43 protein-coding genes and 1 riboswitch are annotated in these 56,115 nt (G+C 37.8%); of the genes, 8 read left to right on the top strand and 35 right to left on the bottom strand.

The genetic code is table 11. The features are described 5' to 3' along the window. On the top strand, positions 1-350 hold a 350-nt coding region (locus tag WKT11_RS17390), incomplete at its 5' end, for a transposase domain-containing protein (protein ID WP_340285267.1). 91 nt (positions 351-441) lie between these two features. Here WKT11_RS17390 and WKT11_RS17385 read toward each other — a convergent pair. From WKT11_RS17385 to WKT11_RS17305, 17 genes are all read right to left on the bottom strand, one after another. Continuing rightward, positions 442-2,160, bottom strand: a complete 1,719-nt coding sequence (locus WKT11_RS17385) for a reverse transcriptase domain-containing protein (protein WP_118137289.1) — start codon at positions 2,158-2,160, stop codon at positions 442-444. Between the two features lie 156 nt (positions 2,161-2,316). Beyond that, the gene (locus WKT11_RS17380) at positions 2,317-2,850 is read right to left on the bottom strand and encodes a restriction endonuclease subunit S (RefSeq protein WP_118137291.1); all 534 of its coding nucleotides are present in this window, start codon (positions 2,848-2,850) and stop codon (positions 2,317-2,319) included. Continuing rightward, positions 2,837-4,663, bottom strand: a complete 1,827-nt coding sequence (locus WKT11_RS17375; RefSeq protein ID WP_243099622.1) for an HsdM family class I SAM-dependent methyltransferase — start codon at positions 4,661-4,663, stop codon at positions 2,837-2,839. The genes WKT11_RS17380 and WKT11_RS17375 overlap by 14 nt, the downstream gene beginning before the upstream one ends. A gap of 220 nt (positions 4,664-4,883) precedes the next feature. Beyond that, positions 4,884-5,261: a hypothetical protein gene (locus tag WKT11_RS17370; protein WP_118137295.1), complete on the bottom strand. Its 378-nt coding sequence runs from the start codon at positions 5,259-5,261 to the stop codon at positions 4,884-4,886. Between the two features lie 13 nt (positions 5,262-5,274). Continuing rightward, entirely contained in the window at positions 5,275-6,795 is a 1,521-nt protein-coding gene (locus WKT11_RS17365; protein ID WP_182364479.1) for a PIN domain-containing protein, read from the bottom strand. A gap of 4 nt (positions 6,796-6,799) precedes the next feature. Further along, on the bottom strand, positions 6,800-7,330 hold the full coding sequence (locus WKT11_RS17360) for an ATP-binding protein (RefSeq protein ID WP_118137297.1): 531 nt from the start codon (positions 7,328-7,330) through the stop codon (positions 6,800-6,802). Positions 7,331-7,837: 507 nt separating this feature from the next. Continuing rightward, positions 7,838-8,425, bottom strand: a complete 588-nt coding sequence (locus WKT11_RS17355) for a hypothetical protein (protein ID WP_340285266.1) — start codon at positions 8,423-8,425, stop codon at positions 7,838-7,840. 17 nt (positions 8,426-8,442) lie between these two features. Next, entirely contained in the window at positions 8,443-10,938 is a 2,496-nt protein-coding gene (locus WKT11_RS17350; RefSeq protein WP_118137299.1) for a DEAD/DEAH box helicase family protein, read from the bottom strand. Further along, positions 10,908-11,498, bottom strand: coding sequence for a class I SAM-dependent methyltransferase (locus WKT11_RS17345; protein ID WP_118137372.1), 591 nt, complete (start codon positions 11,496-11,498; stop codon positions 10,908-10,910). The genes WKT11_RS17350 and WKT11_RS17345 overlap by 31 nt, the downstream gene beginning before the upstream one ends. 253 nt (positions 11,499-11,751) lie before the next feature. Beyond that, entirely contained in the window at positions 11,752-13,323 is a 1,572-nt protein-coding gene (locus WKT11_RS17340) for a hypothetical protein (RefSeq protein WP_118137301.1), read from the bottom strand. 17 nt (positions 13,324-13,340) lie between these two features. After that, positions 13,341-14,738 (bottom strand): AAA family ATPase, encoded by a 1,398-nt coding sequence (locus WKT11_RS17335; RefSeq protein ID WP_340285265.1) that lies wholly within the window; start codon positions 14,736-14,738, stop codon positions 13,341-13,343. A 325-nt stretch (positions 14,739-15,063) separates the two neighbouring features. Next, on the bottom strand, positions 15,064-15,666 hold the full coding sequence (locus tag WKT11_RS17330; RefSeq protein ID WP_340285263.1) for an HDIG domain-containing metalloprotein: 603 nt from the start codon (positions 15,664-15,666) through the stop codon (positions 15,064-15,066). A 130-nt stretch (positions 15,667-15,796) separates the two neighbouring features. Then, positions 15,797-16,318 (bottom strand): cysteine hydrolase family protein, encoded by a 522-nt coding sequence (locus WKT11_RS17325; protein WP_340285262.1) that lies wholly within the window; start codon positions 16,316-16,318, stop codon positions 15,797-15,799. Positions 16,319-16,394: 76 nt separating this feature from the next. Beyond that, a complete protein-coding gene (locus tag WKT11_RS17320) occupies positions 16,395-16,874 on the bottom strand; it encodes a DUF1653 domain-containing protein (protein ID WP_340285261.1) in 480 nt (159 codons plus the stop codon). Positions 16,875-16,922: 48 nt separating this feature from the next. Further along, complete coding sequence (locus WKT11_RS17315; protein WP_118137311.1) at positions 16,923-17,264, bottom strand: arsenate reductase family protein; 342 nt, start codon at positions 17,262-17,264, stop codon at positions 16,923-16,925. 99 nt (positions 17,265-17,363) lie between these two features. After that, entirely contained in the window at positions 17,364-19,829 is a 2,466-nt protein-coding gene (locus tag WKT11_RS17310; RefSeq protein ID WP_340285260.1) for a S24 family peptidase, read from the bottom strand. 260 nt (positions 19,830-20,089) lie between these two features. Continuing rightward, positions 20,090-20,791, bottom strand: coding sequence for a PIN domain-containing protein (locus WKT11_RS17305; RefSeq protein ID WP_340285258.1), 702 nt, complete (start codon positions 20,789-20,791; stop codon positions 20,090-20,092). A 623-nt stretch (positions 20,792-21,414) separates the two neighbouring features. On the opposite strand from WKT11_RS17305, the gene pckA reads away from it, so the two are divergent. Further along, positions 21,415-23,019 carry a phosphoenolpyruvate carboxykinase (ATP) gene (gene pckA / locus WKT11_RS17300; protein WP_019162276.1) on the top strand — a complete coding sequence of 535 codons (1,605 nt, stop codon included), beginning with the start codon at positions 21,415-21,417 and terminating at the stop codon, positions 23,017-23,019. 137 nt (positions 23,020-23,156) lie between these two features. Here the strand turns inward: pckA and WKT11_RS17295 are convergent, their stop codons facing one another. Continuing rightward, positions 23,157-24,068: a ketopantoate reductase family protein gene (locus tag WKT11_RS17295; RefSeq protein WP_055052602.1), complete on the bottom strand. Its 912-nt coding sequence runs from the start codon at positions 24,066-24,068 to the stop codon at positions 23,157-23,159. Positions 24,069-24,244: 176 nt separating this feature from the next. On the opposite strand from WKT11_RS17295, the gene WKT11_RS17290 reads away from it, so the two are divergent. Continuing rightward, complete coding sequence (locus tag WKT11_RS17290) at positions 24,245-25,294, top strand: RluA family pseudouridine synthase (RefSeq protein WP_118569819.1); 1,050 nt, start codon at positions 24,245-24,247, stop codon at positions 25,292-25,294. Here WKT11_RS17290 and ribH read toward each other — a convergent pair. From ribH to WKT11_RS17265, 5 genes are all read right to left on the bottom strand, one after another. Next, positions 25,291-25,758, bottom strand: a complete 468-nt coding sequence (gene ribH / locus WKT11_RS17285; RefSeq protein WP_118590718.1) for a 6,7-dimethyl-8-ribityllumazine synthase — start codon at positions 25,756-25,758, stop codon at positions 25,291-25,293. The genes WKT11_RS17290 and ribH overlap by 4 nt on opposite strands. Positions 25,759-25,891: 133 nt before the next feature. Next, positions 25,892-27,091 (bottom strand): bifunctional 3,4-dihydroxy-2-butanone-4-phosphate synthase/GTP cyclohydrolase II, encoded by a 1,200-nt coding sequence (locus tag WKT11_RS17280; RefSeq protein WP_118411321.1) that lies wholly within the window; start codon positions 27,089-27,091, stop codon positions 25,892-25,894. 164 nt (positions 27,092-27,255) lie between these two features. Then, on the bottom strand, positions 27,256-27,903 hold the full coding sequence (ribE, locus tag WKT11_RS17275; RefSeq protein ID WP_340285256.1) for a riboflavin synthase: 648 nt from the start codon (positions 27,901-27,903) through the stop codon (positions 27,256-27,258). Beyond that, positions 27,884-28,993 carry a bifunctional diaminohydroxyphosphoribosylaminopyrimidine deaminase/5-amino-6-(5-phosphoribosylamino)uracil reductase RibD gene (ribD, locus tag WKT11_RS17270; RefSeq protein WP_340285268.1) on the bottom strand — a complete coding sequence of 370 codons (1,110 nt, stop codon included), beginning with the start codon at positions 28,991-28,993 and terminating at the stop codon, positions 27,884-27,886. Before ribD ends, ribE begins: the two co-directional genes overlap by 20 nt. A gap of 244 nt (positions 28,994-29,237) precedes the next feature. Further along, positions 29,238-29,352, bottom strand: a riboswitch (FMN riboswitch). Between the two features lie 85 nt (positions 29,353-29,437). After that, complete coding sequence (locus WKT11_RS17265) at positions 29,438-30,928, bottom strand: AAA family ATPase (RefSeq protein WP_340285255.1); 1,491 nt, start codon at positions 30,926-30,928, stop codon at positions 29,438-29,440. Positions 30,929-31,213: 285 nt separating this feature from the next. Here WKT11_RS17265 and trpS point away from each other — a divergent pair, with 285 nt between their 5' ends. Continuing rightward, on the top strand, positions 31,214-32,275 hold the full coding sequence (gene trpS, locus WKT11_RS17260; protein ID WP_340285253.1) for a tryptophan--tRNA ligase: 1,062 nt from the start codon (positions 31,214-31,216) through the stop codon (positions 32,273-32,275). Between the two features lie 82 nt (positions 32,276-32,357). On the opposite strand, the gene WKT11_RS17255 is transcribed toward trpS, so the two are convergent. Further along, positions 32,358-34,706 carry a diguanylate cyclase domain-containing protein gene (locus WKT11_RS17255; RefSeq protein ID WP_340285252.1) on the bottom strand — a complete coding sequence of 783 codons (2,349 nt, stop codon included), beginning with the start codon at positions 34,704-34,706 and terminating at the stop codon, positions 32,358-32,360. Positions 34,707-34,935: 229 nt separating this feature from the next. Between WKT11_RS17255 and fliB the strand changes: the two genes are divergently transcribed. Further along, positions 34,936-36,192 carry a flagellin lysine-N-methylase gene (fliB, locus tag WKT11_RS17250; RefSeq protein WP_340285251.1) on the top strand — a complete coding sequence of 419 codons (1,257 nt, stop codon included), beginning with the start codon at positions 34,936-34,938 and terminating at the stop codon, positions 36,190-36,192. A gap of 48 nt (positions 36,193-36,240) precedes the next feature. On the opposite strand, the gene WKT11_RS17245 is transcribed toward fliB, so the two are convergent. The 6 genes from WKT11_RS17245 to WKT11_RS17220 all read right to left on the bottom strand — a co-directional run bounded on the left by WKT11_RS17245 (position 36,241) and on the right by WKT11_RS17220 (position 44,122). Then, positions 36,241-36,804, bottom strand: a complete 564-nt coding sequence (locus WKT11_RS17245; RefSeq protein ID WP_119243970.1) for an HD domain-containing protein — start codon at positions 36,802-36,804, stop codon at positions 36,241-36,243. Positions 36,805-36,818: 14 nt separating this feature from the next. After that, on the bottom strand, positions 36,819-38,009 hold the full coding sequence (locus WKT11_RS17240) for a phosphopentomutase (protein WP_119243969.1): 1,191 nt from the start codon (positions 38,007-38,009) through the stop codon (positions 36,819-36,821). Between the two features lie 173 nt (positions 38,010-38,182). Next, positions 38,183-40,687, bottom strand: a complete 2,505-nt coding sequence (locus tag WKT11_RS17235) for a glycoside hydrolase family 3 protein (protein WP_340285250.1) — start codon at positions 40,685-40,687, stop codon at positions 38,183-38,185. Between the two features lie 163 nt (positions 40,688-40,850). After that, on the bottom strand, positions 40,851-41,696 hold the full coding sequence (locus tag WKT11_RS17230; RefSeq protein WP_117844233.1) for a carbohydrate ABC transporter permease: 846 nt from the start codon (positions 41,694-41,696) through the stop codon (positions 40,851-40,853). A gap of 3 nt (positions 41,697-41,699) precedes the next feature. Continuing rightward, positions 41,700-42,653, bottom strand: a complete 954-nt coding sequence (locus WKT11_RS17225; RefSeq protein ID WP_340285249.1) for a carbohydrate ABC transporter permease — start codon at positions 42,651-42,653, stop codon at positions 41,700-41,702. A 107-nt stretch (positions 42,654-42,760) separates the two neighbouring features. Next, entirely contained in the window at positions 42,761-44,122 is a 1,362-nt protein-coding gene (locus WKT11_RS17220) for an ABC transporter substrate-binding protein (RefSeq protein ID WP_118411313.1), read from the bottom strand. A 378-nt stretch (positions 44,123-44,500) separates the two neighbouring features. Between WKT11_RS17220 and WKT11_RS17215 the strand changes: the two genes are divergently transcribed. Together WKT11_RS17215 and WKT11_RS17210 are read left to right on the top strand one after the other, a co-directional pair. Further along, the gene (locus WKT11_RS17215; protein ID WP_340285248.1) at positions 44,501-47,200 is read left to right on the top strand and encodes a GH36-type glycosyl hydrolase domain-containing protein; all 2,700 of its coding nucleotides are present in this window, start codon (positions 44,501-44,503) and stop codon (positions 47,198-47,200) included. A 39-nt stretch (positions 47,201-47,239) separates the two neighbouring features. Next, positions 47,240-49,651 (top strand): GH36-type glycosyl hydrolase domain-containing protein, encoded by a 2,412-nt coding sequence (locus WKT11_RS17210; RefSeq protein ID WP_340285247.1) that lies wholly within the window; start codon positions 47,240-47,242, stop codon positions 49,649-49,651. A gap of 63 nt (positions 49,652-49,714) precedes the next feature. On the opposite strand, the gene WKT11_RS17205 is transcribed toward WKT11_RS17210, so the two are convergent. From WKT11_RS17205 to WKT11_RS17185, 5 genes are all read right to left on the bottom strand, one after another. Next, a complete protein-coding gene (locus WKT11_RS17205) occupies positions 49,715-50,482 on the bottom strand; it encodes a helix-turn-helix domain-containing protein (RefSeq protein ID WP_118411311.1) in 768 nt (255 codons plus the stop codon). Between the two features lie 9 nt (positions 50,483-50,491). Beyond that, positions 50,492-51,160, bottom strand: coding sequence for a YkgJ family cysteine cluster protein (locus WKT11_RS17200; protein ID WP_340285245.1), 669 nt, complete (start codon positions 51,158-51,160; stop codon positions 50,492-50,494). A gap of 132 nt (positions 51,161-51,292) precedes the next feature. Beyond that, complete coding sequence (locus WKT11_RS17195; protein ID WP_340285244.1) at positions 51,293-51,670, bottom strand: DUF6483 family protein; 378 nt, start codon at positions 51,668-51,670, stop codon at positions 51,293-51,295. 97 nt (positions 51,671-51,767) lie between these two features. Further along, positions 51,768-53,978, bottom strand: coding sequence for a DNA topoisomerase III (locus tag WKT11_RS17190; RefSeq protein WP_119245185.1), 2,211 nt, complete (start codon positions 53,976-53,978; stop codon positions 51,768-51,770). 127 nt (positions 53,979-54,105) lie between these two features. Then, entirely contained in the window at positions 54,106-54,774 is a 669-nt protein-coding gene (locus WKT11_RS17185; protein WP_117676982.1) for a response regulator transcription factor, read from the bottom strand. Between the two features lie 491 nt (positions 54,775-55,265). On the opposite strand from WKT11_RS17185, the gene WKT11_RS17180 reads away from it, so the two are divergent. Further along, entirely contained in the window at positions 55,266-55,949 is a 684-nt protein-coding gene (locus tag WKT11_RS17180) for a phosphatase PAP2 family protein (RefSeq protein WP_118247725.1), read from the top strand. Positions 55,950-56,115 lie beyond the last annotated feature (166 nt).

Below are 56,115 nucleotides of genomic sequence, written 5' to 3'. Positions count from 1 at the left end.
GCGTTACCGTAACAGACTCAAGACTCGCTTCAAATGCTGTGATTAGCAGCTTATTTGATGGGGCTTCCACCCACCGGACTATATACCCTTTGCTGGACGCACGGTCAGACCCTCCGTATCCTCCTCTCGTACTGATTGAATCTTCTAACGGAGCAAAAGCAAGTGCGATCCTGTATAGTCTGGTAGAAACTGCAAAAGCAAACACGATAAATACTTTCGAATATTTCAACCTGCTGCTCACCGAGATTCCACAGCACATGGAGGATAAAGACCTCAGTTTTATTGATGATCTTCTTCCATGGTCATCCAGAGTGCAGAAAGAATGTCCAAGTAAATACAAAAAATCCTAATTTTTTAATGTATTTTCCATTTCTATAAAATTCTCTCAATCCCCGCTAAAAATGCGGGGATTTTTGTTATCCAGTACTCATGTTTGACGGCTTACTCGGCATCTTCCCTTGATAAAGACAAATCTGTTAATACTTTAGGAAATAATGATGATGTCAAAAATCTATCATAATTATAATTATCTACCATTTTTATCTTAAAAATAGGAAGCCACCATTTCGAAAATAGAATTTTACTTTTCCAATCCGTTTCCTTCGTCTGATTTTTATAACCATCACGAATATATCTCCATATGTCTTTATTTTTTTTCTCTCCCCTATTTATAAAATGGCTTATAATTATAGGATTCGAATCAGTAAATTCTATATCTCTTATATAAGTTTGAAATAACTGTGTTTTATCTGATTCATCCATATTTTGTGTCATTACATAATAATGCCATATTTGAATAAGTGTATCTGAATAATGATTATCCACAAATTCTCTTTTTCCCTTTAATTCCTGAAGCAATATTTCTTTACTTTGAGAATTTTTCAATATCATATTCAAAATTTTATATATATTGTAGGCCAAAGATTCCTCATCAAATACCAAAGCCTGAAAATAATAAAACCATGAATCTTCTTCAATAAACTGAATTTTTCCCAATTCTAATTTCTTCAAAAATCGAGTTAATATAGTTTTTACCTGTCCAATCCGTTCTTTATCAAGCAAATCAGAAATATAATTCTTTAAATCAAAAAAGTGATCATAATTTAATTCTATAGTCTCATGACAATCATCATCCAAATATATAAATTTCTCACATACTTCTTTCTTAGATATATAAAAACCTTTACTTCTCGTAGTCTTCCCTCTTTCAACTTTATTTCCATTAATTCTCAAACGATACTTTGTTAAAATCTTTTGCACTTGCATTACCATATCTTCTAATTCTTGTTGATTGTCTGAGTAAAATGTCATATCATCTACATATCGTATATATCCTATTTTTTTCTGTCCAATCATTTCCCGGATATCATAATCAACACACAACATCAATAATTCCGCGCCAATATGTGAGGAAAAATTTCCCGCAGGTACTCCCTTTGTTTGATTATCATTAATCCTCTGATGAAATTTATCTAAAAAATCATAGTATCTTTGCGAAAATCCCAATCTTTTATATGGTTCACTCTTCCCAATTCTAGCTAAATAATGCGTGTACAAATTAGGGAAAAAAGATTCTATATCCATTTTTATAAAATAAAGTTTGCTTTTTTGGCAAGACTGAATTCTTTTTTTGGCATCCTCTATCTTCATCCACCTAGTCACTTTATTATTTTCATTAGTAAAGACTCCTTCCTCTACTTCTTCACAATCATATGGAGTACCAACCCAAAAGCTCTCATTCACAACTACATAAGAATTTGAATTCTCTATATACTTTAAATTATCTTCGTTAATATACAACTGTGCAAAAATATCTTCAAAGACATATAATGAATTGTAAATGAAAGCACAATAATGAATCAAGTTAACCATCTGCATTTCTCTCAAAGTTTTATTCTTTTTAAAAACATAATATGTAATAGCCTCAACACCAGGCTTTCTTAAATAAGATGGTGAATTAATCCCTTTAAAATCCTTAATAAACCCATCCTGCTCTAACTCATAATAATTATATTGTCCTTGCTGCATCTTATATAGTACATCTTTTAAATTTTCACAAATTATTTCAATGTCCACAAGTTCAGGTAACTCTGAATACCACATTCCCTGCAACAAAGCACTCATATTCAAAGAAAAATTAGGGTTACTAAACTCTATCATGTTTTATCTCCGTTTTCCTTAAATGTAAATTTTTATAGTTAAATGGTCAAACACTCCGTATTCACATTATTAAACATATGCTTTCCATTGAAGAATTGGCTACTAAATTTCCTAACGATTATAAGGAACTTTCAGAAGAATTTTATGTTTTATCTCTTATTCTGTACACTCAACAAATTCTTTAAGACTCTCAATTGTACTTTCAGCTACATTTAATATTCCCTGCATGAATTGTTCCATATAGTACCAATCTACTTCTCTTGTTTTTTCATTAACAGGTAACTGTATTATTTCATCTGCAATTGTTTGTATATTAAGTTGATCTGCATATGAATATTTTGTTAATGCGTTACATATAACAGATGCAATAAACAATCCAGATAGTTCTGTTAATTTATCATTTCTCAACATAATAATAGCAGAACCTGCACCACCACGTCCTAAAAAACTTTTTTTCTGATAAAAGGCAGAACCATCTAAAGGACTTACTGTAATGCAATTTCCACGATCCAATTCTTCTCCTACATTTGGTGTACACCATTTTACAATTCCATTGTTAAAATTCCCCGAAGCAACAAATGGCACATTTCCTTCAGAATATTTTGCTTGGCTTCGTGCGATAGGTCTACTGATTTCAAATAACTCACCAATAATGAAATTTCTCCATTTACTTGTATTAACTTTTGCCATTTCCCATACCACTTTTCTTTATCTTAATATTTATTATACCATTATCTGCTTCAACCTTGCTTGTATACATCACTTTAGTGATTAATTTCTCTCGAAATTCTCTTACATCTATTCCCTTTTTGAACATAACATAGTCCATTGCCGTTTTTCTAAAATCTTCTTCAAAAATTTCGAATTCCTTTTGGGGCATTTGATATGATAAATGTTCATCTGTATTTAACCATTGACATGTATCATCTCCAGATTGTTTCAAAACAATATCAATCCATTTATTTTCTATTGCAGACCACTTATCGTAAATATCATGTCTTCCTTTATTTTTTACAGTTGCAAGTCCGTCATCTTCCATCCAACATGCGAAAAACTCATTTTTTCCCTGTGCAACTCCTGCTTCAAAAATAAAAATACTTGTTGTAACTCCAACATTAAAAAATAAATCCTCGGGTAATTTAATTACTTTACGTAAACGATGATGTTTCAAAATTCGTTTTATCTGTACTTTTGAAGTTTTTTCTAGTTTTTTATCCGGTAAAATAAATGCGCACATTGTATGTATCGGCACATTATCTAATACATTCTCAACAATTTGTATACATCCATATTTTTTTTCATAGGGGGGATTCATTAAAACTTTTGTTATCTTTTGTTTCTTAATCCAATTTCCCGCCGTTTCTGTTCTTGCATCCATTTGTTCCAAATTTGTTTTTCCATCTTTATGTATTAACATATTTGCACATGCTAACGCATAAATTTCTCTGTCAAATTCAATTCCAAAAAGTTGCGTTTTTTGAATTTCTTTCGCTTTGTCTGTCTGCAAACCACCTGCCTCTTGTATCATATTTGCCATAGACTTTACAAGAAAACCACCAGAACCACAGCAAGCATCAAGCACCCTATCATCTTTATTTACTTCAAGAATTTTATACATAAAATCAGTAATATGTTCGGGAGTAAAAATTTGTCCGGATTCTGATTTTGCTTTATATCTATTAAATTCGTTGAAAAAAATACCCATCACATCTTCACCGCGCCAAGCATCAGAATTTAGACAATCACTAATTTCAGTAACCCAATCTATAAACTGCTCGATTAAGTTTTTTACTCTCTGCTGTTCTTTTTCATCTTCACTATCAACATTCAAATTCATTTTGATTTCCGAAAATACATCTGCCAATAAAGATAATTTTTGATTCTGTTTTTTATCTCTCAATAATTCTTTGTTCAAACAATTTAAAATTGCATTGTGAAATTCAGAATAATCCATACCTTTTACCATTAATGCATTAAAACGTTTTGCAACTAATGCACATGCTGTAAAAATCATTCGATGATATAAATTTTTAATTCCAAATTCAAAATGTAAGCAATTATTTATTTTTGCTGTTAACTCATAGATTGTTTTTTTGTTAATTCTATTTACTTTGAACAATGAAGTATAAAATTCCAAATTTTGCAAAATATTTGAACCATTTCCTTGAAATTCAACTTCTCCTTTGAATACTTTTGTATCATTTCCATTGTATAAAATTCCAACAACTTTTTTATATTTACTCTGTACAATTTTAATATTTTTTATAATTTCATCTGTTTGTTTATCCAATTGCACGTCTGAAGCTTTTGTCTCTAATACAATCGCCGTTTCGGAACAATCGTTCGGAAAATACCAACCATCTGGTCTATCTTTAACTCCCACAAAACCAAGCTGATTAAAGCTTGTTATCTGTCCTACTCCGGATTTTATATTTTTACTGTTTTTAAATCCAAGAATCTTCCTGGCTTTATCTCTAACCTCATCTTCTGTCAATTTTTCCATAATATTTTCTTTTCCTTAATAAATTTCTATAAAAAGTCAACAGCATTGTACAACACATATCTGCAATACTCCATTTAATCCTTAACTTTGTGAAATTTCTGCTCAAAATAATACATTTAATTTGACGCTAATATTAATCTTAATGCTAGTTAAAAACTGAAAGAGTATTCATTGCTTACTATTACACCTAAGACGGATCGTAATCAATCTGTCCTTCCTACTATTCTATATCTACATACAAAAAAGATTGCGGTGCAAATATGACATTATAATCTGATAAATCTCGTGGAGGATCAAATATTTCTACTTTTCCTAACTCATAGGCACATGCTATTTTACATCCATGAAAATATTCTCGATATTTTTTTCTGCTAATGCCAGCATTGCTTTTAGTCTGTTCCCACAAAGTAGAAGGGGCAGCACAAATAGTCCCCAATATCTCAACTTTTGCCACCACTTTCATTATGGGATATGTGCTATATATAAGTAGAACAGAACTGTTACTACGTGCTAACCGTTTACGATATTCATACTTTTTTGTACCAGCTAATATTCTATCAACATATTCTGGTTTTATTGATAATAGAATTGCCTTCAAAATTATATCCTCATCATTCTACATACTTAATTTCTGTTTTAGAATCATGCATAATCTGATTATATTGTTCATCGCTTAATCTCATAAACGACCGCGGTCCTCCTGGCGCACAAACAATATGATTCTCCCAAAGATAGCCCAATGTCAATCTTTTGTTCAAGCTTTTAACAAATATAAATTTTAATATTTTTAAATTGTGCTGGTGTTCACGCCAAAATTTTTTTAATTCTTCGGTAGAAAAGACACTTCGATTCTGACAGATACTTAGTAGTTCCTCCTGAGAGTGAATGTTGCTAATAATTTCATCTACCATAGCGATTGTTGTGACAACCGAAGTATACTTTTTATTTGAACCATTAGGGCCTGTTCGATAAAATAGGATGAAGTCGCCTGGCTTTACACCATTTCCTAGGGCCCATGAAATATAAACTTTTTGTAATGCATACCGATGCGGCTTTCTTCCGAGAAAATCAATTTTATTCTCGTTATTCAGTTTCGAATCCGGAAGTAATGTAGTATGATATTGCGGAAAAATCGGTAAAATATACTTATTACACTCATACCGAATATTGGGAAAATTCTTACGAAAAGAAATATTGTGGTCAAAATATTTCATTCTTTTTACTAAAACCTGTTCTTCCTTCCCATTTCCAATCTTTACTCCATATTTAATAAAGCCCCATCTTTTCAGTAATGCAACTAAAGCAGATAATTCTTCCCTATCGTTATAGAGAGTTACATAAATTTCATCAACATTACATTGCAAAGCATTATCAAAGATAATTTTGACAAAACGCTCACCCAATCTAAATCCTGTAGATTCAACTTTAAACGTTCCCACTTTTAATCTGCGCATCGGTTTAAATGGAGGAACGATATCCGAGTAATTCTCATTGCCCCCTTCTGTCTTTAAATATAAAAATCCTAATACTTTTCCTGCATCTGTATTACATATGTAAGCTTCTTCATCACATTTGCGAGAAAACCACTTATCAAATTCTGGATAAGCAGTACGAAAACTATCAAAAAAAGGATCCGTTAAATCAACATTTCCAAAATAAGTTTTTTCAACGGCAAGCATTTTATATTCAATGAGACTCGGGTTTTCAGCTGTAGCAGTACTGATAAATGCATTTATTGAAAAAACTCGATCCTTCAACCCTATCTTTAACGCCTTATTTCTTAGTCTTCGATCCTCTGTAATCAGTATATCAACTCTATTTAAATATACTTCAAACAAAAGGCAATCATCAATCATATCATTTTCTGTTTTTTCTGGAATTCCTATTAATTCCAAAAAAGAACAATCGGGTTTCTTAATCGTTTTAATCAACTCATATGATTCTAATTTTACCGAAATAGCCTCTTGCGTTTCGGAATCGCGATATTTGCTTATTTCAGATATAGAATACGGATGAATCACTTTGTCATAATTTAGCTTATCTAGCCATCGAAAAAGGTGACCAATACTATAATTAGAAACACGTTTATTTTCTCTATGAATAATTATATTTGTGTCAAGCAAAGCCCTCATAATTTCAGCCCCTTTCTATTTGAGATAAGCATGTCGTAACATCTGTTTCATCGAAAAACATATGATGAACATAAAGATTACAATTTATACTTGCAGCAATCTCATGCGCTTTTTTAGATTCTGTTTTTTGTAAAAAGGATATTTGTTTTTCGGAATACTCTTTTTTATCTCGTTCCGATAAATTTTTTATAATTTGTGAAGTTGAGGCCTCCAATAAAATCATGGTCTCTATTTCCAAATCATAAAACACATTACTTGGTAAAACATCAACATTTCCATTTACATCAAATATGCAAAAATGCCCCGCCAGAATAATGCTAGGAGTCACTTTTAAGAGTTGTTTAACTTGTGAAACCAAAATATTCTGATTTTCTTCTTTATCTTTAACAACTTTATTTGCTCCATAATTTTCATCATTGACCGCACTAATAAGATCACCGGCAGAAAAATTAGGAATTTTTAATATAGTTGATAGTTTATCACATAATGTACTTTTCCCTACACCATAAATTCCAGCAACAAATATTGTCCCCATACATTTACCTCCATTCACTGATTCATTACTATGTATATTTTACATCAAAATCAAGTTAGAATCTATCGCATTTTGGGCGAATATCTCATCTTTAACTCATGTTAATTCATATTTTTAAGCATCAGATTCATATTTCATTTGCAAAAACATATAAAACTTCTGGCAGGTTAAAATGAAAGAATTTTTCTCATTTTAACTTATGATAATTTTTTACATAGCACCATAATCATTTCTCAATACTATATCTTTTCTACACCAAATGTTTATTAAGTCTAATCCTCTCTTCCGCCCCATTATCAAATCTATACACCATCCTTCTCCGATCAAGCACCGGATTCGCATCGTGTATAACGCTATGATGATTCGGGCATACTATCATCTGATTATTCGCATCATTATTCAAACTATTAACAAAATAATCAATGTGATGTGCCTCTGCAATATGTGAACCATATTTTTCTCCAATCATCTGTCCGCATATCTGGCATCGGTATCCGTACAACAACTTCAAATTTTCTCCAATTTTCTGTTCAGTTTACGAATCTTGACAATTTGTAATTTCTTTTCTATTCCACTACTTTTATCTTCCATCTCATATTCTATTTCGTTCTCCACAGTCCGCTCTCGCATTCCTTGAATTGCCTTTTTCATAACCTGAAAATCTTCCTGTGCTATTGGCTCCAGAAGAAAAGTATCTTCATATTCTGTGGTATAAATAGCAAGATATTCCTTTAGTCCATCTGGCATTTTTATATAGCTTCTGTCTTTAGGATCTCTGCTTTCACGAATCATCTTTATGTAGCTCATGCTTTTAAAAAAATATTGCTGAAGTGCCTGTGACAGCTCACCATTTTTCGGATATCTGATCTGATAGGCATCCTTCTTTCTCTTTTCTACTGAGTTATTCATATTAACGATTTTGGCATCATATGTTTTTCCATTCATGAAAAAATGAATGATTTTGGATTGTCCACGTTGTAAAAAATTCTCCATATTTCGAAGAAAAATTACCTGATTATCTAACGGCAAGGTAAAGCCTTCCATCAATGTAGACCAGTCTATTTCTTTTTTATACACATAATTTTCTGATTCCATACGCATCTTCTCCATCACTATAAAAGTGCTTTTATCTTCTCTTTATATCGTCTCCGATAATAGTCCATCGCCCTATACTCAATAACATCCTTCATCTGCTCTGCCAGCACTGGCTCCTTCACAATATCTTCCATTTCATCCCTCAACGCCAACGCCGCGCCATCCTTTTTCACAAAGAATTCTTCCCCAGATTTTAACAGAAAGTGTACCGGCATTTTCATTATCTTTTGGATATGATTCTTATCCGAAATCTTACGATATTCCTCATATGTAATCTCTTTCTCCAAATCCTTCCAATTTGTTCCTGTGAAGAAGAATTCTTTCCAGCTTGTCAGAAGTTCCGCCTCTGACACCTCCATTCTCACATTCCCATGGTTATAAAAAGCCATCAGTACCGACATTTTATACACCTTGCTCATGTTGGTATTTTCCAGCAGTTTTATAAAGTCTTTTCCGATTCCCCGGCAGAATCTTTTCTGCTCATCTGTGAGTTCATCCAATTCTTCCAGGTAATTCAGATACTTTTTAAACGGATTTTCATTCGAATGTGTAACTGCCATCTGATAAACATCATCATCCATATAAGTAAACAGATCCATTCTGGTTGGTTGTTTGCCAAGCAATTCTTTGATCCGGAAATACTCGTTTCTGATCTGCTCTTTGATCGTCAGCTGTTTCTTATCCATTTCCGCAAACAGATCAATTAATCTCATATCAAAATCAACGAAGCATTCATCTGGATAATCTGCTTTATCTGCCGGATAATATGTTTCTTTTCCTGTTTTATTTTTCCCTGTCAACAAATATCTGACTCTTCCCGCTTTTTCATAATTGCCGATAAAGTCCAGAACATTGAGATATTCTTTTCCCTTATTTCTGCGCAATCCCCTTCCAAGCTGCTGTAGAAAGACAACCGGGGATTCTGTCGGACGCAGGAACATTACCATATCAACTGATGGAATATCTACACCTTCGTTGAACATATCCACTGAAAAGATAACTTTGATTTCTCCATTTTTCAGTTTCTCAATCGCTTCTGCTCTGTTCATGGAAAACTCTCCATCTGCATTACTATAAACTGCTGCCGACGGAATTCCTCTTTTACCGAATTCTTTTGCCATTTCTTCTGCATGTTTTCTGGAACAACAGAATCCTAATGCCTGACTGGAGCCATATTTGCAGTAATATTTGTAAATCAACTCATACCTGTAAGCATTCCCGATATAAGTTCTGTTCAGTTCTTCTTCTGCATATTTTCCCTTAACTATATGTAGCTTTGTGTAGTCAGTCTCATCATAAATTCCATAGTAATGAAACGGAACCAGCATTCCCTTATTGATTCCATCTTTCAGTGAAATCTCATACGGCACATTATAATCGCAGATTTCATATATATTTTTGCCGTCCATTCTCTCAGGCGTTGCCGTCAGTCCAAGGAGAAACTGCGGTCTGAAATATTCTACAATTCTTCGATATTGGTCATTAACTGCATGATGAAATTCATCAATCACCACGTAATTGAAGTAATCTGGAGCGAAATATTTTTCATTTAAATATTCCGGTTTTCCAATGGTCGCTACCGAAGCAAATATAAGTGGCTTATCTGTGCACTTCTCAGCTCCCATAAAAAATCCATAGTCTTTGGAATTTCTTACGTTCTGAAAAGAAACTGCTGCCTGTTTCAGAATCTCTTCCCTATGCGCAACAAACAACACTTTCTCATATTTTTTTGAATCAAAAGCAGCTAAAAATGTTTTCCCTATGCCCGTTGCAGCCTGAATGAGTGCTTTCTGTGCTCCTTCTGCTCTTGTATCTTCCAATGCGCACAATGCCTCGATCTGTGCTCCTCTTGGTTCATATAAAGGTTTTATTTTTGTATCATTTGTTTCCGACTCTGTAAAGTCATATCTGTCAAGGTCTTTTGCCACCGCCGGACGATGCCAGTTCTGGGAGTAACGTTTTAATTCTTTGTCATCAATGATAATGGAATGATTCTCAAATAAATCCTCAAATGTACGAAAGAATTCTTTATAGTTTTCCGGATCTTTCTGACTGCTGAAGCGATAATTCCATTCTATTCCTGAGGTCAGCGCACTTCTGGAAATATTAGAAGAGCCGATGTAAAGTTCACTGTAATCTGTATAATGGAAAATGTAAGACTTGGGATGAAAAGACCGTCCTTTTTCACAATAAAATCTAAGATCAACTCTGTCACCAAGTTTTCTTTTGATCAGATATAGTGCTGATGGCTGTGTAATTCCAAGGTAGTTTCCTGTCAGGATTCGGATTTTGGCTCCACGTTTCAAAGTATGTTCCAGTTCTTTCAGCAGCATTCTCACTCCGGATTCCATAAGAAAAGAAACAATGATATCAACGCTTTCCGCTTTTTTCATACTCTGGATCAGCTGATAATATAACTGTCTTCTTTTATCCGGTCCGCCGGTCATTGCATCTGTGGAATATTCATTTTCATACTCAATATTTACTTTTTCTGTAGAAGTAAATTCAGCCATTTTTCCTCACCTCTTCCCGGTCGGACATCTCCTGTGATCCAATGTTCTTCTATTTTAAGGCCATGCATGTCACGTATGAAATCTTTAAATGTATCTGTTGTAAAATCAGTAAAATATCTTCCATTTCGTTCGCCTTCAAATTCTCCGTATTTGAAAGAGGTATAAATCCATCCTTCCGATTTCAATGCTGCATACATATTTTCCAAAACTTCATGCAGTTGTTTTTTGGGTAAATGGAGAATAGATGCACAAGCCCATATGCCATCATATTTTTCTTTTTCATCCAATTCCTGAAACAACATCTGCCTAACTTTGATTCCCGTATATTCACTTGCAATCCGACACAATTGTTCTGAACCGTCAATTGCATCTACCTGGTATCCACGACTCAAAAAATACTTTGTGTCCCTTCCTGCGCCACAGCCAAAGTCGAGAATATACGCATCTGGGTTCAATTTCTCCAGAAATTTGTCTTGTACTTCTGTAAACTTTACTGAAACAGTCCCAGAGGCAAAAGACTGCGCATTTTCGTTGTAATATTTTAATGTTTTATCTGTCATATATGTCCATTCTTCAAATGCCTGTTTAGCACACTGATTTTTAACCTGTTTTAACCGCATAATACATTTTGTCTTTTATGCTCTAATTTTCCTAATAAATTCAGTTTCTTTATGTCCACATTATACAATTTTTCGACATAAACAGCAACAATTTTCGTCAGACATTTCCTGTTATGTTCACTTGTCTGTAATACCAAAAAGAGATATATCAAACTCCTGATATATCTCTTACATTACTTAAACAATATTTTTATTATTGTTCTGCATTCTTTTCAATTATAAAAGTATCTTTGCTCAACTTATGATCCATTATATCTTTTTTATTCTTTTCTCTTGTTTGTACACTTTTTCGAATTCTTTGCTTATTTCCGCACTCAAGACATGGCACAATACTTCTTTTTATAGAATGCGGTGTTCTCATAAATTCTCTTCCACAAGTTAAATGCTTGAATTTCATATCCGCTCCACTTGCGACATACATACTTTGTATTTCATATTCTCCCAGAAAGTTTTTTTCCAGATATTCCTCTACCTTTTTTCGACCTTTACACTGATAACATTTTGTACCATTTCGTATTCCTAAAAGCGTGGCCTTGAACTGTGTCCCACATTTTTTGCACTTCCATACAGCTGCAGTTTTGTTATTTATAAAGCCTGATATCAATTCTACTGGAAGCGCACTTTCTTCAACTTGCCTTACGGCCTCTTCTACAGTCCATTTAAGAGTTTTCTTCGAATCTGGAAATATATCTATTCCCATCCATCTCTTGTACGTAGCAGGATTCAAATCCAATTCTTTGCATATATCACCACTTTTCTTTCCATTTTCCTGCAATTTTCTTACTGTAGAGATTATTTTTTCTTTTTCAATATTTTTTTGAATCTCTATCTTTGATATCCCATCCCATAATCCATCATTCACAAATTTATATTTAAATCCTGGAATACTTTTTACAGATATCTTACACTTATCTGCAATTTTGTAATTATCCTCTCCATCCTTTAACATTTTTAAAATTTCTTGATCCCTTTTAGTTGAAAAATTCCGAATTACCTCTTTCCAATCTATTTTCTGAATGTTAATTATATCTTTTAATTCATCATTTTTTTCTATGCTTTTCCTTATATATTTTAATGATGATTCTCTTGCATCAACTACAATCAGCTTATATCCTATTTCTAATGCAATATTTCTTTTCATGAGATCATTTTTCTTCTCATCTTCTAAGGTTCTGCCACCCATTTCAGCAAATCCACGCCCATAATGCTGACGTCCATGAATTTCAATCAGAATTTTTTTATCATCTAACTCAAAATCATAAAAAAATTTTTTCTTTTTCCAATTCACACATTTTTGGCAACTGTATTTTATCTCTAAACAGTCAAGAATTGCCGCAAACATCCTTTCTCCATAACTCCTTCCATCTCCGCACGATTTGCACGGAACATATTTTCTCTGATAAACCGTATGGATAGATTTATCTCTACAAATCTTTCCACAGTCAGGACAATAAAAATCCGCTTTCTTATGCGACATACAGGTATATTTATACGGGTACTCCTTATTTACAAACATAACGGCAAAATTTGGATCTGCCACTATTATTTTAGGATGATAACATAATGGACATTTTGGGGTTCTATATTCTATATGGCTCTCTTCCATCTCAAATTCATGTTTATTCGGACAAACCAATGTATACCTTTTCCGTTGAATTGCTTTTTTCGTATAATCTTTTCTTTTTTCTCGTTTTGTGATGACGTATTCTCCATTCTCCCCTTTTATTATCTGTCCAAGTTCAAATCGATATTTTCCACGTTCCATAGAATATATCTCCTACGTTATTTATTTTCTTGCGAGCCAAATGCTTCACCTGACTCTCTGAATGCTAATGCAATCTCATAATAATTAGTTGGGTTATATACCGGTTCGCTTTGCTCTCCCAATACAATATCCCGATAATAAAAGTCTCTCAGATTATTGTTTACTTTCACATTTGTCAACCGAATATATCGGTTGTTTGGATTGGTGGTTGTGAACGCAATAAATCCTTTATCAATTGTCTCAAGAGGCCTGAGATTATGCGAAGTAAAAATCAGCTGACCATTCCCTTTTTCAGAAATAATATTTAAAAGTTCTCCCAGCAGATATTCAAAAATTCCAGAATCCAGTTCATCAATTGCTACCGTAATAGACGGATTATTATACACCACAATCAGTAATTGCAAAATTGAAACAATCTTCTTAATACCTTCCGACTCATATTGAAACGGAATTGCTTTTTTATTTTTCAATGACATTAACTGAATCAACCTTTCAATTTTACCTTCTTTGGAAACGACTGCTCCCAAATCCAGAACACCTATTGTCAATCCAGGAACTAATTGTTGTAAAACGATATTCATGTTATCAATAATCTCCTTTACAAGTTCCATGGCATTTTCCGGAATCGATGTCGGCATATTTAATGGAAGCAATAGGTTTCCAACTGCCTCAGAATTCTTTTCTTTATATTTGAATGCTAACGGCAAGGCATTCATATTAATCAGACCTTCATGTTCTGTATCTATAACAAACAGTTCCCTACTTCCAAATGTATATAAGCCATTAAGAATGTTTAAATATCTTTCAATTTTACAGTTCTTTCTAAAACGATTCATCATTTCTTTTGAAAATATAAACGATCTCGATTGTTCCTGAACCAGACGTTTGGTCAAAAAAAGTTCCATAATGTCTTCATCTATATCTTTCAAAAGTTCATTATATTTTGATTTAGGCACAAACACTTCTGATGTCCTTGTATCAATAAGAGAACTCTTACGAATCTTCTCTTCCTCTGATTGATAGCTAAAACTCAGTACCTCGTCAAAAATTTGTGCCTTGTATTTTGTTCCCGCATTCGCAGTAATATTGTCATCGCATTCCGAATCGTCTATTACCTTTTTCATTGAAAACTGATACCAGATGTTATAAATTTCTTCTCCCTTTTTCATTTTAAACTGGTATTTCAGAATAGAAAATTCTTTTTCAACATTAATGCAGTCTGCATATTTTCTCGGAATCGCCTTACCACATAACGAATATTTGAGTAATTGTATTACATCAATTAAGGCTGTTTTTCCAGAGCCGTTCTGACCATATAATCCAACTATACTTGCACGATATTTTTTTCTCCTGTTTTCAAAATCCAGCATGCCTTTTTGTATATTTTTAAAATTCTCTATAGAAATGCTTTCCATCCTGACAGTCTGTCCGTTCATAACGCCCTCCATACGAATATCACACTATATAATGATATAAAATATATGCTAAGTCTCTTTTTATATTGTACTACTATTTCACTTCTTTCTCAACTTTATTTTTCATTTTTGATACTTTTTGTATCGTTCTTATTTTTCATCATTCTTGTTATATTTTATTATCTGAAACTATTTTTCAAATATACGCTGATAACTTCTGCAACGTAAAAAAACAGACCATATATAGGTTTTTCCCCTACATACAGTCTGGTTCTCTGATTCCATCATTCATTTCTGGTAATAAGTCAATAAAGCAGACATTCAATTACTCTTCCGCATCCATCTCTGCCTTAATCTCATCCTCGCAGTCTGCCATTGCCTGCAGTGTCATAGTGAGCAGTTTCTGTAATTCCCAGCCGAGCTGGTCAGCGCCGCGTTCAATGACTTCTCTGGAGCATCCTGCTGCGAAGCCTTTGCTTTTATATTTCTTTTTCAGAGATTTCAGTTCCATGTCCTTGGTGCTCTTTGACGGACGCATCAGTGCTACTGCCCAGATCAGACCTGTCAGCTCATCGGCGGCGAAGAGAACTTTTTCCATCTCATGTTCCGGTGCTACGTCAATAGTTGCGCCGCAGCCTACTGTGATTCCATAACCATGTGATACGACTGCATGGATCACATCTTCGCCTACGCCTGCCTCGCGGAGCATTTCCGAGGCTTTGAGGCAATGTTCTTCCGGGTAAAGTTCGAAGTCGATGTCGTGGAGGAGTCCTACGATTCCCCAGTATTCTGCATTTTCACCGTAGCCAAGTTCGTTAGCGTACCATTTCATTACTGCCTCTACAGTCAGTGCATGCTGAATGTGAAATGGATCCTTGTTGTATTTCTTTAATAAAGTAAATGCCTCGTCTCTTGTAATTGTCTTCATTATAATGTCACTCCTCGTTTCTGAATCCTAACGCTGTTTTTTAATTCTCTGTCAAGCAGATAAAATCATCCGCTTCGCTACTTGCTCATAACCGAATACTGCTTCGCAGTTTAGCATTTAATTTGAACTTTTATCTCTCAATCTGAATCTGACATACTTCCATAGCTTTCAGTGCATTCTCATGGCTTTCCGGTGTTACGCCTGCGCAGCATTTCGCGTCTACAATGATCGGAACTTCCGGGAGGGATGCTTTAACGAGAAGTGCATTGGAAATTACGCAGATATCTGTACATAAACCTACAAATGTGATGCTTTCAATTCCCTGATCTTCATTCAATTGAACCAGTTCTCCAGCCAAATCTGTAGAACCAAAAGTTTCTTTATCGATCGGTTCTGTTTTTCTGAGTGCGTCTAATTCACTTCTGATCTGCCATCCTTCGGTATCTCTGATGCAGTGCGGTACCGGAAGTTTCTTGCCTTCCTGAGTATCAAGATAATATGTTTCGTGAGTATCTCTGGTAAAGAATACGGTTCCGTCAAAGTTTTTGATCTTTTCTTCCACATAAGGTACGATTGCTACTGCTTCTTTCGTTCCAAGAGCTCCATCAATAAAATCGTTCTGCATGTCTACAACTACTAATACTTTCTGCATTGTTTTTTCCTTCCGTTTCTATAAGCATTTTTATCACTATACAACAATAAAGTAAATTTGTACAGATTGATTCCTGTTATTTTGCCATAACTTTCTCAAATCTGTATTTCTGCTTAATATCAGGATATTTTTCTCTGTCTGCTTCGCTCATGAACATATCATATGGTCTGGCACAAATTTTAAAAGGTGCGTAAAGCGCCTGATAGATCATCAGTTTTTCGCCATTTTCTGTGTGATGGGCGACTGCCAGTACTTTGTAGAGATATTCGGATGTGTCTGCGGATACCCATTCTCTTTTGAAATGCTGCACGATGTCTCCTACGTGGATATCATGTTCCGGTGCTTCGGATCTGTTTGTCTCTTCTGCATCGTCTTCTTCTATTTCAGGTTCTGTGTTGAGTTCCATGTATTCCTCTTTATCAAGCGATACCGGAATTCCAGAACGGCCGTTGATATGCACACCGCCATACCAGGTGCCTGTGACCTCACAAATATCACCTACTTCGTATTCCATGCTGCAGTCATTATTTTTCTTTATGATTCTGATTTTTACCATTTTTATTTTTCCTTTTATCTCTTATCATTTTAAATACATTCACATTTTTTATTTCCAGTTTTTCCAAATCTCTGGCTGATATCCTACCGTTGCCTGTTTTCCATTTCTTACAACTGGGACTTTGATGATGCTCTGATTTTCTAGGATTTTCTCTGCCCTATCTTCTTCTGCAATGTAAGTAATAAGAGCCAGCAGATCTTTGTCTTTACTATTAGTATCTATCAGCTTGTCATATCCACCTACTGCCTGGCAAACAGACTGGAATTCACCTTTGCTCAATCCTTTTTCTCTCATATCAATAAACTGATACTTGACTCCACGTTCTTTGAAATATCGTTCTGCTTTCTTACTGTCGAAATTTTTCTTTGTTCCGAAAATCTGTATGTTCATAATGTTCTTCCTTTGTTTTTATTTTACGATCTGTTTGATAAAAGAACCAGACAAATATTCCAAAAACCTGCTTTCCTATTTGTCTGGTTCCATTATTTTTTACATATCATTATTTATTTTTTCTTCTTTTATTACTCCAATTGCATGTCCCAGTATCCTGATCTGTTCCGCGTCAACCATCATTGGTTCGTAATCCTTATTTTGTGAAATTAACAAAATTGTGCTTCCCATCTTCATGAATGTTTTTAATGTAACATTTCCATCCAGTTCCACCGCTGCAATCTGATTATTATCCACCACATTTGTCTGCCGTAAAACAACCTTATCACCATTATCAATTCCTACGCCTGTCATAGAATCTCCACGTACTGTGAGAAGAAATGTCTCATAAGGTGCAGAAAGCCATTCTCTGGGAAGACGGCATGTTTCTGTAATTCCCTCAACCATTTCAATAGGAACTCCTGCGGCTATTTCCGCAAACACAGGGCATGTAACCAGTTCGCTTGCGTTTAAAACTCTTTCTCCCTGTTTTTCCTGAATAATAAATTCCTCCGGCTGTTCATCATCACAGATATAGTGATGTTCTACACCCTTTACCAAATCTTTATACATATACTCTGTTATTCCGGATGCCAGCATGGAAAAATCAAACTTTGGAATGTCTTCTATTTCTGTCCCGGTCTTATCAATAATTTTTAATTCATTCCCATCCGTAATGATTCCATAACACGTTTCAGGACTGACAGCCATATAAGAACGCAGTTGTTCTTCTGCATGATTAATTCCAGATTGATATTGTTTAACTTCAGCCAGAATATACGGCACTTTTCTGTTATTACGATAAATCATAACTGCAATATCTGCAAAACCTGTCTGAGAAAAAGACTGTACTTTCCATTCTATTTCCAACAGTTCTGTTGGATAATGATAAACTTCTCGTAATTCCCGTAATAACCACTGACGAATTTTTTCTTCTTTATTATAGGGATCTGCAATTTTGTCCATAAACAGATAATTCTTTAATGGAATATCTGCCAGACAACGAAACGCTGCCTTTTCCTTCATTTTTAAGAACTCAGGCTCTATACTGGAAATAAAACGCGAAGCTGTTCCATGACAGCTCATATATAATTTTTCTGTTGCTCTTGTCATACCTACATATAACAATTTTCGTTCCATGGTTTCTACATAAGCGGCGTCTTCATTCTCCTGCAATAAATTTGGATTTGGAAGAATTTTTTCTGACAACCCTATCAGAATCACAATCTTAAATTCTAGTCCCTTAATTGAGTGCATAGTCAGAAGTTTTATTGTATCCTCTCCAAAGTTAATTCCCTCCTGTGTAGTATACAACGCTGTTTTTATATTTTTATCCATTTCATTTTGAAATTCTTCCAGAACTCTTTTCGTTCTGGCAACAATAGCAATTTCTTTTGCATCATACCGTTTCAGAAGTTTTCTCAGAAGTCCTTCTGTACCCACTATTTCTTCCTGAATTGTATGATATTGAGTAAAGATCGGATAGCTTCCCTGCTTATCAATTAATGACGGTTTTACAAAATTATCATCATTAACAATATCTGTATCTTCACTAATCAGACTGTATGCCGCCTCTGCAATCTGCGTAGTTGTACGGTAATTCTTTGCGAGAGATGTACTTTTTCCTGTCATATCCAGGCCAATGCTTGTAAAACTCCGTCCTTTTACAAGCCAAGATGTACTGTAAATACTCTGTGCTGTATCTGCCACAAACATAATACTGCTGTAGTCTTTTTCAGATTCATACATTTGCATCAGACATTGCAGCTGAACTCTGGACAGATCCTGACTTTCGTCAATAATAATATGTGTATATTTTTGTATTTTATGATTCCTTAGATATTTTAAAGCATATAATGCCACATCCTGAAAATCACAAAGCCCCTCAGCAAAGCATGCTTTGGTATATACTGCCATCAGTTCATAAATTGCCTGCCTGATTCGACTGTTTTTTTGCAGTTTTTGAGGTCCTTCATTGTTTCCTTTACTTCCTGTTCTGCCGATTCGGTCTGCTGACTGATAACTTTCATATTCCACATAATTACATGCCTTCATCCAGGCAATCTCATTTTTAAGAAAACCCAGATATTTGCTGTCTAAAATTTTAATATCCCCAAAAGTCTTTTTTACACTGTTAAGACTGCGCTGCCATATTTCATTTTCTTTTTGTTTTGAAATAAGCTGTAATTGTTTTTGATTTTCCTTACAAAATGCTTTGAAATAAGAAAACAGTAATTTATCTATGTTCGTTATTTTTACATTTTTCTGTATATCTAATTTATCAAACAGCCCATATTGATCTTCTTCATCAATCTGGCTGTATATATATTCGATATAATTGGTCAGGCTTTTATTATAAGTAACCATCAGGATTTTGTCATTTACATCATAGCAATAATTGTTAAGAAGAAACGAAATCCTATGTACTGCTACCGTTGTTTTTCCAGAACCTGCTACCCCTCTAATAATCGACTGCCCCATAGTAGAGCTTCGAATTAATTTTTTCTGTTCCAGATTTAATTGCATACCTTATCTCCTGTATCTAAAAATGTTTCAAAAATACGTATTTCTTCCTTTTTATTTCTATATATTACCATATACAGCAGTAAGTTACAATGTCGTCATTATGCAATTATATTTCACATTTTTTTCAAATTCTCACCACATATTTCTCACATTTTCTGGTTATATTATTACCTGTACAGAGCAAAGAGTAATTGCAATAAAACTTTTTCTTTTTCATACTTTTGCCGGGGGCTGATTCAGTTCCCGGCCTCCTTCTTTTTTCAGATTTTCTTTTTGATACGGCTGTATATACTTAAGCCTTTTTCCTGTCCGTATTTTGAAACGATTGTCTTGTATATCTGCTGCTTTCTTTGTTTGCCTTCCGTATTCTTCCCAACCACCGCAGACACATAATTTACAACTTCCTTTGACATTCCTGCATTGTTTAAAATCTGTTCTACTTCCTGCTGAGGTTTCTTTAACCCTACGTTCATGTCAATTATTTTTTTCTGCTGTTTAGATGCTTTCTGTTTTGGCTGTTTTCGTTCTTTTGGATTTACTTCCAATGTCTTTGCATTTTCAGGTTTAACGTCTTTTTGCTTATTATCTTTTTGTTTATTCTTTGTCTGCTTGTTGGAAATTTTATCAATTCTTACGACCTTCGCTTTCTTTTCCGTTTTCCAGAACTGAATAATCGGATCATAGCCGGTATCTTTGCTGACAATCACAAACTTACAGGATTCTTTCTGATCCATATGTTTTGCGCCTACCAGATATCCCAGGTAAGATCCCAGATGCATATCTGCTGACTGCTTTCCGGTCGGAACTTTGTGTGTGATCAGCTTCGCAGCTCCATGATTGCTGATAATATCCAGGTCTATTTTCTTATTGTTATTTGTATAAAAAAGATGAATATAATCAGATTCACCTAATTTTTCACATCCATTCAGACCTTCACACCCTACGTTTTCAAAATCAATCAAATAATATACTTTAATAATGTTCACCTTCTTATAAATTTATATTTCACTGAATAAATATTCTTATATCATCTATTCAGTAATCTAGTGTGCCGACAAGTTGATTCTTGAAGCAATCTTGCAGGATAAATTTTCTTATTTCAAGGCGGAAGAGAGAGGCGTAGCGGTGGCTATGGCGACCGACGACAACGCGGAAATAAGAAATTTAGACGCAAGATTGTTCGAGAAATCAACTTGTCGGTACACTAGTGCTTTCCCGTAATATGGGGATTCATAACATAAGCATTCTTTCTCTGCCATTACAGCAGATAATTTCTTCCTATTTTAGCATGTATCCTCCATCCGTACAACGCTAAATAAAATATTATCATATCTACGAATATGATTCCCATATTGCCGGCATAATAATTTTACATACCTTTTGTGAAAAGTGACGGATTTTTATCAGATTTAAGTTGATAAATCTTTAACAAAATTCAAAAAAAACGCAAAAATCCTGTTGATTTTAAGCGTTAAATATGTATAATAGTAAAAGAGAAGCGATACCCATTCGCTTTTATGGTAAGGTATCTTAAGCCTGTTTAAACAGGCGCTTTCATTAACGAAGAAAAGAGGTTAAACGTAAGATGGCAAAAATCGATTTAAGCAAGTATGGCATTACCGGAACTACAGAAATTGTCTACAACCCTTCTTATGAAGTATTATTTGAAGAAGAAACCAAACCGGAACTGGAAGGCTTTGAAAAAGGTCAGGTCAGCGAACTTGGTGCAGTTAACGTTATGACAGGTATCTACACAGGACGTTCTCCTAAAGATAAATACATCGTTATGGATGAGAACTCCAAAGATACAGTATGGTGGACAACAGACGAATACAAAAACGATAACCATCCTGCAACTCAGGAAGCATGGGATGCAGTAAAAGAAATCGCTAAAAAAGAGCTCTCCAACAAGAGACTTTTCGTAGTAGATGCATTCTGCGGTGCTAACAAAGATACTCGTATGGCTATCCGTTTCATCGTTGAAGTTGCTTGGCAGGCACATTTCGTAACAAATATGTTCATCCAGCCAACAGCTGAAGAACTTGAAAACTTCGAGCCAGATTTCGTTGTATACAACGCTTCCAAAGCTAAAGTTGAAAACTATAAAGAATTAGGCCTGAACTCTGAAACAGCTGTAATGTTCAACATCACAACTAAAGAGCAGGTTATCGTAAACACATGGTACGGCGGAGAAATGAAGAAAGGTATGTTCTCTATGATGAACTACTTCCTTCCACTGAAAGGCATGGCTTCCATGCACTGCTCTGCAAACACAGATATGAACGGCGAAAACACAGCTATCTTCTTCGGTCTTTCCGGAACAGGTAAAACTACTCTTTCCACAGACCCGAAACGTCTCCTGATCGGTGATGACGAGCATGGCTGGGATGACAACGGCGTATTCAACTTCGAAGGCGGATGCTACGCTAAAGTTATCAACCTTGACAAAGAATCTGAGCCGGACATCTACAATGCAATCAAACGTAACGCTCTTCTTGAGAACGTAACACTTGATGCTGAAGGCAAGATTGATTTCGCAGATAAGAGTGTAACAGAGAATACTCGTGTATCTTATCCGATCAACCACATTGAAAACATCGTTCGCCCGATCTCTTCTGCACCGGCAGCTAAGAACGTAATCTTCCTGTCCGCAGATGCTTTCGGAGTACTTCCTCCAGTATCTATCCTGACAGAAGCTCAGACTCAGTACTATTTCCTGTCTGGATTCACAGCTAAACTTGCTGGTACAGAGCGTGGAATCACAGAGCCTACACCTACATTCTCTGCTTGCTTCGGACAGGCATTCCTTGAACTGCATCCGACAAAATACGCAGAAGAACTTGTTAAGAAAATGGAAAAGAGCGGAGCAAAAGCTTACCTGGTTAACACAGGATGGAACGGAACAGGAAAACGTATCTCCATCAAAGATACTCGTGGTATCATCGATGCAATCCTTAACGGAGATATCCTTAACGCTCCTACTAAGAAGATCCCATTCTTCGATTTCGAAGTTCCTACAGAGCTTAACGGCGTAGACACAGGTATCCTTGATCCTCGTGACACATATGCTGACGCTTCTGAATGGGAAGTAAAAGCTAAAGATCTTGCTGGAAGATTCATCAAGAACTTCGCTAAATATGAAGGAAATGCAGCTGGTAAAGCACTTGTTGCAGCTGGTCCTCAGTTATAATTATAATTGCTGAATTAAAGTTAATTATAATTAAATTATAATTTTATTGTCCAAATGAGTACGAAAGGGATGCGAGTAATTCGCATCCCTTTTTCATGTTGTTTCGGTGGTCAAGCGGATATTCGCAATCCGCTTCGCTACAGGGCTCTGAGTTTTTCTGCCACTTTCTCATATGCGGGTACCGGAACGTGATATTCTTCTCCCATTCTTACTACTTCGTAAACTAATCCGTCAATTTCGGACTGTTTTCCTGCCATGATATCCCGCTGCATGGAAGTGGTTGCTTCCGGTGCGAGGTTGGAAAGGATTTTTAAATTTACTTCTGCCATATCTTTCTGGAAAGGAACTCCCATGGCTTCTGCAAGTGCTGCGATTTCTTTTACCATGGTCTTAAAAAGTTCTCTGGCTTCGCCTTCTTTCTGGAAATCTGCGGCAGTTGCGTGGTAATAGAGTCCTGCTGCCCCGATCGGGGATACATAGGAAAATTTCTCCAGTGCTTCACGGCGGATGTTTTCCGAAAGAGTCCCGTCGATATGACTGTCACAGAGGTCTTTCTGAATCTCTTTCAGTTCCGGTCGGAATTCTGCTTTGTCTCTTACGCCGAATACAATGTGCAGGATCTGTCCATGCTGGAGAAGTTTTCCCGGTTCTTTAATGTTGGCAGAAACATAGATGCAGCCGTCTGTTACCAGAAGATCCGGCAGTTCTTTCTGCATTTTTCCACCTGTTCCATATATATTCAACACTGGAATTACGATAGTATTTTTCCTGGCAATGCGTTTGATAAACGGAATCGTTTCCTGTAAGGAATAGCCTTTTACGCAGACAAAAATTACGTCCGGATGCTCTGCATAATGCTCCATATCTGTAGCAGGAATGCTTATGTTTTCCTCTGTTTTATCCCACATTTTCTCCAATGTAAGACCCTGTTTCTGGATCTTTTTCAGGTGTTCGCCTCTCGCGATCAGGGTTACGTCCTTGCCTGCTTTTTTCATATAATATCCGGTAACACCACCGGTTCCTCCGGCTCCAATGATTAAGTATTTCATATTTATTTTCTGCCCCGCTTTCATTGTTTTGATTCTTATATCATAGCACAATTACAATTTTTCTTCAGTATATTTTATGCATTACGCTGACATAATTTTGCATTGACAGTTTATTTTTTGCCCTGTAATATCAATGGTATCAATATCAGAATATATTACGCAGGAAAAGTATTAAGATGGAACGATATCTGGAATTTAGAATAGATGAACAAACTACAGAACTTAAAATGGAAGCATTTCTGAAAAAGAATGCAGGACTTACAAAACGGCAGATCAGCCAGGCGAAGTTTCGACCGGACGGGATTACCAGAAACGGAGTTCGCTGTCGTGTAACTGAGACAATATATCCAGGCGATGTGATCTGCGTTTGTCTGGAGGAAGCCGGGACTGCTTCTGCGCATCTTGAAAATTATAATGACGGAATCAGAAGTAAGGATTTGTCGGATTTCCATTCCAACAGAGCTTCAGCTCCAGTTTCCGAAACTTCTTTTTCTCTGAATATTTTATATGAAGATACGGATATTCTGGCGGTTGATAAACCGGCAGGAATGGTTACGCATCCAACGGGAATGCATTATACAGACAGCCTCTCCAATCTTGTTGCCGGTTACTTTCGAGAGAAAAATGAACAGGTCTGTGTCCGCCCGGTGGGGCGGCTGGATCAGGAGACTTCCGGGATTGTGGTTTTTGCCAAAAATCAGGTAGCAGCTTCAAGGCTTCAATCTGTAAAATCTCCATGCAAAATTCACAAGCAATATCTTGCCGCTGTATCCGATACTTTGCCTGTAGATATGCCTGGTGTCTGGCATACCTTAGATTTACCGCTGATGCAGGACCCGGAGAATCATCTGAAAATGAAAACTGCTGCTGATCTTTCCTTACATTCATCTGCATTATCGGGAAAAATCAAAACAGCAGTTACTCATTATCATACTCTTTTTTCCAGTCAGGACTGGTCGCTTATCACACTTAAGCTGGATACCGGACGTACCCACCAGATCCGTGTCCATATGGCATCCACAGGACATCCTTTGCTTGGAGATACTCTTTATCATTCAGACGATAAAATATCTTCCTGTGCTTCCTTTTCCAGGGCAGCCCTTCATGCATGGAAAGTTTCTTTTCAGCATCCTTTCAGAGATGAAATGCTCCTTCTGGAAGCACCATTACCTTTCGATTTTCGTGAACTGGTTTCACTTTCAGGGTCTGATCTGTTGTCTATTTAAGCTTCAAATTCTTTGATCAGATTTACCATTTCAATGGCACTGAGTGCACAGTCATAGCCTTTATTTCCTGCTTTTGTACCTGCGCGTTCAATTGCCTGCTCGATGTTTTCTGTGGTAAGTACTCCGAATAATACCGGAACTCCTGTTTCCAGTGATACTGATGCAATCCCTTTGGAAACCTCATTGCATACATAATCATAATGACTGGTATTTCCACGAATCACAGCACCTACGCAGATAACCGCATCATACTTTCCACTTTTTGCCATTTTAGACGCGATCAGTGGGATTTCAAAAGCACCTGGTACCCACGCTACCTGAATATCTTCTTCTTTTACATTGTGTCGTGTCAGTCCATCCATTGCACCGCCTACCAGTTTAGAGGTAATAAATTCATTGAAACGTGCTGCTACAATTCCTACTTTCATTCCTTCTGATACTAATTTTCCTTCTAATGTTTTCATTTTTTTAGTCCTTTCATCTGTAAATTTATATTTTTAACCTATACAGGTTTTTTTCAAAAATCGTCCTCTTTGCCACGCAGTTCTACACGGAATAACTGCTCGGCAGTTTATCAAAAAGAGCCTGCACTCTTATTTAATACTTCAGAATATGCCCCATCCGTAATTGTTTTGTTTTAAGATAGCGCAGATCATATGCTGTGGCATTCATCTGGATCGGAACTCTCTGATTGATCCTGATTCCAAATTCCTCCAACTGATAAACCTTATCCGGATTATTTGTCAGCAGGCGCAGCTCTTTTACTCCCAGATTTCTCAGAATCTGCGCACCAATATAGTATTCTCTTTCATCCCCCGCAAATCCAAGTGCCAGATTTGCTTCCAGTGTATCCATGCCCTGTTCCTGAAGTTCATAGGCACGAAGTTTATTGATCAGTCCGATTCCTCTTCCTTCCTGTCTCATATAAAGAAGTATTCCCCTTCCCTCTTCCTCAATCTGAGACATAGCTGCAGCAAACTGCTGTCCGCAGTCGCAACGCTGAGATCCAAAAACATCTCCTGTCAGACACTCCGAATGCACACGACACAGTACATTTTTTCCGTCTCCGATTTCACCTTTTACCAGAGCCACATGATGTTCACCATTAAGACGGTTTACAAATCCATATGCCATAAATTCTCCATATTTGGTAGGCATTTTTGTAGTCGTCACGCGATCCACCAGAACATCATGGCATTTACGGTAGTTCTGAATATCTTTGATCGTTATGAATTTCAGATTCCACTTTACGGCAAGCTCCCGCAGCTCAGAGGTCCGCATCATAGTACCGTCTTCTCTCATAATTTCACAGCAAAGCCCACACTGTTTTAACCCTGCAAGTCTGCAGAGATCTACCGTTGCTTCTGTATGTCCATTTCTTTCCAGTACACCATTCTTCTTTGCCAGAAGCGGAAACATATGTCCGGGACGTCTGAAATCTTCGGGTTTTGCATTCTCATCCACGCATTTCATGGCAGTAACAGATCGTTCCGCTGCGGAGATTCCTGTACTGGTACTGATATGATCTACAGAAACCGTAAAAGCAGTTTCATGATTATCAGAATTTTCCTCTACCATCTGTGGAAACTGCAGTTTTCTGGCATATTCCTCTGACATCGGCATGCAGATAAGTCCCTTTCCATGAGTAGCCATAAAGTTAATGTTTTCTGTTGTGGCAAACTCTGCCGCACAGATAAAATCTCCTTCATTTTCTCTGTCCGGATCATCCGTTACCAGAATAATTTTTCCATTCCGAAGTTCTTCCAGAGCTTCTTCTACTGAATCAAATCCGTTCATTTTTTCTCTCCTTATGCAATGTATTTTTCTGATACAATATATTTTTCTGTTGTTAAGAGGGCAAAATCATTCGTATTGGCTGCTTATCTGGTTCGTGTCAGGCAGATAAAACATCCACTGTACAGTTCTGCATCAATCGAATAACCGCTTTGTGATTAATTCTGTCAAAAGCCATACTTATTCAGAAAATCCCGTGTAATATTACTTTTTGTCGGCTGTTCTTTCACAGGCGTTATTAATTTTTCCACGTATTTTCCAATTATGTCTGTCTCAAGATTAACGATATCTCCTTCTTTGCGTTCTCCGAGGACTGTAATCTTTACTGTATGAGGAATTGCAGAAATGGAAAAGTCTGTTTCTGAGACTTTTGCCACTGTAAGACTGATTCCATCAACTGTTACAGAACCTTTTGTCACAATATATTTCATAATTTGTGGTGAAGCCTGAATGGTGTACCAGACAGCATTATCATCTCTGCGAATTTCCGTGATTTTTCCTGTTCCATCCACATGCCCGGCAACAATGTGTCCTCCAAATCTTCCATTTGCAGGCATTGCCCTTTCCAGATTTACATGCTGTCCCAAAGAAAGCTGAATCAGCGCAGAACGATTCAATGTCTCATGCATCACATCTGCTGTAAAACCATCTTCCAGACATGCAGTTACAGTGAGGCAGATTCCATTTACAGCTACACTGTCCCCTGTTTTCAGATCATCCAGAATTTTCTCTGCCCGTATCGTAAATACCGCTGAATTAGCTCCTTTTTTTATATTTTTTACAGTTCCCAGTTCTTCAACAATTCCCGTAAACATTTCTCTTCACCTCACTCTCTATGAGAAAATCATCTCCCAGTCTGATTATTTCGCTGTTTTTTAATAATACTGCGCTGGCAGGATCAGGAAATCCTTTTCCTTCCACCGGCGTCTTTGCTTCTTCGCCTCCTAAAAGTTTGGGTGCTATATAGGTCTGAACTTTCTGAACAATACCGCTTTCCAGTGCTGACCAGTTTAAAGAACCTCCTCCTTCCAGCAAGATACTGTCTATCTTTTCAGCTCCCAGAAGTTCCATTAATCTGTTTAAATCTATGTGTCCGTTTTTCTCCGGAACATACAGAACCTGGCATCCCAGTTCTTCATAATTCTTTATCTTCTGCTGGTCTTTACTGATGCTTGCAATGATTGTAGGAATTGTCGCTGCTGTTCTTACAATCTTAGATGTCAGTGGTGTTCTCAGATGGGAATCGCAGATAATACGCACAGGATTTCTGCTGTTTTCCAGTCTGCAGGTAAGCATCGGATCATCTGCCAGCACAGTTCCCACCCCAACCATAATTCCTGTATATTTCAGTCGCTGTTTCTGTACATGAATTCTGGCAGCTTCTCCTGTCACCCATTTGGATTCTCCTGTATAAGCGGCAATTTTTCCATCCATAGTCATTGCATATTTCATGACCACATACGGTTTTTTATTTTGGATGTAATAAAAGAATGCTTCATTCAATTTATCACACTCTTCTTTTAAAATATTTTCTGTTACTTCAATTCTATGATCCTTCAAAATCCGGATTCCTTTTCCTGCAACCAGTGGATTAGGATCTGATGATCCGATGATCACGCGTCTGATTCCGGCCTCCAGGATTGCATTCACGCATGGAGGCTGTTTTCCATAATGGCAGCAGGGCTCTAAAGTAACATATATAGATGCTCCTTCAGGTTCTTCCGTACATGCTGCCAGAGCTTCTCTCTCCGCATGGAGTTCACCGTATTTTCTGTGATATCCCTGACCGATGATCCTTCCGTTTTTAACGATCACAGCACCTACCATCGGATTAGGTGCTGTAAAACCCATTCCTTTTTGCGCCAGTTCCAAAGCCATTTTCATGTACTGCCTGTCCTGTTCCATATCCGTTATATTTTTCAATCCATCATCTCCTGCTCTTTTATAAAAATCCCATAAAATAAAGCCCCGGTGTTTTTCAACATCCAGGGCTTGGTAATTAATATTTGATATGAATTATCTTCCGATGAATCTGACTCTTTATTTCATCACTGAAATCACTTTAATTGATATAAAAAAGCTCTGGAATAAATTAATTATTCCAGAGCAGTCAGCTTTCACAGATCAGTTAATTCTTCTGTATCTCTACTGTTATCCTCTTTCATCCAGACTGTACTGTCGGCTTCGGAATCGCACCGAATCATGCCTTACGGCTCGTGGGCTTTACCACCGGTAGGGACTTGCACCCTGCCCTGAAGATCTTATTTTATTTTTATCAGCAATTTTTACGATTTACCTTGCTGATATCTGACAGTATACTCTCAACTTTTATCTCTGTCAAGATTTTTTTCAGGAAAGTAACCCTCTTACCATCTCTGCATTAAATGTCACACCTGTCAGGTGATCTACTTCGATCTGGTACAGGGCATTGGCTGCGATATGCTCTGCTGCCTGTTCCAGATCACGAATACCGCTTGTATTTTTATGCAATTCAACGATGGCATTCAGACCATCTTCTGTTACTACGCATTCTTCTGCCTTGAGGCTCATGCGTTTCAGAACTTTCGGAAGAACGTATTTGGAGAAGATGATCTTCTTCTCTTCTGATGTATAATCCGGGATATCGATCACCGCGAAACGGGACATCAGAGGTGCACTGATCTGAGATTTATCGTTTGCCGTAGCAATAGGATAAACGCCCACTGTGGGCACCATACATTCCATATAGTTATCTGTAAATCCAAGGTTGTCAAGCAGAGTAAGAAGTACGTCTGCAGGGTTTCCGTTGCCCTTACCTGACGCTGCTTTATCAAGCTCGTTGATAATAAATACAAGGTTGGATTCTCCTGCTGCTGAGAAAGCTTCCATGATGATTCCGGGCTTTGCGTTTGCATAGATTCTGGAACTTCCTGTAAGCTGTTCCGGATCATTGATGGAACTCATGTCCAGAGTTGTCCAAGGCAGTTTCAGGATACGGGCAACTGCGTATGCAATCTGGGATTTACCTGTACCTGCAGGGCCTACAAGGAGAAGTCCGTATGCAGGAAGTGTATGGGTACGGTTAATCTGGATGATGGTTTCAATGATACGCTGCTTTACAGATTCCATTCCGTAGAGTTCCTCATCAAGAATCCTGCGGGCTTCCTGAGGATCGATTGCCTCAAAGTAGTTACTCTTCCACTGTACATTCATCATAATGGAAAGTGCTCTCTGAGCATGGCGTCTCTCCTCCGATGATACCTCATGAGAACGGGCAACTGCAAGATTTCTTCTCGCCCAGAGGCGGATATTGTCCGGCAGGGTTCTGCCTGCGCAGGTCATAAAATCAATGATGCTCTGAATGCTTGTTAGCTTCATCTCGTCCCCTGTTTCTTCCTCATCTTCATCCTCAACAATCTCTGCAGGTGCACTGCTTGCAAGAAGTCTCTCGATCATAAACTGAAGAAATCCGTCCTCTGCGGAAAGTTTCGTGCCGCCGCCAAAAGCAGTTTCACGAATCTTATAAACTGCATAACCATTCTCTTTATTTTCTCCTGAAAGGCGCACATTGATATGATTCTCCCCAAGCCATTTCAGAAGACTTACAAATCTTGAATCAATACTGATGATATCTGCACTGAAAACTCCGTCATCCTCTTTAAATTCAAAAGATGTACGTTTAATCGGATTAGTAAAAATACCGCAGGAATGATGTTTCCACTGACGGCTGCTGTTATCCAGAATCATGATCGGTTTCTCAGGGGAAGTCTCCTTTTCATTAGACTGGAAAGTAGTGTAGGTACATTCAGACTGTACACCTGGTTTCTTGTCTGAAGCACCGCTGAAATCAAATACTGGCATGGTAAATACTCCTTTTATTTTATCCTTAATCAGTGTGTAATTTTTTATGTACAACTCTTTATTATTCTAGCAGAATCTTTTCTTTTAATCAATTCTGTAAATGTATTTATTGCATAATTATTCAAGAAATTATATCGTTAATGTTCACTCCGTTCACAGTAACATTATATCCTCATTTATTCCACCAAAATCATTGACGGTAACATCCGCAGGCTTTATAATAGGGATAACTGAGAATTTCCAGATATTCTCTGGAAAATCGGAATTTACTTTTAGGAGAGCAAAATGAGCAAAATTATTTTAACCGGTGACCGTCCAACCGGCCGCCTTCATGTTGGACATTATGTTGGTTCATTATCCGAGCGTGTTCGTTTACAGAACTCCGGCTTATATGATGAAATTTATATTATGATCGCAGATGCACAGGCATTAACAGATAATGCTGAACACCCTGAGAAAGTTCGCCAGAATATCCTTCAGGTTGCACTGGATTACCTTGCATGTGGTATTGATCCTGAGAAATCCACAATCTTTATCCAGTCTATGGTTCCGGAGCTTACAGAACTCACTTTCTACTATATGAATCTTGTGACTGTAGCACGTGTACAGCGTAACCCAACTGTTAAATCTGAGATTCAGATGCGTAATTTTGAAGCCAGCATTCCTGTTGGATTTTTCTGTTATCCGATCAGCCAGGCAGCAGATATCACTGCATTCCGCGCTACTACTGTTCCGGTTGGAGAGGATCAGCTTCCGATGCTTGAACAGTGTAAGGAAATCGTACACAAGTTCAATACTGTTTATGGCGAAACTCTGACAGAACCAGAGATCATTCTTCCATCCAATAAAGCCTGCTTACGTCTGCCAGGTATCGATGGCAAAGCAAAAATGAGCAAATCTCTCGGAAACTGCATCTATCTTGCTGATGAAGAGGCAGATGTCAAGAAGAAAGTTATGTCCATGTTTACTGATCCGAATCATCTTCGTGTGGAAGACCCTGGCCGTGTGGAAGGAAACCCGGTATTTATCTATCTGGATGCTTTCTGCAAACCGGAATATTTCGCAGAATTCCTGCCAGAATATCAGAACCTGGATGAACTGAAAGCTCACTATACACATGGCGGTCTGGGTGATGTTAAAGTTAAGAAATTCCTGAACAAAGTACTTCAGGCAGAGCTTTCTCCAATCCGCGAAAGACGTAAATATTGGGAACAGCATCTCGATGATGTATATGATATCCTCAAAGAAGGAAGTAAAGTTGCTGAGGCAAAAGCTGCTCAGACACTTCATGATGTACGTTCTGCTATGCAGATTAACTACTTTGACGATAATAGCCTGATTAAATAATTTCCCAGGATATAAAACAGGTTCAGATACGAAATATATTATTCGTGTCTGAACCTGTTCTTTGCTTAGCATTATTTTATTACTATTTTTCTAAATCCAGTTGTTTCTTTACAGATTTTCTCCGTTTCTTTTTTTCCTCATAGAGAGCTTTATCGGCATCTTTCAGTTCATCTGAGATTGCCAGTCCGCTACTGCATGTAACTATCGTGTATCCCACTGATAATTCCACATAATACGCTTTATCGGAATTCTCATTAAATGCTGCACTTTTCTTCTGGATCAGTCTACGAATCCTCTGTCCATCCTCAGCATTTCCGGGAAGCATTGCGCAGAATTCATCTCCGCCGATTCTTCCTATGATGCCATTTTCTCCCACCACAGATTTTAAAGTCTCAGCACATTTTTTAATGGCAAAATCGCCTTCTATATGTCCAAAAGAATCATTGATTTCCTTCAGGTGGTCCAGATCTGCAAACAGGATCAGCATCTCTTTTCCATCATTTTTTCTATTCATCTGAACTGCCTTTTCCATAAGTCCCCGGCGGTTCATACAGCCTGTTAATGCATCAGATTCCGACAGAAAGTTAAGGACTTCATTCTTTTCCCTAACTTCTCTGACCAGAGCTTCGAGTTTCTGCTGCATCCTTTTTTGCTCTTTCGACATCTGATACATACGCAGCATATTTCCAATCTGCCTGCTGATAAGATAAAATAAAGCCAGATTGGCAGGATTAATTTCCGCTGCCAGAACACCATATTGCATTTCTCCGGAAAAGAGACAAAGAATCGTCGCTACATAATTTTCGTTGTCTTTCTTTCTGCATATAACTCTTCCGTCCCTTGAATAATCCGTAGACACTTCCGGACGTTCATTCTCTTTATATGAAATAATCTGCTGTCCTATCTGATATGCAGCCAGATACATCTTATCTGGGCATTTCCATTCCTCATCTCTGTAATGAGCTACCGGTTCTTTAAAAATATAAAGATACGATGCTTTTGCGCTCAACGCGTTTAGCTTCACAAGTGCACGTCTATACATCTCCTGCTCATCATTCATATGACATATCATATCTTTGGAAATCAGTGGAACAAACCAGCTTTCCTGTTGAAAAGTACTGAAATGCTCTTTTTCACTTTTAATACTGTATGCCACGATCTTATCATTTAAGAGTCTCTTTCTCAGAAGTAAATTCTGAATGATCGTTCTGTCTGGCTTATCTTTTCGCAATTCTACCTGAATACATTCATCAACAAATTGATCCAGCACTTTCATAAAAGAATGTCCATTGAGCAGTCCGCCGAGTTCACTGTCAAACAATTTCTGCAGACCTCTCTTTATATTCTCTTCACTATCCGAAGCTCTGAAATCCACACTTAAAAGCAAACTCAGATAATCCCGTATTCTGCCCTTCAATTCTTTATTTGAATTGGCCGGAAGAACTTCCTTCAGCATACTGTCCAGATAACTCTCCACAATCGCTGTCCAATGAGTTTCTTTTCCAAGAATTGAAGTTTCCTCATAAGAATTTCTGTCTACTGAACATCCACATGACTCACGAATTCTTACACTCGCCGAAACTACCACAGAGTGGCATTTCTTTCCCTTGCACAATTCTACCGCGCCGATTATTGCCATATACCCCATATCAAAAGCATTCTGCAATACAGTTGTCAATGGCGGATTCATTGTCTCGGCAAGTTCCCAGTCATCAAAACCAGTAATCGCAATGTCCTTTCCGACAATCAATCCTCTTTTATTACATTCTCTATATGCAGTCTCTGCCATAACATCATTTGCACAGATCATTGCTTCCATGTCAGGGTATGCATCCAATAAATGATTTACCTGTTTCTGCACACATGATGAATAATCTCCATAAGCAATCCGCTCCGGTCCAAACGGGATTTCATATTTCTCCATCACATCATATACCGCCTGCCTGCGTTCCCTGGCGTCTGTATTTCCATGAGGTCCCGCAAGATAGGTAAAATTTCTATACCCATGGTCCTTTACCAGATGTTCTGCTATGGCATACATTCCATTATAATTGTCCGTAATAATGGATGTAGATGTTCCTGTTTTGTCCCTTTCTTCGAGAAGAACACGTGGCTTATCTCTATATTTCTCCAGAAAAGTTGCACTCTCTTTTTCATCCAGAAAAATACATAATGATCCATATGCGATTACCAGCACATCCAGGTCCGCAAATGCCTGATAATCATATGCGGCATTAAACTGGTAGTCATAATCATCCTCCACATCTTCTCCAAAATATGATTTATAATAATAGCTGCTGTGAATTCCAAGGAATAATATAACATTGACATCCATCGACTGTGCTGCATGAAAAATCCCCTGCATTAGATCCATCGTATGCGGTGAATTTGCATTTCCTATCATCACACCAATTGTATATCTCTTCTTCACAACTTTTGGCTTCCTTTCAAAAAGCTTTGATTTGTATATTATTTTATAATATTTTTGGTTCCCATTCAATATATTTTAGCTATTTCTGTCAAAAATAAATGCATTGTATTTTCTATTCGTTTCCTATACAATATTTTTATATCATAAGATAAGAAATGTTGTTGCTGTTCACATCATTCTCAGTAATACAACACTTTTCTTATCTGTCAGAAAGGAGTTATTTAGCGTTATGCAATTTACATTTCCAAATTATTATAAAGAATTCTCCTGCATTGCCGGTGCCTGTCCGGACACCTGCTGTGCAGGGTGGCAAATCGTTATTGATGATAAAACTTTGAAAAAATATCAGCACTTTAAAGGTCCGTTCCGTAACCGCTTACATAACGATATCGACTGGAAAGAACATGTTTTCCGACAGTATGATCGTCGCTGTGCATTTCTGAATGAAGATAATCTGTGTGATATTTATACAGAAGCAGGACCAAAAATGTTCTGCAAAACATGCAGAAATTATCCCAGACATATTGAAGAATTTGAGGGGTTACGCGAGATTTCCCTGTCACTTTCCTGCCCGGAAGCCGCAAGGATCCTTCTGTCTCAGAAAGATAAAGTAAATTTTATAACCAGGGAAAAAGAAACTCGTGAAGAAGTCTATGATGATTTTGATTATCTCCTGTTTACTGCATTGATGGATACGAGGGATATGCTGATAGCTATCATTCAGGACAGGACAATTCCTATGCAGAAGCGTCTGTGGAAAATACTTGCGATCGCACATGATTTTCAGCTGTGCGTAGATAAAAATGAGCTTTTTAAATGGGAAGATATAAGGAAACGCCATAAAGATTCCGGATACGGAGAAGAATTTTGCAATAAAATTCATTTTAAGATGAATCAATATAATAAAGAAAATACCGCAAATCCTTCAGAGAAAACAAATATAACTAATGCCTCAGATGTAGCCGATATTTCCGGCTGTCCAGATTATTCCTGTAAAATGAAAGAATTATTCCAGCAAATGTGGCAGACGATAGTTCCTGCCATGGAAGTCCTTCGTCCTGGGTGGAGAGACTTTCTGAATGAATCTCTGACTCCTTTATATACAGAAATTTCAGATGATTCGTCCGCAAAAGTAAGTCTTTATCCATATCAGAAAAGTGAATTCGATTATTACTACCCGGACTGGCAAATTCAGGAGGAGCAGCTTCTGGTTTATTGGATCTACACTTATTTTTGTGGTGCTGTTTATGACGATGAGATTTTCGCAAAGGTAAAAATGGCTGTTGTCTGTACATTATTTATCCACGAATTATCTGTTGGAATATACCTGAAAAACAACCGTCAATTTAGTCTGGAGGAGCAGATTCAGATTTGCTACCAGTTCTCCAGAGAACTGGAGCATTCGGATCTTAATCTGAACAAATTTGAAGAATTAATGTCAGAGAATAAGATTTTTTCATTTGAAAATCTGTTGAAAATTTGCTAAAAAAACTTGCTGTACATTGGTGTTTTCCCTCTGTGCAGCAAGTTTTTATTATTTGTCCATACCAGCTTTCTTTCTGGAGTCCTCTCTGACCATATCCCGCAGACTCTTCATATATTCACTGAAACTGCACTCTTTAGTTCCGTAGGTCATCTGTAGATCATATTCCAGCGGAATCCAGGTAGAAAGATCAGCCTCATTATGCTGAATCAATGCTTCTAATTTGTCCAGAGCCTTATATATTTTTGCTTCTAAAGTTTCCAATGCCTCCATCTCAGCAAACAGTTCTTTCAAATCTGTTTTGTACGGCTCTGGCAAAGTGTCCAGCAGTTCATCCATTACAGAATTTTCATGCTCTGAATCAGCAGTAGTTTTCTCAAACGCAGGAATATCTCCTGTAATGGCTTCTCCCATGTCATGAAAGATACACATCTTGATTACCTTATCAATATCTGCCTCAGGAAATTCATCCTGCATAAAATATGCCATCATAGTAAGCCGCCAACTATGTTCTGCCACACTCTCATGCCGCCCTGAAGATGTATAAGAATGTCTGGTATTACATTTTAATCTTTCCGCTATCTTCAAAAAATCCAGAAATGCTCTGCTATCCATATGTTTTCCCCTGATTATACTAACTTATCAAGAATAGAATGTCCGATTGTTCCCTCTGGCATTTTTACCTGAAAATTATCTGCAATAGTTGCCCCGATAATTGCAAATGTATCCTCTTCCTCTAACTGACCACCCTGTTCCATCTTCGGTGACCAGGAAATGAATGGTACATATTCTCTGGTATGATCTGTTCCTGTGTATGTCGGATCATTTCCATGATCTGCAGTAATAATCAGAAGATCATCAGATGTCATCTCCTCCATCAGAACGCCCAGATTATTATCAAATTTCTCGATTTCCTGTCCGTATCCTTCAGGATTTCTGCGGTGTCCCCAGAGTGCATCAAAATCTACCAGATTGGTAAAGCAAAGTCCATGGAAATCTTTCTTGCTGATTTCAATCGTCTGTTCCATTCCATGCACAGAGCTGTTAGAATGCAGTGCTTCTGTCACACCCTCTCCACAGAAAATATCATTAATTTTTCCTACACTGATCACATCGTATCCTGCATCTTTTAATGCATTCATAGCTGTTAATCCGGTTGGTTTAAGTGCATAATCATGACGGTTACTTGTACGTTTAAACTCACCTTTCTTCTTTCCAACATATGGTCTTGCGATTACACGTCCCACACGCCATTCATCTTTCATTGTAATTTCACGTGCGATTTCGCAGCAACGATAGAGGTTCTGAAGGTCGAATGTCTCCTCATTTCCGCAGATCTGCAGAACTGAATCAGCAGAAGTGTATACGATCATTGCACCTGTATTGATTTCTTCTTCGCCAAGTTCTTCAATGATTTCTGTACCGCTTGCGCTCTTATTTCCGATTACACGTTTGCCACAGCGTTTCTCAAGTTCTGCAATTAATTCAGGCGGGAATCCTGTATCTGTAAAAGTCTTAAATGGTTTCTCTGTCTTGATTCCCATCATCTCCCAATGGCCTGTCATAGTATCTTTCCCATTGCTGGCCTCACTGACACGCATAAAACGTCCCATCGGATTCTCTACCTTCTCCATTTTACCTGCCTGATGAAGATTTACCATTCCCAGTTTCTGCAGATTCGGAATATCCAGAGTTCCCATACGTTCCAGAATATGTCCGAAAGTATCTACACCCTTATCTCCAAATTTCTCTGAATCAGGCATTGCCCCAATTCCCAGTGAATCCAGAACGATCACGAATATTCTCTTATATTTCTCCATTTCACCATATCCTTTCTTTTTTATTTTACAACTAAGTAAGCCCCCACTTTATTCGCAAAAGTAATCTTTTACAAGCAGGGACTTTCTCTGTCTATTTTTTATCTATATCATATCATAATTTTATGTTTCAGGCTATCATAATCTTAATTTTTTTGATAAACCTAATAAAAAATTTATCGTTTCTGATTTACTCTGCTAATCATCGTTATCAGGTGTTCTGCGCAGCTTCTTATTTCTTCTTCTGTAAGTTTTCCTTCTTTATATGCCTGTAGGATGTTCTTATCATCGTCTGGATTTCCAGGCATGATGATGTCATTTCCTGCTGCCGCACATTTCCATGGAGTACTTCCATCCTCCGGCACTGTTGTGTTCCAGTCTGACATAATGGCGCCGTCAAATCCCCATTCCTTTCTGGCAACTGTTACACATAAATCTTTACTGTTTGCTGCATGCACTCCATTCACCAGATTATAAGATGTCATAACGGAAACCGGATTTCCTTCTTTTACTGCAATTTCAAATCCACGAAGATAAATTTCCCTGAGTGCACGTTCTGATACACGGGAATCTACACCCATACGGTTATCTTCCTGATTATTACATGCAAAATGCTTGATCGTTACTCCACATCCCGGTTTGCTTTGCACACCACGTGTTACTGCTGCCGCTAACATTCCTGTAAGATACGGATCTTCTGAATAGTACTCGTAATTTCTTCCGCATAACGGATTTCTGTGAATATTCATTCCCGGTGCCAGCCAGAGATTCACATGGAATTCTTCCATTTCTTCTGCAATTGCTTTTCCAAACTTCGTCATAAGCTCTGTATCCCATGTCTGAGCCAGTGCTGTTCCTACCGGAAAAGCTGTGCAATACTGATAATAAGTATCTGCATTTTCATGATATACTCCCGGCTCCAGGATTCCATTTTCCAGAGATCCAAGAACGCCCATTTCATAAATGCTGTCGGTTTCTTTATTTACCTGATACCACTGTCTGAGACGAATACCGGCAGGACCATCAGCCATAACAAGTGACGGGACTCCACATTCTTCCAGTGCGCCACTGGTTTCTCCAGCAGAACCTGGTACGCGGATTCCAGCTGCTCCTAAAGTACTGATATTCTCTGAAATTTTTCCATAAAGTAGTGGAATCAGTTCTTCAGCGGATTTCTCTGCTATCTTTGAAAGGACTTTTTTATATTCATTGGTGAGAGATCCATTATTTTTCTCTACATCGTTAGTTTTCTCAGAAGATATAGACAGACAACGTGGTTTAAAAAGATATCGTGGTACCTGTGCCAGTTCCGCCTCTTTCTGATATTGTATAAGTTTTTCCTGCATTTCTTCAGACAGATGAATACAATCCAGTTTCTCCTGCAATGGGCAGATTTCATCCAGCTGTTCAAGTTCTTCATAATCTGGAACTTCCAAAATCGCTGCAAATTCTAAATTATCTGAGTTGTTTCCAAGCATAAGGCCATAGCTGCCTTTTTCCATTATCCAGGTATGTGAATCCTCATTGAAAGATGCCAGTTGTTTTTCCTGTATTTCTATGATAAGTGTCTGTGTTTCCCCAGGCTGCAGAAGTCTGGTTTTGGCAAATCCCACTAATCTCTTATATTCTTTTTCAAAATCTGTTCGTGGAAATGTGGTATAAATCTGCACTACTTCTTTACCGGCATATTTATTTCCTGTATTTGTAACCTGCACCTCTGTTCTGATCTTGCTTTCCTCAATCTTCAGTCCACAACATTTAATCTCAAAGGAAGTATAAGAAAGACCAAAACCAAATGGAAACAGCGGCTTTTTCCCGAAACTGTCAAAATACCTATAACCTACAAAAATCCCTTCTTTATATTCCTCTTTTTCCAGATTTCCATTCAGATATCCATATTCTTCAGAAGACGGATAATCCTCATAATGTCTTGCCCAGGTTGTCGTCAGTTTACCACTTGGTACTTCTTTTCCCAGAAGTACATCCGCCAATGCATCGCCGCCTTCCTGACCCAGCTGGGAAATATTAAGAATTCCTTTTATATTATGTGTCTGTTCCAGAATTTCAGTCAATTCTACCGGGCCGCCGGCATTAAGAATAAGAATCACCGGCTTATTCATTTCTGCAAGATAGCGTAAATCAGCGGCTTCCCTTGTGCTCAAATAATAATCACCTTTCACTTTTCGGCGGTCTTTTCCTTCTCCTGAAATACGACTGATCACATAAATTATAGCTTCAGCCTGGCAGATATCTTCTTCCCGAACCTCGCGTCCCAATGGCATCTCGAACGGATTATCTGCATAGGCATCAAAAGGATTGTCTACCTTTTTTGCCTCTTCCAGAACTTTTTCTTTCCATGCTTCCCTTGCCTGCTCATAACGATTGTGATAATCGCTGATCCAGTCTTTGCTTACGATTTTTACACCGGCTTCTTTTAACCCCTGATAGATTGAAACGTTTTTTCTGTTATTAACATCTCCCGAACCAATTCCGCCTTTTACTGTTTTTTCTGCCCCACATCCAAGGACTGCTACTGCTATATTCTTTTTTAATGGCAAAATTCCTTCATTTTTCAGCAAGACAATTCCCTCTGCCGCTGCTTTTCTTGCAAGCCTTCCATGAAGTACTTCTCTTTCAGATGGCAGTTCCTGTCTGATTCCACTGTAAATCCATTTTTTCATAAATTTAGATACTCCTGTTTTATAAAATATTGTTCTTTTCTAAAATTTGTTTGAAAATACTATCCGATAATGGCAGATTCCCATGAAAAGAACCTCCATAGCATTCTCTCTATGGAGGTTCTTCTTTTTATTTATGGAGATTCTATTTATTTTCTTATTCTTTTTATTCCTTTACACCGCCAAGTGTAACACCTGCAATAATATATTTAGATAAAAGCAGATATACTATAATGATCGGTACGATGGCCACTGTGATCATCATGTAAATTTTACCCATGTCAAAGTTCATATAGTCAGCTCCTCGCAGGGTTGCGATCAGAATCGGCACTGTCATTTTATTCTTTGACTGAATGATCAAAGCCGGAACGAAGTAATTGTTCCAGGATCCTACAAATGTAAAGATTGCCTGTACCGCTACTGCCGGTTTCATAATCGGAAGTACAATACTGTTAAAGGTTCTAAACTCTCCGGAACCATCAATTCTTGCCGCTTCCACAAGGGATAAAGGAAGAGAAGACTGAAGGTAACTATACATAAAGTAAAATACTGCAGGAGATGCAATAGATGGAATGATCAGCGGAAGTAAAGAGTCATACATTCCCATCTTTGTGATCAGTCGTAAAAATCCCATTGCTGTTACCTGTGTAGGCATAACAAGAATTGCCATAATAAAGGTAAAAGCTGCTTTCTTCATTTTAAAATCATAAGCATATAGACCATAAGCTGTCAAAGAAGAAAAATATGTACAAAGTGCAGCACTGCAGGAAGATACAACAACACTGTTAAGAATACCGCGGAACATCGGGAAACTTCCGTCATTTGCCACATTCTTCAGATTCTCAAGAAAATATTTTCCGGGAAGTGCTGAAAATCCTTTCTGCAGATCCGCATGGGAACGTGTTGCATTTACAATCAGAATGTAAAAGAAAAACAGACACAGGAAGGATAAAAAGATCAGCACAAGATGAACAAAAATACTGCGCACACGACCTGATGTATTTGATTTCATAGTTTATCTCCTCCTTCTTTCTTCTTTTGCTTTTTTCTTTGCAGCTTTCTTGGAACCATCCGGGTCTGTGTCATTTGTCATCTTATATACAATCATACATAAAATACCGCTGACAATAAACAGATATACGGACAGTGCACCTGCCATACCATAGTTCTTGCTCTTTAAGTGGCTGTTCAGGAACATGATCAGAGTCATAGATGTACGGTCTGGATTTCCCTGTCCATTCGTAAGAATCTGAGGAACATCGAACATCTGAAGACCACCGATGATAGATGTGATCAGTGTATAAGCAAGGATCGGACGGATCAGCGGCAATGTAATATAAAAGAATCGTTTAACACTACTACATCCATCCAGCTCAGATGCTTCAAAAATATCCATACTGATACCCATAACTGCTGCCATCAGCATAATCGTTGTATTTCCAAACCACATCAAAAAGTTCATAAAACCAACCAGAGATCTTGTACCTAGTACAGAACCCATAAAATCTATTGGCGCTTCGATCCATCCTAACGACATCAGGATAGAGTTAATCGGTCCGTTTGTAGAAAACATGGTGAAGAATAATAATGCAAACGCAGAAGCCATGATCAAGTTTGGAAGATAAATAACTACCTTAAAAAACTGCTGTCCACGAATTTTCAGACGGGCATCTGTAAACCAGCATGCCAGAACCAAAGCAACCAGAATCTGTGGCACAAATCCGATCAGCCACAGAATCAATGTATTGGCTCCATATTTGAACATATCTGATTTCAGCAGACTCAGATAATTGGCCATTCCAATGAAATTTGGTCCAATCTCTTTAATTCCTGAACGATAATATTCATAAAAACTGTATCGTACAGTATCTACCAGAGGAATCAAAGAAAAGATGATAAAGGTTACGAAAAATGGGAGAATAAAGATGTATCTCCACTTTGCATAGCTGATGCTTTTCTTTTTTTTCATATTTCAGCATTCCTTCCCTTACATATTTGTGCCAGACACACATCTTTTTCATGTGTGTCTGGCAAACACAAGTGCTTATATAGAACTTTTGTAATCAATGAGGTTTTTTATTCTGCCCAGTTAATCTCCTGGATTTCCGGATAACGCTCTTTGATTGCTGTCTCAAAGTTTGCTTTTGCTTTGTCAAAGTCTACCTGAGCCTGGAAATAATCGCTGAAAGCATTCTGAATCAGTTCTACGCAGCCCTGATCATAAGCAGAAAGTGGTGCCATTTTGATATTCTCTGCAACTGGTGCAAAGTATTCAAATGGATTCTGTCCGCCAAGGAATTCAGATGCAAAGTTGTCATCTGTTGCAGCTTCCTGCATACCGCTCTTTGTGTTTGTAAAGTCAGAGTAATCTTTTGAAATCTTTAATAAATTATCTTTGTTACCTGTCAGCGCAAGAATGATATCTTTTGCATGTTCCGGATTATCAGTTCCTGTTGCTGCGTGGATATAAGAACCGCCCCAGTTATATTCCTGCGGTGGGTTTGTAACTGCCCATTCTCCATTATCTCCATCCCAGTTTGGACTTAATGTAAAGTCGATTCCCCATGCCGGGAAGAGGAATGCAAATACTTTGGATTCTGATCCCATACATTTGTTCCAGTCATCATTCCACTGACCTTTTACAGTTTTGTTCAGATATCCTGCATCCAGCCATTCCTTGGAATCTTTAATCCAGTTCATAATCTGAGGGTCTACATTAATAGTAGTTGAACCATCTTCTACCCATGGCTGTGAAATGCTGTTTCCGTACAATCTGAATGTATCTGCATAAGATGCAAATGTATAATATCCTTTTGCTTTCAGTTCTTCAGCAGTAGCTTTTGCTGTATCCCAGTCTTTCATTTTTTCTCCTACTTCTGCAGGATCATCTGTTCCGAATACATCTTTTGCGATGTCACGTCTATATACAAGAAGTCCAGGGCAGCACTGCCATGTAGAACCTCTCTGTACTCCATCTGCATCAGATGCTGTTACTCTTGTAAAATCATACTGATCTGCAAGATCTTTGTCCGGATCAATGCCAAGATCAGTCAGAGACATTGCTACATCTGCTTCTGCATCTGTATATTTATATACATAGTCTGTTTCTGATAAGAAAATATCTACTTTATCATCTGCAGATGCATCTGCCTGATTCATTAACGCTTCATCAAGTTTCTGCTGGTAAACACCATCCTGGTTTGGATTTATGATCCAGTGAATTTCTGTTCCGTCCTTTAATGTTGTCACTGTTCCATCTTTGGAAGTTTCCTGTACTTCCGGATATACTGCTTCCAGACGCTGGCGGAATTCATCATTCCATGAATAAATATTAATTACTTTTCCTTCTTCATCTGCGCGTACGATTGATGCGGTTCCTCCCATAGTACCTGCGATTACGGCTGCTGTAAGTAAAACAGCCACTGTTTTCTTTTTCATTAGAAAATCCTCCTTTATTATTTTCTCTGTAACTGTTTAGTACCTTCTTCAGTTACCTTTTCTTTGTGAGTTTCTCACCTCACCTTGTGCACTGAATTATAGCTGAAGCGGCTTTTAGGGTATATTATAATTTCCAACAAAATGTCAGATTCATGACCTCAATGTGTTTATTTTTAATATTATTGTTTTCTTTTCCTGTAGGCAAACAGAATACAATCTTATCCTTTAATTAGGAAACTTCTCATGATTGCATTATATGTTTCTTTAAATAACTGCAATTTATGTCATGATTCTGATACTTTATACATATTTCTTATTTCTGTAAAATTTTATATCCGCTATAATTTCCGTACAAACAATCATGGAAGGAGAAAAAAGTTGAAACATCTTAAGTTTATTGACAATCATGGGAGCTTCTGCGTAAACAGACCTGAAAATACCAGCTATCTTTATTTTCCTCTTGCATCAGAAGCAGGTCTTAAAAGCTCCGTTACACCGCTGCTTGGCGGCGATAGCAAGATTAACCAGGATACATTCCTGTTAGAGCCAGTTAGTTCCGAAAATCTTCACAACAATCGTTCTTCCAGGAACTTCTGGATTGTAAAAGAAGGATGCTCTCCTTATTCAGTAACAGGTTCTTCTGCTCATCAGGAAGCTGAACGTTTTACCCCAGATCAGGAGGACAGCGAACTTACCGCTGGACTTATGTGGCAGACTCTGGAAAGAACATCTGACAAATTGAAACTTTCATCTTCTGTCACTTCTTTTATACCTGTAAATGACAATGTAGAAATTATGTACGTAACAATTAAAAATCAGGGCGATGTGCCACAGAATCTTACCACATATGGTGCGATTCCCATCTATGGCAGAAGTGCCGATAACATTCGTGACCACCGAAATGTTACATCCATGCTGCATAGAATAGAAACAACAAAACATGGTATCCATGTATGCCCTACCATGTCCTTTGATGAGCGCGGTCATCAGCCTAATCACAAAATTTACTATGTAAATGGCTGTTCCGGAAAGGGAGACGCCCCTGTTTCCTATTATCCAACTGTAGAAGATTTTATCGGTGAGGGTGGCACTTATACACATCCCCGTGCAGTATCAGAAGGATATCAAGGAGTTCCTGCCTATAGTTATGCTGCGGGAAAAGAAGCGATGGGAGCTTTGCGTTTCTCCTCTTTTACTCTTGCCCCTGATGAATCAGCAGATTTTATCTTACTATCCGGTATTGCAGATGATAAATCTGAGATTGAACATGTTTATGAAAAATACAATACTTCAGACAAGGTGTTACATGCACTGAAGGAAACCAGAATTCACTGGAAAAAACAGGTAAATGTAGATTTTCATACACAGAATCCTGATTTTGACAATTACATGAAATGGGTAAGTTTTCAGCCATTCCTCCGCCGTTTATTTGGCTGTTCTTTCCTCCCACATCATGATTACGGTCGTGGCGGACGAGGATGGCGTGATTTGTGGCAGGACTGCCTCTCTCTTTTGCTGATGGATCCACAGAATGTTGGCACCATGATTGAAAAAAATTATGGCGGAGTCCGAATTGATGGTACAAACGCAACTATCATTGGAGATGGTGATGGAAATTTTATTGCAGACAGAAATGGAATCGCACGTGTATGGATGGATCATGCACTCTGGCCATTGATCACCACAAAACTCTATATTGATCAGACCGGTGACATTGAAATCCTCAAGAAACAAGTACCTTATTTCAAAGATACCCAGGCAATACGAGGTACAGAAATAGACACTCTCTGGAACGATGAATACGGAAACAAACAGCTTACCGAAGATAAAAAGATATATACCGGCAGCATTCTGGAACATCTTCTGATTCAGCAGCTCACAGCATTCTATGAAGTAGGTGACCATAATGTTTACCGTCTGCGAGGCGCAGACTGGAATGATGCTCTGGATATGGCAGCTGAAAAGGGAGAAAGTGTTGCCTTTACCTGTGCTTATGCCGGTAATCTTCGAATTCTCGCTTCCCTGTTACATCTCATGGAATCTGCTACCGGAGGAAACAGCATTCCATTATTAGAGGAGATTCAGATTTTGTTAAATGACCAGGTTGATATGTTTGATAACGTATCTCAAAAGAAGGAAATTCTGGCAGAATACTCCAAAAGCTGCAGACATAATCTCAGCGGAAAACAAAAAGAATACTCTCTTTCTGCTCTTGCCATGAACCTGCTTCAGAAAGCCAGCTGGATCACAGAACATATCCGTTCTCAGGAATGGATCAATCTCAACGACACTGAAGGATGGTATAACAGCTACTACGACAATCATGGACGATCCGTAGAGGGATTTTACGAGGGCCAGGTGCGTATGATGCTCACAGGCCAGGTATTTTCTATTATGGGAAATGTTGCTACCGATGAGCAAATCAAAAAAATCATACAGAGTGCAGACCACTACCTCTACAAAAAAGAAATTGGCGGTTATCGCTTGAATACAGATTTTCATGAACTAAAATTTGATATGGGTCGTATGTTCGGCTTTGCCTACGGGGAAAAAGAAAACGGTGCTGTATTCTCTCATATGGCAGTAATGTATGCTAATGCCTTATACCAGAGGGGCTTCGCAAAAGAAGGATGGAAAGTGTTGAAATCCCTGTCTGACACAGCCCTTGATTTTGATACCAGCCATATTTATCCGGGAATCCCTGAATATTTCCGTTCAGACGGTCGTGGAATGTATCATTATCTGACCGGTGCTGCAAGCTGGTATCTGCTGACTATGATCACAGAAGTATTTGGTGTCCGCGGAGTTTCCGGAAATCTCCTTGTCCGCCCGAAACTTCTGGCTGAACAATTTGATGAAAACGCTATGGCATCTGTTTCTGTTACTTTTGCAGGAAAACAATTCCTTGTAAACTATAGCAACCCTGCCAGAAAAGATTATGGTTTCTATCATATTTCTTACGCTGACTGTGATCACACTCCACTGGAAATCACAGAAGATTCCAATATTGTGATTTCAAGAGAATTTATCGAAAAGCTTTCTTCTGACGTTCATGAGATCACAGTAATGCTTGCTTAATTATTTTTCTTATTAATGAAAAGAAAGGACTTGTTATATATGAAATACGGATATTTTGACAATGAAAACCGCGAATATGTAATCACTAACCCAGCTACTCCTGCACCATGGGTAAACTATCTGGGTTCACCGGAATATGGTGCGATTATTTCTAATAATGCAGGTGGATACAGTTTCGCCAAATCAGGAGCGAATGGACGTATCCTGCGCTATGTATTCAATAACTTTGACCAGCCGGGACGTTATATTTACATTCGTGATGATAACACCCTTGATTTCTGGTCTGCTTCCTGGCAGCCTGTAGGAAAAGATCTTTCCGTATATAAAAATGAATGCCGTCATGGAATCGGCTATACAAAAATCTCTGCCGACTACAGCAATATTCATTCAGAAGCACTTTATTATGTACCTCTCGGAAAAAGCCATGAGGTCTGGGCATTGTCTGTAACAAATAATTCCGGTCAGGAAAGGCACCTGACACTCAGCGGATATGCCGAGTTTACTAATCACAGTAACTATGAACAAGATCAGGTTAATTTACAGTATTCCCTGTTTATCTCCCGTACTTTGTTTGAAGAAAATAGAATCACACAGCAGATTCATGGAAATTTGGACGCAATTCCTGAAGATGAGAAAGTAGACGAAAAGAATGTAACAGAACGATTTTTCGGACTTTCCGGAGCTGATGTTTCTTCTTACTGTGGTGATAAGACAGCATTTCTCGGAAATTATCATGGATATGGAAATCCTATCGGAATTCTTTCCGGTAATCTTGGTAATAAAACCAGCTATAACGAAAATTCCTGTGGCGCACTCTCCTGTAAGGTCACTCTGGCACCAGGTGAATCAAAGACTATTGTTTTTCTTCTTGGCATGAAGCCATCCAGCGAAGCAGAAAGCTTAATAAAAGAATATGAAAATCCGGTCGTAACCGTAGCTGAAGAATTAAAACTCTTAAAAGAAGACTGGAATAAGAAACTGGATAATCTTAAGGTAACTACTCCGAGTCCGGAATTTAACACTATGATCAATACATGGAATGCCTATAACTGCTTTATGACTTTTATCTGGTCACGTGCCGCCTCTTTTATTTATTGCGGTCTCAGAAATGGATATGGATACAGAGACACTGTGCAGGATATCCAGGGAATCATTCACCTCGCTCCGGAAATGGCACTGAAAAAAATCCGTTTCATGTTATCTGCACAGGTTGATAACGGAGGTGGACTTCCACTTGTCAAATTTACACATAATCCTGGAAAAGAAGATACTCCTGACGATGCTTCTTATGTACAGGAAACCGGACATCCGGCTTATCGCGCTGACGATGCCTTATGGATTTTCCCAACTGTGTACAAATATATTGCAGAAACAGGAAACACCGCATTTCTGGATGAAGTCATTCCATTTGCTAACAAAGAAGAAGCTACTGTCTATGAACATCTGAAACGTGCAGTTGCCTTTTCTCTTAATCATCTGGGACCTCATGGAATGCCGGCTGGTCTTTACGCAGACTGGAACGATTGTCTTCGTCTGGGTGCAAATGGAGAATCTTCATTTGTTGCTTTACAGTTCTATTACGCAATGACTATTCTGAAAATCTTTGCAGAGTACAAACAGGACACTGAATATGTACAATATCTTGAAAAGACTCAGCAGGATTTCGGTGAGAAAATTCAGAATCTCTGCTGGGATCATGACCGTTTTGTGCGCGGATATACAGAAGCAGGTGAAAGAATCGGTGAAGCTGCTGCTATAGAAGCAAATATGTGGCTGAATCCCCAGAGTTGGGCTGTCATCAGTGGTCTTGCTACTCCTGAGCAGGGTGACACAGCACTGAATAATGTATATAAAAGACTCAATACAGAATATGGCGCAATTCTTATGGATCCGCCTTATCATGCCCACGCATTTGACGGTGCGCTGGCGGTTATTTATAATCAGGGCACAAAAGAAAACTCTGGTATTTTCTCTCAGTCTCAGGGCTGGCTGATTCTTGCAGAAGCTCTCCGCGGCCATGGAGAACGTGCTTTTACATATTTTATGGAAAATGCTCCTGCTGCTCAGAATGATCGTGCAGAAATCCGCCGTCTCGAACCATATTGCTATGGTCAGTTTACAGAAGGAAAGGCAAGTGAACATTTCGGACGCTCTCACGTACACTGGCTGACAGGAACTGCGTCTACAGTTATGGTAGGATGTGTTGAGGGTATTCTTGGACTGCGCCCGGATCTAAAAGGCCTTCGCCTGTCCCCTTCTGTTCCAAAAAACTGGAAACATTTTGAAATTGAAAAAGTTTTCCGCGGAAAACAACTTCATATTTCCGTTGAAAACCCTAATGGTAAAGAATCCGGCTGTAGCAGTCTGATTCTGAATGGTCAGAAATTAACTGATAATTATATTCCGGAAGAACTTCTTCAGGATAAAAATGAAATCATACTGACACTTTAACTAAATCAGGCAAGTAACAAAACAAGCGGTTATCTGCAAGATAACCGCTTATTTTTATTCTTTTTATGATAATTTTATTTCTTTTTCTATATCCCAGTGAACCATATAATGCTTATCTCTATATTTCCTCGGTGTCATTCCTACTACTTCACGAAACTGCTGAATAAAATGACTCTGTGACGAAAAAGAAAGGCGATTTGCAATTTCGATCACTGAATAATCACTATATTGCAAAAGATTCTTTGCCATTTCTATCTTCTGTCTGCGGATATAGGCACTGACAGATACTCCTGTTTCTTTCTTAAACAGTCTGGAAAGATAACTTGCAGATACTCCAAGCGAATCAGCAAGGTCCTCTATCGTAATACGTTCTTTAATATGAGAATAAATGTATTCTTTACTTGCGTTGATATGCTTGGAATAGGTATTATCCTTGAAATATCTCCGCATTTTTTCTGCATAATCCATTACCATTGCATCATGAAGACTCTGAACTTCTTCTACTGTATGTACGTCATCAAGCTTCTGAATATAAAAATCACTCAGCCGAAATGCCTGTTCCATTTCCATTCCATTCTGTTTACAGATTCTGGTTATCATTGCCGTAGTTATCACAAAATGATATTTCATATTTGTGACCGCATTTCTGGACAAGATTCCCACACCTTCACACTCTGTAAATCTCTCTTGCTCACAGTTTTTCTTTACCGCATCTATGTCACCACTTGCAACTGCACGATAGAATAAAAACTCTTCTGTTGGTTCTCTGTGCTCAATTTCATCAAACTCATCTTCTGCTTCAAAAAGAAGCCATTCATTCTGATAACTCATATGTTTCTCCTATGCCAATGCCAGCAAATCTTTTCCTTCTTTCAGTCTCTCATAAAACTGAACATAAAAATCCTGATTCTGGTCATAAGGTTTTATATAAAATCTGTTTACTACAAAGAGATTCAGATTTCTGATCAACTCTGAATCCTCGGCATTATATATTACTTCCTGCACATCCAGCAGAAAATAATGCCAGTCATTAACAAATTTCTCATAATTTTTCAGATCTGGTGTATCAATCCATTTCTTTACTTTTATCTTGCTTCGGTTTGTTTTTGGACATTCATGAATCTGGAGAATATATTTAAATCCATTATTTTCGTAAAATCTTCCCAATGGAAATAATCTACAGAATCCCGGTCTTATGGCGTGGATACTGCAACGACCCTGACTGTTAAGAAATACACACTGTTCTTTCTCTCCTGCCATCCGAAGATGCGGAAGAATATTGCCATCTGTCACTCCCAGCTCCAGATATTCCTGTAAAAGTTGCTCGACTGGTTTCTTTAACCCGATTGACAATCTGTGTACATCAAATGGGTCTAAAATCACTGAATCACCCATTCCCTGGCAACAGTCACAGCATCCTTCACAATCATGGCAGTCTGCTTTTACCATATCATTGGAATCATATAATTTTCCATCTGAAATTTCTTCCAGTGTCTGTTCTCTGCGCATAATTTATGCTTTTTCCTTTCACGCAAATAGCTATTTTATTTCTTTTATTTCTTTTCCTTCTATAGCCAATAAAGCGAAAATTCATACTCTATTGTTTATTATTTTATAAGGAAAACAGCAAATCTAATTCAGTTAAAAGGCTTCCAGACCACTGACACCCCAGTCAGAGGCAAGGTCTTTCATTCCCTCCAGTACTTCCTCTCTGGAATATCCGTTGTCATCCAGGAAATCTCCATCCATATCATTCAGATACAGATAAAAGGTCAATGCTAATTCCAGATAATCTACATTCTCCTCTACCATACCCTCATACAATTGATTTTCTGCCTCATTAATTTTGCCTTCTTCTGCAAGTTTCATTACAGATGCAAAAAGCTTATCTGCATCCGTATAATCTGCTTCATTTTCAGGTAATATATAATTTGGCTGCTGTTCATGAAGCAGAAGCTTCGCAATTAATCTTCCTACATCCTGAATATTTCTTATCATGTGGTCATCCTGTACTGCCATGTCTGTTCCATCCTTTCACTTTTTTGATTTATATATTTTCATATCTTTTAGACACGAAATTACACTCTGTTTAGTGTCTATATCCTGTATGATATCATCAGTCTAATTTCAATCCTGCAAGTGCCTGCGCAAATGCGTTATTTACTGGTTCTTTTGCTTCTTTTTGCTGTTGTCTCATATATTTTTGGACATCGCGCTTATTAACTCCTGCACCTTCCTTTTCCCGTCTTGCCTGAAAAGCGGAGAGTTTTTCTTTATATCCACAGGCGCAGATAAATGTCTCTTCTTTGCCCTTTACGTACATTTCCATACGTTTATGACATTTTGGACAGCGGGCATTGGTCGTTCTGGAAACTGTTTCTTTGTATCCACATTCTCTGTCCTGGCATACCAGCATCTTTGCATTCTTTCCATTCACTGCGAGAAGTTTCTTACCGCAGTTCGGACAGATTTTATTTGTGAGATTATCATGGCGGAACGTTCCCTGTCCGGTTTTAATCTCATCCACGATATCGCAGGTATAGTTTCTGATTTCTTTCAGGAATGTCTCCTGTTTCATTTTACCTTTGGCAATATTTCCAAGTTTCATCTCCCAGTCTGCTGTCAGTTCTGGTTTGCGAAGTTCCTCAGGTACCAATTCCAGAAGCTGTTTTGCTTTAGAAGTCAGATATATTTCTTTTCCTTTTTTCTCCATCATGAAACTGTTAAACAGCTTCTCAATGATATCAGCTCTCGTTGCAACAGTTCCAAGGCCACCGGTCTCACCGAGAGTCTTTACCGCTTTCGCATCATGGCTTTCCATAAAGCGTACCGGGTTCTCCATAGCCGCAAGCAGGGTTGCTTCTGTAAATCTTGCAGGTGGTTTTGTTTTTCCTGTATTTACAGACACATTCTCTATACGCAGTTTTTCGCCCTTTTTCATCTGCGGAAGCTTCTGATCTTTCAGCTTCTGAGAGTTGTCCGATATATCTGCGTCTTCCTCATCTGTGTCTGTGTCCGTATTTTCGTACACTTCTTTCCATCCTGCACTTTTTACAACTTTACCACTGGCGGCAAAGAGTTCTCCTGCTGCCAATCCTTCCATACTTACCTGTTCATAAATAAATGGCGGATAAAGTACACTTAAGAATCTGCGGACAACCATATCATAAATCTTACGTTCTTCATTTGTCATATGGTCAAGCTGCACAAACTGCTCCGTAGGGATAATTGCATGATGATCACTAACCTTTTTATCGTCCACAAAATTTCCATTGGCACGAATAGGCTGATTCAGCAATAGACCTGCCAGCTTTCTGTATGGACCGACTGCACACGCCTTCAGTCTTTCTTTGATCGTAGGCACAATGTCTTTACCGATATATCTGGAATCTGTTCTTGGGTAAGTAAGAACTTTATGATTCTCATACAGACGCTGCATGATGTTTAAGGTCTGTTTTGCTGAATACCCATATCTCTGATTTGCTTCCCTCTGTAACGTAGTCAGGTCATATAAGCCCGGAGCATATGTTTTCTTCTCTTTGCTGGTCACAGAAGAGATTTCCAGTGTATGATTACGGACTGCAGCGGAAATTTCTTCTACTCTCTCTTTATTAAAAGTTCTGAAACTTTTACTCTTCGGTTCTTTCCACGTCCAGGTAACATCTCCTGCTTTTACAGAAAGACCATAATATTCTTTTGGTCTGAATGAACGGATCTCTTCCTCCCTTTTTGCAATCATGGCAAGTGTAGGAGTCTGCACACGTCCACAGGATAGCTGGGCATTATACTTACATGTCAGTGCTCTGGTTCCATTCATTCCCACAAGCCAGTCTGCTTCTGCCCTCGCTACTGCAGCTCTGTACAGATTATCGTACTCATGTCCGTTTTTCAGATTTGTAAAGCCTTCTTTGATAGCTTTATCTGTAACTGAAGAAATCCACAGTCTGCGGATTGGTTTGCGGCAGTCTGATTTATCAAGAATCCATCTTGCTACCAGTTCTCCTTCTCTTCCTGCATCTGTGGCTATGATAATATCTTTGATATCTTTCCTGTAAAGCTGTGTTTTCACTGCATTGTACTGTTTACCGGTCTGTCGGATCACAACCAGTTTCATTCGATCCGGCATCATGGGAAGTGTGGACATCTCCCATTTTGTATACTTTTTGTCGTATTCTTCCGGATCAGCAAGGGTAACCAGATGTCCCAGTGCCCAGGTAACCACATATTCTTTTCCTTCCAGCGTTCCATTGCCTTTCTGATTACAGCGAAGCACCCGGGCAATATCTCTGGCTACAGAAGGTTTCTCTGCTATTACTAATGATTTCATAAAATAATTTTTATTCTCCTTATAAAAATCTACAGTCAGGGATTTTGATGTCCCTGACCGCTGATTTTTCTTTTATATAGAGTATAGCATAGATAAATATATGATTCCAGTTCTTATTATCTAAATTTTATTTCATATCAATTTTGTATCCTACTCCACGCACTGTTTCCACCAGTTCTCCTGCAGTTCCCAGTTTCTGTCTCAGTGTTCTGATATGTACATCAACGGTTCTGCTTTCTCCGTCAAATTCATATCCCCATACCTGATTTAAGAGCTGTGTTCTGGAAAGAACAGTTCCGCTGTTTTTCAGGAGCAGGCATAATACTTCGTATTCTTTCAATGTCAGATTCACATTCTGTTTATCTACCGTTGCAATATGTCTGGCAGGGCAGACATAGAGATTTCCAATCTGATATTCTTCTGCACCGTCATCTTCTGTTCTTCTAAGTAAGGCACGAATCCTTGAGATCAGTTCCATCATTCGAAATGGTTTCGGGATATAATCATCGGCGCCGCTGTCCAGACCTACTACTGTGTCATATTCACTGCTTTTTGCAGTCAGCATAATAATCGGAAGTTTACGTGTATCCGGACGTACACGCAATTTCTTCAATATGGAAATACCGTCTTCCTCCGGGAGCATTACATCCAAAAGCAACAATGCGGGCTGTTCTTTTTCCAGTGCTCTCCAGAAAAGGGAAGGTCTCTCAAAACCTTTTGCCTCAAAGCCCTGACTTTTTAATGTATAAATCACCAGTTCACGAATACTCTCATCATCTTCCACCAAATATATCATTTTTTGTTCTCCATTTACTATTATTTTTCTGAATCAGGTAAATTTCTGATTTGATTAATCTCAGTATAATCGTGTGCCGTAAAATCTTTGTCCTGCTTTATGTTAAAACTTTGTAAAATATGTTACCGTTCACTACGTGCCCGGCAACACGCTTCGCGATGCACAGAATTTATACTAATCGTATAAATTCGCGCGGTATGTCTCGGGTTTTCTGTTGCCAAGCATCCGTAAGAAGCTGCCAGTGGCAGGTTCTGTAGGTGACCTTCGCTCACCAAAAACACCTCGCGGGATATTACCAGTGAACAGTACTTAAAATATATTGCTTTTCATCCTGCATTTTTTAATAAAATTTTTATATACTTTATGAGAAAATTTATTTGTAAAAGAAGTATGAAGATGTTATGATAATGAAAGAAAGAATATAGAATGTTACTGCAAACGAAATAAACAGTAATACAGTATTAAACAGATTATATAAAGAAGGTGACATTGTGAAACGTCTTATTGAAAAATACCGACATGGCTTTGTGATCGGTATTTACAGTATTATTTATATTTTGATGTTCAATTATCTGGAACATCTTCCAGTTCACAGCTATCATATCGTACATACGGTTTTCGATGACTGGATACCATTTTGTGAGGTTTTTATCATACCTTATCTGTTATGGTTTCCGTACATGTTCCTGGCTGTAATCTATTTTATATTTTTTAATAAGAACAAACATGAATACTACCAACTGGCATTTAACCTTATGATGGGAATGACTGTTTTTCTGATCGTTTCTTACGTTTATCCAAATGCACAGCATTTACGTCCAACAGAGTTCCCAAGGGATAATATTTTTACAGATATGGTGAAATGGCTGTACAGCACAGACACTCCTACAAATATTCTTCCAAGTATTCATGTTTTTAACTCTCTTGCGATACATATGTCTCTCACAAACTGTGAGGCACTTCGTGATAAGAAAATAGTAAAGGCTGCTTCCTTTACCCTTACCGCATTGATCATCATGTCAACCATGTTCCTGAAACAGCATTCAGTGATTGATGTATGTATGGGTACGACTCTTGCTTTATTTGGATTTTTGTTTTTTTATCCGAGAAAAGCCGCCGTTTCTTCCAGAGCATCTTACTTTGGAGAGGCCAGACGAAAAAAAAGTGAAAATTAAAATTACCTTCTTGAAATAGATTTTGATAAAACAAAAAGAACTTTTTTAGAAAACATAAGATGTTTCCTAACATAAGTTCTTTTTTATCATCTTTCATCCATTCCTTTACATGTAAAAACTCTGTACAATCAAAATATCAGATGTTTTCTGTCTATTTTTAACCCAA

Source organism: Blautia sp. HCN-1074 (assembly GCF_037890165.1).
Classification (GTDB): Bacteria; Bacillota; Clostridia; order Lachnospirales; family Lachnospiraceae; genus Blautia_A.
The sequence above is the reverse complement of the archived record's forward strand: the minus strand, read 5'-3'. Positions and strand labels throughout refer to the sequence as shown.

Bases quoted from the DNA above. Each gene is read 5' to 3' on its own strand.
- WKT11_RS17280 (WP_118411321.1), bottom strand. From the start codon at position 27,091: ATGAACGGATTTGATTCAGTAGAAGAAGCTCTGGAAGAACTTCGGAAT.
- WKT11_RS17225 (WP_340285249.1), bottom strand. From the start codon at position 42,653: ATGAAAAAAAAGAAAAGCATCAGCTATGCAAAGTGGAGATACATCTTT.
- WKT11_RS17360 (WP_118137297.1), bottom strand. From the start codon at position 7,330: ATGGGGACAATATTTGTTGCTGGAATTTATGGTGTAGGGAAAAGTACA.
- WKT11_RS17325 (WP_340285262.1), bottom strand. From the start codon at position 16,318: ATGCAGAAAGTATTAGTAGTTGTAGACATGCAGAACGATTTTATTGAT.
- WKT11_RS17230 (WP_117844233.1), bottom strand. From the start codon at position 41,696: ATGAAATCAAATACATCAGGTCGTGTGCGCAGTATTTTTGTTCATCTT.
- WKT11_RS17295 (WP_055052602.1), bottom strand. From the start codon at position 24,068: ATGAAATACTTAATCATTGGAGCCGGAGGAACCGGTGGTGTTACCGGA.
- WKT11_RS17330 (WP_340285263.1), bottom strand. From the start codon at position 15,666: ATGAAGACAATTACAAGAGACGAGGCATTTACTTTATTAAAGAAATAC.
- WKT11_RS17200 (WP_340285245.1), bottom strand. From the start codon at position 51,160: ATGCGCAGAGAACAGACACTGGAAGAAATTTCAGATGGAAAATTATAT.
- WKT11_RS17310 (WP_340285260.1), bottom strand. From the start codon at position 19,829: ATGCAATTAAATCTGGAACAGAAAAAATTAATTCGAAGCTCTACTATG.
- ribH (WP_118590718.1), bottom strand. From the start codon at position 25,758: ATGAAAACATTAGAAGGAAAATTAGTATCAGAAGGAATGAAAGTAGGA.
- pckA (WP_019162276.1), top strand. From the start codon at position 21,415: ATGGCAAAAATCGATTTAAGCAAGTATGGCATTACCGGAACTACAGAA.
- WKT11_RS17385 (WP_118137289.1), bottom strand. From the start codon at position 2,160: ATGATAGAGTTTAGTAACCCTAATTTTTCTTTGAATATGAGTGCTTTG.
- trpS (WP_340285253.1), top strand. From the start codon at position 31,214: ATGAGCAAAATTATTTTAACCGGTGACCGTCCAACCGGCCGCCTTCAT.
- WKT11_RS17240 (WP_119243969.1), bottom strand. From the start codon at position 38,009: ATGGAGAAATATAAGAGAATATTCGTGATCGTTCTGGATTCACTGGGA.
- WKT11_RS17245 (WP_119243970.1), bottom strand. From the start codon at position 36,804: ATGGATAGCAGAGCATTTCTGGATTTTTTGAAGATAGCGGAAAGATTA.
- WKT11_RS17350 (WP_118137299.1), bottom strand. From the start codon at position 10,938: ATGGCTGAATTTACTTCTACAGAAAAAGTAAATATTGAGTATGAAAAT.
- WKT11_RS17365 (WP_182364479.1), bottom strand. From the start codon at position 6,795: ATGAGGGCTTTGCTTGACACAAATATAATTATTCATAGAGAAAATAAA.
- WKT11_RS17290 (WP_118569819.1), top strand. From the start codon at position 24,245: ATGGAACGATATCTGGAATTTAGAATAGATGAACAAACTACAGAACTT.
- ribE (WP_340285256.1), bottom strand. From the start codon at position 27,903: ATGTTTACGGGAATTGTTGAAGAACTGGGAACTGTAAAAAATATAAAA.
- ribD (WP_340285268.1), bottom strand. From the start codon at position 28,993: ATGGAACAGGACAGGCAGTACATGAAAATGGCTTTGGAACTGGCGCAA.
- WKT11_RS17335 (WP_340285265.1), bottom strand. From the start codon at position 14,738: ATGGAAAGCATTTCTATAGAGAATTTTAAAAATATACAAAAAGGCATG.
- WKT11_RS17220 (WP_118411313.1), bottom strand. From the start codon at position 44,122: ATGAAAAAGAAAACAGTGGCTGTTTTACTTACAGCAGCCGTAATCGCA.
- WKT11_RS17315 (WP_118137311.1), bottom strand. From the start codon at position 17,264: ATGAACATACAGATTTTCGGAACAAAGAAAAATTTCGACAGTAAGAAA.
- WKT11_RS17205 (WP_118411311.1), bottom strand. From the start codon at position 50,482: ATGAGTTATCAGAATGAATGGCTTCTTTTTGAAGCAGAAGATGAGTTT.
- WKT11_RS17210 (WP_340285247.1), top strand. From the start codon at position 47,240: ATGAAATACGGATATTTTGACAATGAAAACCGCGAATATGTAATCACT.
- WKT11_RS17380 (WP_118137291.1), bottom strand. From the start codon at position 2,850: ATGGCAAAAGTTAATACAAGTAAATGGAGAAATTTCATTATTGGTGAG.
- fliB (WP_340285251.1), top strand. From the start codon at position 34,936: ATGCAATTTACATTTCCAAATTATTATAAAGAATTCTCCTGCATTGCC.
- WKT11_RS17320 (WP_340285261.1), bottom strand. From the start codon at position 16,874: ATGGTAAAAATCAGAATCATAAAGAAAAATAATGACTGCAGCATGGAA.
- WKT11_RS17195 (WP_340285244.1), bottom strand. From the start codon at position 51,670: ATGGCAGTACAGGATGACCACATGATAAGAAATATTCAGGATGTAGGA.
- WKT11_RS17345 (WP_118137372.1), bottom strand. From the start codon at position 11,498: ATGACAGATAAAACATTAAAATATTACAACGAAAATGCGCAGTCTTTT.
- WKT11_RS17375 (WP_243099622.1), bottom strand. From the start codon at position 4,663: ATGGAAAAATTGACAGAAGATGAGGTTAGAGATAAAGCCAGGAAGATT.
- WKT11_RS17235 (WP_340285250.1), bottom strand. From the start codon at position 40,687: ATGAAAAAATGGATTTACAGTGGAATCAGACAGGAACTGCCATCTGAA.
- WKT11_RS17190 (WP_119245185.1), bottom strand. From the start codon at position 53,978: ATGAAATCATTAGTAATAGCAGAGAAACCTTCTGTAGCCAGAGATATT.
- WKT11_RS17340 (WP_118137301.1), bottom strand. From the start codon at position 13,323: ATGGAACGTGGAAAATATCGATTTGAACTTGGACAGATAATAAAAGGG.
- WKT11_RS17185 (WP_117676982.1), bottom strand. From the start codon at position 54,774: ATGATATATTTGGTGGAAGATGATGAGAGTATTCGTGAACTGGTGATT.
- WKT11_RS17355 (WP_340285266.1), bottom strand. From the start codon at position 8,425: ATGGAATCAGAAAATTATGTGTATAAAAAAGAAATAGACTGGTCTACA.
- WKT11_RS17265 (WP_340285255.1), bottom strand. From the start codon at position 30,928: ATGCCAGTATTTGATTTCAGCGGTGCTTCAGACAAGAAACCAGGTGTA.